The organism is Roseovarius sp., assembly GCF_030373445.1.
Lineage (GTDB): Bacteria > Pseudomonadota > Alphaproteobacteria > Rhodobacterales > Rhodobacteraceae > Roseovarius.
The window spans coordinates 1-53,637 of the sequence record NZ_JAUCYU010000012.1; the positions used below are offsets into that span (position 1 = coordinate 1).

At 65.2% G+C, this 53,637-nt stretch carries 63 protein-coding genes (1 of these 63 only partly in view); 48 read left to right on the forward strand and 15 right to left on the reverse strand.

The window, feature by feature from the left end:
* From QUV18_RS18935 to QUV18_RS19045, 23 genes are all read left to right on the forward strand, one after another.
* Window positions 1-89: hypothetical protein (locus QUV18_RS18935; RefSeq protein ID WP_215942303.1), on the forward strand; the 89-nt coding region annotated here is incomplete at its 5' end.
* Between the two features lie 83 nt (window positions 90-172).
* A complete protein-coding gene (rpsJ, locus tag QUV18_RS18940) occupies window positions 173-481 on the forward strand; it encodes a 30S ribosomal protein S10 (protein WP_007817142.1) in 309 nt (102 codons plus the stop codon).
* 14 nt (window positions 482-495) lie between these two features.
* Entirely contained in the window at window positions 496-1,359 is an 864-nt protein-coding gene (rplC, locus tag QUV18_RS18945) for a 50S ribosomal protein L3 (RefSeq protein WP_300895662.1), read from the forward strand.
* Window positions 1,356-1,973 (forward strand): 50S ribosomal protein L4, encoded by a 618-nt coding sequence (gene rplD / locus QUV18_RS18950; protein ID WP_300895663.1) that lies wholly within the window; start codon window positions 1,356-1,358, stop codon window positions 1,971-1,973. The genes rplC and rplD overlap by 4 nt, the downstream gene beginning before the upstream one ends.
* Window positions 1,970-2,266, forward strand: a complete 297-nt coding sequence (locus tag QUV18_RS18955) for a 50S ribosomal protein L23 (RefSeq protein WP_300895664.1) — start codon at window positions 1,970-1,972, stop codon at window positions 2,264-2,266. Before rplD ends, QUV18_RS18955 begins: the two co-directional genes overlap by 4 nt.
* A 645-nt stretch (window positions 2,267-2,911) precedes the next feature.
* Window positions 2,912-3,754: a 50S ribosomal protein L2 gene (gene rplB, locus QUV18_RS18960; protein ID WP_300895665.1), complete on the forward strand. Its 843-nt coding sequence runs from the start codon at window positions 2,912-2,914 to the stop codon at window positions 3,752-3,754.
* Window positions 3,755-3,757: 3 nt separating this feature from the next.
* On the forward strand, window positions 3,758-4,036 hold the full coding sequence (gene rpsS / locus QUV18_RS18965; RefSeq protein WP_057819270.1) for a 30S ribosomal protein S19: 279 nt from the start codon (window positions 3,758-3,760) through the stop codon (window positions 4,034-4,036).
* Window positions 4,037-4,039: 3 nt separating this feature from the next.
* The gene (gene rplV / locus QUV18_RS18970) at window positions 4,040-4,420 is read left to right on the forward strand and encodes a 50S ribosomal protein L22 (RefSeq protein ID WP_300895666.1); all 381 of its coding nucleotides are present in this window, start codon (window positions 4,040-4,042) and stop codon (window positions 4,418-4,420) included.
* Window positions 4,420-5,127, forward strand: coding sequence for a 30S ribosomal protein S3 (gene rpsC, locus QUV18_RS18975; RefSeq protein WP_300895667.1), 708 nt, complete (start codon window positions 4,420-4,422; stop codon window positions 5,125-5,127). The genes rplV and rpsC overlap by 1 nt, the downstream gene beginning before the upstream one ends.
* 13 nt (window positions 5,128-5,140) lie before the next feature.
* Window positions 5,141-5,554, forward strand: coding sequence for a 50S ribosomal protein L16 (gene rplP / locus QUV18_RS18980; protein WP_057819264.1), 414 nt, complete (start codon window positions 5,141-5,143; stop codon window positions 5,552-5,554).
* A 243-nt stretch (window positions 5,555-5,797) separates the two neighbouring features.
* On the forward strand, window positions 5,798-6,418 hold the full coding sequence (locus QUV18_RS18985; RefSeq protein WP_300895668.1) for a TIGR02466 family protein: 621 nt from the start codon (window positions 5,798-5,800) through the stop codon (window positions 6,416-6,418).
* A gap of 404 nt (window positions 6,419-6,822) precedes the next feature.
* Complete coding sequence (gene rpmC / locus QUV18_RS18990) at window positions 6,823-7,026, forward strand: 50S ribosomal protein L29 (protein ID WP_300895669.1); 204 nt, start codon at window positions 6,823-6,825, stop codon at window positions 7,024-7,026.
* An 11-nt stretch (window positions 7,027-7,037) separates the two neighbouring features.
* Window positions 7,038-7,268, forward strand: coding sequence for a 30S ribosomal protein S17 (rpsQ, locus tag QUV18_RS18995; RefSeq protein WP_300895670.1), 231 nt, complete (start codon window positions 7,038-7,040; stop codon window positions 7,266-7,268).
* A 66-nt stretch (window positions 7,269-7,334) separates the two neighbouring features.
* Window positions 7,335-7,703 carry a 50S ribosomal protein L14 gene (gene rplN, locus QUV18_RS19000; RefSeq protein ID WP_057819253.1) on the forward strand — a complete coding sequence of 123 codons (369 nt, stop codon included), beginning with the start codon at window positions 7,335-7,337 and terminating at the stop codon, window positions 7,701-7,703.
* Window position 7,704: 1 nt separating this feature from the next.
* Window positions 7,705-8,016 carry a 50S ribosomal protein L24 gene (rplX, locus tag QUV18_RS19005; protein ID WP_300895671.1) on the forward strand — a complete coding sequence of 104 codons (312 nt, stop codon included), beginning with the start codon at window positions 7,705-7,707 and terminating at the stop codon, window positions 8,014-8,016.
* Entirely contained in the window at window positions 8,009-8,572 is a 564-nt protein-coding gene (gene rplE, locus QUV18_RS19010) for a 50S ribosomal protein L5 (RefSeq protein ID WP_300895672.1), read from the forward strand. Before rplX ends, rplE begins: the two co-directional genes overlap by 8 nt.
* Before the next feature lie 17 nt (window positions 8,573-8,589).
* Window positions 8,590-8,895, forward strand: a complete 306-nt coding sequence (gene rpsN, locus QUV18_RS19015) for a 30S ribosomal protein S14 (RefSeq protein WP_057819247.1) — start codon at window positions 8,590-8,592, stop codon at window positions 8,893-8,895.
* Window positions 8,896-8,908: 13 nt separating this feature from the next.
* On the forward strand, window positions 8,909-9,301 hold the full coding sequence (gene rpsH / locus QUV18_RS19020; RefSeq protein WP_057819245.1) for a 30S ribosomal protein S8: 393 nt from the start codon (window positions 8,909-8,911) through the stop codon (window positions 9,299-9,301).
* Window positions 9,302-9,313: 12 nt separating this feature from the next.
* Window positions 9,314-9,847 (forward strand): 50S ribosomal protein L6, encoded by a 534-nt coding sequence (gene rplF, locus QUV18_RS19025; protein WP_300895673.1) that lies wholly within the window; start codon window positions 9,314-9,316, stop codon window positions 9,845-9,847.
* An 11-nt stretch (window positions 9,848-9,858) separates the two neighbouring features.
* On the forward strand, window positions 9,859-10,218 hold the full coding sequence (gene rplR / locus QUV18_RS19030) for a 50S ribosomal protein L18 (RefSeq protein WP_300895674.1): 360 nt from the start codon (window positions 9,859-9,861) through the stop codon (window positions 10,216-10,218).
* Window positions 10,219-10,340: 122 nt separating this feature from the next.
* Window positions 10,341-10,919, forward strand: a complete 579-nt coding sequence (rpsE, locus tag QUV18_RS19035) for a 30S ribosomal protein S5 (RefSeq protein WP_057819239.1) — start codon at window positions 10,341-10,343, stop codon at window positions 10,917-10,919.
* 12 nt (window positions 10,920-10,931) lie between these two features.
* The gene (gene rpmD / locus QUV18_RS19040) at window positions 10,932-11,120 is read left to right on the forward strand and encodes a 50S ribosomal protein L30 (RefSeq protein WP_057819237.1); all 189 of its coding nucleotides are present in this window, start codon (window positions 10,932-10,934) and stop codon (window positions 11,118-11,120) included.
* Window positions 11,121-11,524: 404 nt separating this feature from the next.
* Complete coding sequence (locus QUV18_RS19045; RefSeq protein WP_300895675.1) at window positions 11,525-12,169, forward strand: MarC family protein; 645 nt, start codon at window positions 11,525-11,527, stop codon at window positions 12,167-12,169.
* Between the two features lie 70 nt (window positions 12,170-12,239).
* On the opposite strand, the gene QUV18_RS19050 is transcribed toward QUV18_RS19045, so the two are convergent.
* Both QUV18_RS19050 and QUV18_RS19055 read right to left on the reverse strand, forming a co-directional pair.
* Entirely contained in the window at window positions 12,240-12,425 is a 186-nt protein-coding gene (locus QUV18_RS19050; protein ID WP_138179060.1) for a hypothetical protein, read from the reverse strand.
* Between the two features lie 91 nt (window positions 12,426-12,516).
* Entirely contained in the window at window positions 12,517-13,233 is a 717-nt protein-coding gene (locus QUV18_RS19055; RefSeq protein WP_300895676.1) for a VWA domain-containing protein, read from the reverse strand.
* Window positions 13,234-13,499: 266 nt separating this feature from the next.
* Here QUV18_RS19055 and rplO point away from each other — a divergent pair, with 266 nt between their 5' ends.
* The 16 genes from rplO to QUV18_RS19135 all read left to right on the forward strand — a co-directional run bounded on the left by rplO (window position 13,500) and on the right by QUV18_RS19135 (window position 31,123).
* Window positions 13,500-13,973 carry a 50S ribosomal protein L15 gene (rplO, locus tag QUV18_RS19060; protein ID WP_300895677.1) on the forward strand — a complete coding sequence of 158 codons (474 nt, stop codon included), beginning with the start codon at window positions 13,500-13,502 and terminating at the stop codon, window positions 13,971-13,973.
* A gap of 115 nt (window positions 13,974-14,088) precedes the next feature.
* On the forward strand, window positions 14,089-15,459 hold the full coding sequence (gene secY / locus QUV18_RS19065; RefSeq protein WP_300895678.1) for a preprotein translocase subunit SecY: 1,371 nt from the start codon (window positions 14,089-14,091) through the stop codon (window positions 15,457-15,459).
* Complete coding sequence (locus QUV18_RS19070; RefSeq protein WP_300895679.1) at window positions 15,456-16,031, forward strand: adenylate kinase; 576 nt, start codon at window positions 15,456-15,458, stop codon at window positions 16,029-16,031. The genes secY and QUV18_RS19070 overlap by 4 nt, the downstream gene beginning before the upstream one ends.
* 73 nt (window positions 16,032-16,104) lie before the next feature.
* Window positions 16,105-16,464: a hypothetical protein gene (locus QUV18_RS19075; RefSeq protein WP_300895680.1), complete on the forward strand. Its 360-nt coding sequence runs from the start codon at window positions 16,105-16,107 to the stop codon at window positions 16,462-16,464.
* Between the two features lie 202 nt (window positions 16,465-16,666).
* A complete protein-coding gene (rpsM, locus tag QUV18_RS19080; protein WP_300895681.1) occupies window positions 16,667-17,035 on the forward strand; it encodes a 30S ribosomal protein S13 in 369 nt (122 codons plus the stop codon).
* Window positions 17,036-17,050: 15 nt separating this feature from the next.
* Entirely contained in the window at window positions 17,051-17,452 is a 402-nt protein-coding gene (rpsK, locus tag QUV18_RS19085; protein ID WP_300895682.1) for a 30S ribosomal protein S11, read from the forward strand.
* A 115-nt stretch (window positions 17,453-17,567) separates the two neighbouring features.
* Window positions 17,568-18,584: a DNA-directed RNA polymerase subunit alpha gene (locus QUV18_RS19090; protein WP_300895683.1), complete on the forward strand. Its 1,017-nt coding sequence runs from the start codon at window positions 17,568-17,570 to the stop codon at window positions 18,582-18,584.
* A 152-nt stretch (window positions 18,585-18,736) separates the two neighbouring features.
* The gene (rplQ, locus tag QUV18_RS19095; protein WP_300895684.1) at window positions 18,737-19,156 is read left to right on the forward strand and encodes a 50S ribosomal protein L17; all 420 of its coding nucleotides are present in this window, start codon (window positions 18,737-18,739) and stop codon (window positions 19,154-19,156) included.
* A 363-nt stretch (window positions 19,157-19,519) separates the two neighbouring features.
* Window positions 19,520-20,590: a 3-deoxy-7-phosphoheptulonate synthase gene (locus QUV18_RS19100; protein ID WP_300895685.1), complete on the forward strand. Its 1,071-nt coding sequence runs from the start codon at window positions 19,520-19,522 to the stop codon at window positions 20,588-20,590.
* Between the two features lie 110 nt (window positions 20,591-20,700).
* Window positions 20,701-22,077, forward strand: coding sequence for a trypsin-like peptidase domain-containing protein (locus QUV18_RS19105; protein WP_300895686.1), 1,377 nt, complete (start codon window positions 20,701-20,703; stop codon window positions 22,075-22,077).
* Window positions 22,078-22,081: 4 nt separating this feature from the next.
* On the forward strand, window positions 22,082-23,392 hold the full coding sequence (locus QUV18_RS19110) for a replication-associated recombination protein A (protein ID WP_300895687.1): 1,311 nt from the start codon (window positions 22,082-22,084) through the stop codon (window positions 23,390-23,392).
* Window positions 23,393-23,702: 310 nt separating this feature from the next.
* Complete coding sequence (locus QUV18_RS19115) at window positions 23,703-25,313, forward strand: ABC transporter substrate-binding protein (protein ID WP_300895688.1); 1,611 nt, start codon at window positions 23,703-23,705, stop codon at window positions 25,311-25,313.
* A 246-nt stretch (window positions 25,314-25,559) separates the two neighbouring features.
* Window positions 25,560-27,170 (forward strand): ABC transporter substrate-binding protein, encoded by a 1,611-nt coding sequence (locus QUV18_RS19120; protein WP_300895689.1) that lies wholly within the window; start codon window positions 25,560-25,562, stop codon window positions 27,168-27,170.
* A gap of 198 nt (window positions 27,171-27,368) precedes the next feature.
* A complete protein-coding gene (locus QUV18_RS19125) occupies window positions 27,369-28,325 on the forward strand; it encodes an ABC transporter permease (protein ID WP_300895690.1) in 957 nt (318 codons plus the stop codon).
* 12 nt (window positions 28,326-28,337) lie between these two features.
* Window positions 28,338-29,402 (forward strand): ABC transporter permease, encoded by a 1,065-nt coding sequence (locus QUV18_RS19130; RefSeq protein ID WP_300895691.1) that lies wholly within the window; start codon window positions 28,338-28,340, stop codon window positions 29,400-29,402.
* A 2-nt stretch (window positions 29,403-29,404) separates the two neighbouring features.
* The gene (locus QUV18_RS19135) at window positions 29,405-31,123 is read left to right on the forward strand and encodes an ABC transporter ATP-binding protein (RefSeq protein ID WP_300895692.1); all 1,719 of its coding nucleotides are present in this window, start codon (window positions 29,405-29,407) and stop codon (window positions 31,121-31,123) included.
* A gap of 81 nt (window positions 31,124-31,204) precedes the next feature.
* Here the strand turns inward: QUV18_RS19135 and QUV18_RS19140 are convergent, their stop codons facing one another.
* The 3 genes from QUV18_RS19140 to carB form a co-directional block, all read right to left on the reverse strand.
* A complete protein-coding gene (locus tag QUV18_RS19140; RefSeq protein ID WP_300895693.1) occupies window positions 31,205-31,327 on the reverse strand; it encodes a hypothetical protein in 123 nt (40 codons plus the stop codon).
* A gap of 141 nt (window positions 31,328-31,468) precedes the next feature.
* Window positions 31,469-31,591: a hypothetical protein gene (locus QUV18_RS19145; RefSeq protein ID WP_300895694.1), complete on the reverse strand. Its 123-nt coding sequence runs from the start codon at window positions 31,589-31,591 to the stop codon at window positions 31,469-31,471.
* A gap of 212 nt (window positions 31,592-31,803) precedes the next feature.
* Window positions 31,804-35,112, reverse strand: a complete 3,309-nt coding sequence (carB, locus tag QUV18_RS19150) for a carbamoyl-phosphate synthase large subunit (protein WP_300895695.1) — start codon at window positions 35,110-35,112, stop codon at window positions 31,804-31,806.
* A 162-nt stretch (window positions 35,113-35,274) separates the two neighbouring features.
* On the opposite strand from carB, the gene QUV18_RS19155 reads away from it, so the two are divergent.
* Window positions 35,275-36,399, forward strand: coding sequence for an aminodeoxychorismate synthase component I (locus tag QUV18_RS19155; protein WP_300895696.1), 1,125 nt, complete (start codon window positions 35,275-35,277; stop codon window positions 36,397-36,399).
* Window positions 36,354-36,995, forward strand: a complete 642-nt coding sequence (locus tag QUV18_RS19160) for an aminotransferase class IV family protein (RefSeq protein WP_300895697.1) — start codon at window positions 36,354-36,356, stop codon at window positions 36,993-36,995. The genes QUV18_RS19155 and QUV18_RS19160 overlap by 46 nt, the downstream gene beginning before the upstream one ends.
* A 36-nt stretch (window positions 36,996-37,031) precedes the next feature.
* Here QUV18_RS19160 and QUV18_RS19165 read toward each other — a convergent pair whose 3' ends face one another.
* Window positions 37,032-38,264, reverse strand: coding sequence for a cyclopropane-fatty-acyl-phospholipid synthase family protein (locus QUV18_RS19165; RefSeq protein WP_300895698.1), 1,233 nt, complete (start codon window positions 38,262-38,264; stop codon window positions 37,032-37,034).
* 262 nt (window positions 38,265-38,526) lie between these two features.
* On the opposite strand from QUV18_RS19165, the gene aspS reads away from it, so the two are divergent.
* A complete protein-coding gene (gene aspS / locus QUV18_RS19170; protein WP_300895699.1) occupies window positions 38,527-40,308 on the forward strand; it encodes an aspartate--tRNA ligase in 1,782 nt (593 codons plus the stop codon).
* 15 nt (window positions 40,309-40,323) lie between these two features.
* Here aspS and QUV18_RS19175 read toward each other — a convergent pair whose 3' ends face one another.
* Complete coding sequence (locus QUV18_RS19175) at window positions 40,324-40,800, reverse strand: hemerythrin domain-containing protein (RefSeq protein WP_300895700.1); 477 nt, start codon at window positions 40,798-40,800, stop codon at window positions 40,324-40,326.
* Between the two features lie 162 nt (window positions 40,801-40,962).
* Between QUV18_RS19175 and QUV18_RS19180 the strand changes: the two genes are divergently transcribed.
* The 3 genes from QUV18_RS19180 (at window position 40,963) to QUV18_RS19190 (ending at window position 44,450) form a co-directional block, all read left to right on the forward strand.
* The gene (locus tag QUV18_RS19180; protein WP_300895701.1) at window positions 40,963-42,348 is read left to right on the forward strand and encodes a DUF1800 domain-containing protein; all 1,386 of its coding nucleotides are present in this window, start codon (window positions 40,963-40,965) and stop codon (window positions 42,346-42,348) included.
* Between the two features lie 14 nt (window positions 42,349-42,362).
* Window positions 42,363-43,616: a DUF1501 domain-containing protein gene (locus QUV18_RS19185; RefSeq protein ID WP_300895702.1), complete on the forward strand. Its 1,254-nt coding sequence runs from the start codon at window positions 42,363-42,365 to the stop codon at window positions 43,614-43,616.
* A 117-nt stretch (window positions 43,617-43,733) separates the two neighbouring features.
* Window positions 43,734-44,450: a GNAT family protein gene (locus tag QUV18_RS19190; protein WP_300895703.1), complete on the forward strand. Its 717-nt coding sequence runs from the start codon at window positions 43,734-43,736 to the stop codon at window positions 44,448-44,450.
* 110 nt (window positions 44,451-44,560) lie between these two features.
* Here the strand turns inward: QUV18_RS19190 and QUV18_RS19195 are convergent, their stop codons facing one another.
* Window positions 44,561-45,277 carry a response regulator gene (locus QUV18_RS19195; RefSeq protein ID WP_300895704.1) on the reverse strand — a complete coding sequence of 239 codons (717 nt, stop codon included), beginning with the start codon at window positions 45,275-45,277 and terminating at the stop codon, window positions 44,561-44,563.
* A gap of 172 nt (window positions 45,278-45,449) precedes the next feature.
* Between QUV18_RS19195 and mce the strand changes: the two genes are divergently transcribed.
* Window positions 45,450-45,854, forward strand: a complete 405-nt coding sequence (gene mce / locus QUV18_RS19200) for a methylmalonyl-CoA epimerase (protein WP_300895705.1) — start codon at window positions 45,450-45,452, stop codon at window positions 45,852-45,854.
* Complete coding sequence (locus tag QUV18_RS19205) at window positions 45,854-46,141, forward strand: DUF1467 family protein (RefSeq protein ID WP_300895706.1); 288 nt, start codon at window positions 45,854-45,856, stop codon at window positions 46,139-46,141. The genes mce and QUV18_RS19205 overlap by 1 nt, the downstream gene beginning before the upstream one ends.
* A gap of 184 nt (window positions 46,142-46,325) precedes the next feature.
* Here the strand turns inward: QUV18_RS19205 and QUV18_RS19210 are convergent, their stop codons facing one another.
* Window positions 46,326-46,784, reverse strand: coding sequence for an Lrp/AsnC family transcriptional regulator (locus QUV18_RS19210; protein ID WP_300895707.1), 459 nt, complete (start codon window positions 46,782-46,784; stop codon window positions 46,326-46,328).
* Window positions 46,785-46,907: 123 nt separating this feature from the next.
* Here QUV18_RS19210 and QUV18_RS19215 point away from each other — a divergent pair, with 123 nt between their 5' ends.
* Entirely contained in the window at window positions 46,908-47,114 is a 207-nt protein-coding gene (locus QUV18_RS19215; protein WP_300895708.1) for a DUF6356 family protein, read from the forward strand.
* Between the two features lie 6 nt (window positions 47,115-47,120).
* Here the strand turns inward: QUV18_RS19215 and QUV18_RS19220 are convergent, their stop codons facing one another.
* From QUV18_RS19220 to QUV18_RS19245, 6 genes are all read right to left on the reverse strand, one after another.
* Window positions 47,121-47,456, reverse strand: coding sequence for an SMR family transporter (locus tag QUV18_RS19220; RefSeq protein WP_300895709.1), 336 nt, complete (start codon window positions 47,454-47,456; stop codon window positions 47,121-47,123).
* Between the two features lie 132 nt (window positions 47,457-47,588).
* Window positions 47,589-48,803, reverse strand: a complete 1,215-nt coding sequence (locus tag QUV18_RS19225) for an NADP-dependent isocitrate dehydrogenase (RefSeq protein ID WP_300895710.1) — start codon at window positions 48,801-48,803, stop codon at window positions 47,589-47,591.
* 90 nt (window positions 48,804-48,893) lie between these two features.
* Complete coding sequence (locus QUV18_RS19230) at window positions 48,894-51,098, reverse strand: NADP-dependent isocitrate dehydrogenase (protein ID WP_300895711.1); 2,205 nt, start codon at window positions 51,096-51,098, stop codon at window positions 48,894-48,896.
* 143 nt (window positions 51,099-51,241) lie between these two features.
* A complete protein-coding gene (locus QUV18_RS19235; RefSeq protein WP_300895712.1) occupies window positions 51,242-52,474 on the reverse strand; it encodes a multidrug effflux MFS transporter in 1,233 nt (410 codons plus the stop codon).
* Window positions 52,475-52,648: 174 nt separating this feature from the next.
* The gene (locus QUV18_RS19240) at window positions 52,649-53,320 is read right to left on the reverse strand and encodes a metal-binding protein ZinT (protein ID WP_300895713.1); all 672 of its coding nucleotides are present in this window, start codon (window positions 53,318-53,320) and stop codon (window positions 52,649-52,651) included.
* Between the two features lie 160 nt (window positions 53,321-53,480).
* Window positions 53,481-53,637 carry the end of a potassium channel family protein gene (locus tag QUV18_RS19245; protein ID WP_300895714.1) on the reverse strand. 221 nt of this gene lie beyond the right edge of the window, so the window shows 157 of its 378 coding nt (coding positions 222-378); the start codon falls outside the window, past its right edge — the gene reads right to left on this strand; its stop codon occupies window positions 53,481-53,483.

Genomic DNA, 53,637 nt, shown 5'->3' on the forward strand with positions numbered 1-53,637 from the left:
CGATCGCCATGGAAGACGGCCTCCGCTTCGCCATCCGCGAAGGCGGCCGCACCGTCGGCTCCGGCGTCGTGTCGAAGATCATCGAGTAAGAACTACCCCAAGGGTTCGACGAGGGAGGCCGGGTGGTCCGGCCTTCCTCCTATCAACTCCAACGCCGCGAAAGGCTACCCCAATGCAAAGCCAAAACATTCGCATTCGGCTGAAGGCATTTGACTACCGCGTACTGGATGCCAGCACGCAGGAGATCGTCAACACCGCCAAACGGACCGGTGCCGAGGTACGTGGGCCGATCCCGCTGCCGAACAAGATCGAGAAGTTCACCGTTCTGCGTGGCCCGCACGTGAACAAGAAATCCCGCGACCAGTTCGAGATCCGCACCCACAAGCGGCTGCTCGACATCGTCGACCCCACCCCGCAGACCGTGGACGCGCTGATGAAGCTCGACCTCGCCGCGGGCGTGGACGTTCAGATTTCGGTTTAAGGGAGGGTAACGACATGTTGCGCTCTGGCGTAATCGCAAAGAAAGTCGGCATGACCCGGCTTTTCATGGAGGACGGGAAGCAGGTTCCCGTGACCGTCCTTCAACTGGACAAGCTTCAGGTGGTCGCTCAGCGCACCGCCGAGAGCCACGGCTATTCGGCCGTTCAGCTGGGTGCCGGCACGGCCAAGGCCAAGCGGACCTCGAAGGCCATGCGCGGCCATTTCGCCGCCGCCAAGGTCGAGCCCAAGCGCAAGATCGCGGAATTCCGCGTGGCGCCCGAGAACATGATCGACGTGGGTGAGGAAATCACCGCGAACCACTATTTCGAGGGTCAGTTCGTCGACGTGTCGGGCACCTCGATCGGTAAGGGCTTCCAGGGCGGCATGAAGCGGCACAACTTCGGCGGCCTGCGCGCCAGCCACGGTGTGTCGATCAGCCACCGCGCCCACGGGTCGACCGGCCAGTGCCAGGACCCGGGCAAGGTGTTCAAGGGCAAGAAGATGGCCGGCCACATGGGCGCCGTCCGCGTGACCACGCAGAACCTTCAGGTCATCAAGACCGACGCCGACCGTGGCCTGATCATGGTCAAGGGCGCGGTTCCTGGCTCGAAGGGTGGCTGGGTCACGATCAAGGACGCGGTCAAGAAGCCGTTCCCGGAAAGCGCGATCCTGCCCGCGGCTCTGAAATCGGAAGCCGAGGCTGCCGCCAAGGCCGCCGAGGAAGCCGCTGCCGCCGCCGCTGCCGAGGCCGAAGCCGAAGCCAAGCGCCTTGCCGAAGAGCAGGCCGCGGCCGAAGCCGAGGCGCTGAAGGAAGCCGAGGCCGACATCGAAGCCGAGAAGGGCGACGATGACGGTGAGAAGAAGGAAGGCGAGGAATGAAACTCGACGTGATCAAACTGGACGGCGGGAAAGCCGGCTCGGTCGATCTGGGCGAAGAGATCTTCGGCCTGGACCCGCGCGCCGACATTCTTCACCGCGTCGTCCGCTGGCAGCGCAACAAGGCGCAGCAGGGGACGCACAAGGCCAAGACCCGGTCCGAGACCAGCTATTCGACCAAGAAGATCTATCGCCAGAAGGGCACCGGTGGCGCCCGCCACGGCGACCGCAACGCGCCGATCTTCCGCAAGGGCGGCATCTACAAGGGCCCGGTTCCGCGCAGCCATGCGCATGAACTGCCCAAGAAGGTGCGCAAGCTGGGGCTCAAGCATGCCCTGAGCGCCAAGGCGAAAGCCGGCGAGCTGGTGGTGATCGAGTCGGCGGACGGCATTTCCAAGACCAAGGAGCTGGCCAAGCAGGTCCGCGACCTGGGCTGGAAGCGCGCGCTGATCATCGACGGTTCGGAGGTGAACGCCGAGTTCGCCCGCGCGGCCGCCAACATCGAAGGGCTGGACGTGCTGCCGAGCATGGGCGCGAATGTCTATGACATCCTCAAGCGTGACACGCTGGTGCTCACGAAGGCGGGTGTCGAAGCACTGGAGGCTCGACTGAAATGAGCGCGAAACCGGAACATTACGACGTGATCCGCAAGCCGGTGATCACCGAGAAATCCACCATGGCGTCGGAAGCCGGCGCGGTGGTCTTCGAGGTGGACATCGACAGCTCCAAGCCGCAGATCAAGGAGGCCGTCGAGGCGCTCTTCGGTGTGAAGGTGAAGGCTGTGAACACCACGATCACCAAGGGCAAGAACAAGCGCTTCCGCGGTGTCAAGGGCACCCGGAAGGACGTCAAGAAGGCGTATGTGACGCTTGAGGAAGGCAACACGATCGACGTGACGACCGGTCTTTGATCGGGTGACGTCGGTCGGGGGTTGGCCCTGGCTTTTGAGAGATAGGACCCCGGCTGCGTGGAGTGGCCGGGGTTTTTTCGTGGGGTGGTGGGTTGGCACCGCCCAACGGCTTGGCACACGCCCGGCTCCGAGGCCGTTGGCGAGGTGGGTTGCACCCACCCTACGGCTTGGTACACGCCCGGAACAGAGCCGCGCCTTGGCGCGGCGCCGGGCGAGCGCCGGCCCGTCCCGGCGGGCAGGCGCTTTTGAGGTGTGGCGCGGGGTTTCGGGGGCAGGATGTGTTTGGCACCATAAATTGCCAGTCGTGACCGTTGCAGCGCCTCCCCACGGGCCGGCGCTCGCCCGGCGGGGATGTGTTGAGAGCGGGATGGGGCAGGCCAGTGGTGAATTGGTTTGTCCTCCACCCCAAGCCACAAGCGTCCCGCAGGCGCATTTCTGCCCTTAATCGCTTGACCAACCCGGGTCTCTCGCTTAAACGGACCCATCTGCACCGCCCCGGATTCGTCTGGGGCTGTGTTTTTATTGTTCGCGAGAACATCACCGAACCGGGGACCTTCGGGGCCCTACACCAAGGTGGGTTCACACCCACCCTACACATAGCCCCGGATCCAAGCCCGGGGCGTTAGCTAACGGAAGACAGAAAGCATGGCACTCAAGTCGTATAAGCCGACGACGCCGGGCCAGCGCGGGCTGGTGCTGATCGACCGTTCGGAGCTGTACAAAGGACGCCCCGTCAAGGCCCTCACCGAGGGTCTGACCAAATCGGGCGGCCGGAACAACACCGGACGTATCACTGCACGACGCCGCGGGGGCGGGGCCAAACGGCTCTACCGGATCGTCGATTTCAAACGCAACAAATTCGATGTGACCGCCACCGTCGAACGGATCGAATACGACCCGAACCGGACGGCCTTCATCGCGCTCATCCGCTACGAGGATGGCGAACAGTCCTATATCCTGGCCCCGCAGCGGCTGGCGATAGGCGACAAGGTCGTCTCGTCGGAACGCGCGGACATCAAGCCGGGCAACGCCATGCCGTTTTCGGGCATGCCGATCGGGACGATCGTTCACAACATCGAGCTGAAGCCCGGCAAGGGCGGCCAGATCGCACGCGCCGCGGGCACCTATGCCCAGTTCGTCGGCCGTGACGGCGGCTATGCGCAGATCCGCCTGTCGTCGGGCGAGCTGCGGATGGTGCGCCAGGAGTGCAAGGCCACCGTGGGTGCCGTGTCGAACCCCGACAACTCCAACCAGGATTACGGCAAGGCCGGTCGCATGCGCCACAAGGGCATCCGCCCCTCTGTCCGCGGTGTCGTGATGAACCCGATCGACCACCCGCACGGTGGTGGTGAGGGCCGCACCTCGGGTGGCCGCCACCCGGTCACGCCCTGGGGCAAGCCCACCAAGGGCAAGCGCACCCGCAACACCAACAAGGCGTCGCAGAAACTTATCCTGCGCTCGCGTCACGCACGGAAGAAGGGCCGCTAAGACATGGCACGTTCTGTATGGAAAGGCCCCTTTGTCGATGCCTACGTCCTGAAAAAGGCCGAGGCAACGCGCGAAAGCGGGCGCAAGGAAGTCATCAAGATCTGGTCGCGCCGCTCGACGATCCTGCCCCAGTTCGTGGGCCTGACGTTTGGCGTCTATAACGGTCAGAAACACGTTCCGGTTCTGGTCAACGAAGACATGATCGGCCAGAAATTCGGGGAATACGCACCGACGCGGACCTATTACGGGCACGCGGCCGACAAGAAAGCCAAGAGGAAGTAAGCCATGGGCAAGGAGAAGAATCCCCGCCGCGTGGCGGACAACGAAGCGATGGCGAAGCTGCGCATGCTGCGCACCAGCCCGCAGAAACTCAACCTGGTTGCCGCGATGATCCGGGGCAAGAAGGTCGACAAGGCGCTGAGCGACCTGACCTTCTCGAAGAAGCGGATCGCGCAGGACGTGAAGAAATGCCTTCAGTCCGCCATCGCGAATGCCGAGAACAACCACAACCTTGACGTCGACGAGCTTGTCGTCGCCGAGGCCTACGTGGGCAAGAACCTGGTCATGAAGCGCGGTCGTCCGCGGGCACGCGGCCGGTTCGGGCGGATCATGAAGCCGTTCTCGGAGCTGACAATCAAGGTGCGTGAAGTCGAGGAGCAAGCCTAATGGGTAACAAAGTCAATCCGATTGGCATGCGCCTGCAGGTGAACCGCACCTGGGACAGCCGCTGGTATGCCGATACGAAGGATTACGGCAATCTTCTTCTGGAAGACGTCAAGATCCGTGAGTTCATCAAGGAAGAGTGCAAGCAGGCCGGCGTCAGCCGCGTGATCATCGAGCGTCCGCACAAGAAGTGCCGCGTCACGGTGCACACCGCGCGCCCCGGCGTGATCATCGGCAAGAAAGGCGCCGATATCGAGAGCCTGCGCAAGAAGCTGGCGAAGATGACCGACAGCGAACTGCACCTCAACATCGTCGAAGTGCGCAAGCCCGAGCTCGACGCCGCGCTGGTTGGCGAAAGCATCGCCCAGCAGCTCGAGCGCCGGGTCAGCTTCCGCCGTGCGATGAAACGGGCCGTGCAGAACGCGATGCGCATGGGTGCGCTGGGTATCCGGGTCAACGTGTCGGGCCGCCTCGGCGGTGCCGAGATCGCCCGGACCGAGTGGTACCGGGAAGGCCGCGTGCCGCTCCACACCCTGCGCGCCGACATCGATTATGCCCATGCGGAGGCGTCCACGCCTTACGGCATCATCGGCGTCAAGGTCTGGATCTTCAAGGGCGAGATCATGGAGCACGATCCGTCGGCCCGTGATCGCAAGGCCCAGGAACTTCAGGATGGTCCCGCGCCCCGTGGCGCCGGCGGCCGCCGCTGAGGAGGGATAAGAGATGCTGCAACCGAAGCGCACCAAATTCCGCAAGCAGTTCAAGGGCCGGATCAAGGGCGAAGCCAAAGGCGGCTCCGACCTGAACTTCGGCACCTATGGGCTCAAGGCAACCCAGCCCGAGCGCGTCACCGCGCGCCAGATCGAGGCCGCCCGCCGGGCCATGACGCGTCACATGAAGCGTCAGGGCCGGGTCTGGATCCGGATCTTCCCGGATACCCCGGTGACCTCGAAACCCACCGAAGTGCGGATGGGTAAGGGTAAGGGCTCGGTCGATTTCTGGGCCTGCAAGGTCAAGCCCGGCCGGGTGATGTTCGAGATCGACGGCGTTTCCGACGCCATCGCGAAAGAGGCCCTGCGCCTTGCCGCGATGAAGCTGCCGATCAAGACCCGCATCGTGGTCAAGGAAGACTGGTAAGGTCATTTGCTTGCGAATGACGCAGGCGGTGTAGCGGATTTCGAAGAAATCTGCGGGTCGCCTTGCCCGAGAGAATTCGGAACCCCCGTCGAGAGATCGGCGGGGGTTTTGGTTTTGTTGATAAGTGGGGGCGAGGTGGGTTTTCACCCACCCTACGGGGTATTCGCCCGGCGGGGCCGCTTCTGACAAGGGAATCGTTTCTGACCTCTCGCGCTGGAGCGAAGGGTGGGCTAGGAGTGGGCCATGCCACAGATCGACTCGCTTTTCGTCACCCGCCTTTACCGTGCTGCGCTCAGCGAGCACGGGCCCGCCATCGATGCCGATGAGCTGGAGGCGTCGTGTTATTCCATCGCGGAGGATGACGAGGCGGGGCAGGACTGGTGCGAGGAGAACGGGTATCCGGGCTATACCTCCTATGCGTCGCTGACCGACCTGCCGTGGCGGTTTCCGATCTTCGCGGATGTGGTCAAGGCGCTCGATGCGCATGTGGCGGCGTTCGCGGAGGATTTGGAGTTCGACCTCGATGGGCGTGAGCTGAAGCTGGAGGATATCTGGATCAACATCCTGCCGGAGGGGGGCAGCCATGGCAGCCATATCCACCCGCATTCGGTGATTTCCGGCACGACCTACGTGGCGATGCCGGGGGGGACCAGCGCGCTGAAGCTGGAAGACCCGCGCCATGCAAGGATGATGGCGGCGCCGGCAAGGCTGAAGGGGGCAAGGCGGGAGCTCCGGACCTTCATCTACGAGGCGCCGAAGGTGGGCGATGTGCTGCTGTGGGAAAGCTGGCTCAGGCACGAGGTGCCGGCGAACATGGCCGAGGATGACAGGATCTCGGTGAGCTTCAATTACGGGTGGGGGTAGACGAGTACACGGTTCGGTGTTTTCCCTGCGCGGAATCCAGGGCGAAGCCCGCCGCGCATCGACGGGCCGCCCCGACGGCACGGCGATTTGGTGAGGTAGGCGCGACGTCGTGAGGGTGGATGTGTTTGGCCGGGATAAAGTGGCGCCCACGGCCGTTGGTTCGCCGCACCGCGGCCCGCCGATGCGCGGCTTCTCGTCCGGCCGCAAGGTGGGTTCGCACCCACCCTACGGAAATCGGAACTTCCCCCTTGCCCTGTCGCCGCGCCTCCCTTATAGAGCCCAAATCCGCGAGCCCGGGATGCCCCCGGGATTCGCTTGTTTGCAATTCATCCACCGGGTTTGCAGGTGACCCTGAGCCAATCGTCAGGGGCCGACCGGTGTTTTGAGAGAAGGACGATGGCGACATGAACGCTGCAGAGCTGCGTGACAAAACGCCCGACCAGCTGCGTGAAGAGCTGGTGAATCTGAAGAAAGAGCAGTTCAACCTGCGCTTTCAGGCCGCGACCGGCCAGATCGAGAACCCCGCGCGGATGAAGACCGTGCGCCGCAACGTGGCGCGCGTTTTGACCGTGCTGAACGAAAAAGCCGCGTCTGCGGCAGCGGAATAAGGAGGCCACCCATGCCCAAGCGTATCCTGCAAGGCGTCGTGACCTCTGATGCCAATGCCCAGACCGTGACCGTTTCGGTCGAGCGCCGCTTCAAGCACCCGGTGCTGCAGAAAACCATTCGTAAGTCCAAGAAGTACCGGGCTCACGACGAGAAGAACACCTTCAAGGTGGGTGACCAGGTCCGCATCATCGAATGCGCGCCCAAGTCGAAAACGAAACGCTGGGAGGTGCTGGAAGCCTAAAGGCTCTCGCACACCCGGTTTGAGCGAAACCCTGGGGTCGTTACCCTAAAGGTCGGGAGAAACCAAATGATCCAGATGCAGACCAATCTGGATGTGGCTGACAATTCCGGTGCCCGGAAAGTTCAGTGCATCAAGGTCCTGGGTGGTTCCAAACGCAAGTATGCCTCCGTCGGCGACGTGATCGTCGTCTCGGTGAAGGAAGCCATCCCCCGCGGCCGTGTGAAGAAAGGCGATGTCCGCAAGGCCGTCGTCGTGCGCACCGCCAAGGAAATCCGCCGTGAAGACGGCACCGCGATCCGCTTCGACCGCAACGCCGCCGTCATCCTGAACAACGCAGGTGACCCGATCGGCACCCGTATCTTCGGGCCGGTCGTGCGCGAGCTGCGCGCGAAGAACTACATGAAAATCATCTCGCTCGCCCCGGAGGTGCTGTAAGATGGCTGCTAAACTCAAGAAGGGCGACAAGGTCGTCGTGATCTCCGGCAAGGACAAGGGCAAGGAAGGCACGATCACTTCCGTCGACCCGAAAGCCGGCAAGGCCGTCGTCGACGGCGTGAACATGGCCATCCGCCACACCCGCCAGAGCCAGCAGAGCCAGGGCGGCCGCCTTCCCAAGGCGATGCCGATCGACCTTTCGAACCTGGCGATGCTCGACAAGAACGGCAAACCCACCCGCGTCGGCTTCAAGATCGAAGGCGACAAGAAGGTGCGTTTCGCCAAGACCACGGGGGACGTGATCGATGCTTGATACCGAGAATTACACCCCGCGCCTGCGCCAGCAGTTCCGCGAGACGATCCGCCCCGCGATGAAGGAAGAGTTCGGTTACACGAACGACATGATGATCCCGCGGCTGGACAAGATCGTCCTGAACATCGGCTGCGGCGCCGAGGCGGTGAAGGATTCCAAGAAGGCCAAGTCGGCCCAGGAAGACCTGACGCTGATCGCCGGCCAGAAGGCCGTCGTCACCAAGGCGAAGAAATCCATCGCCGGCTTCCGCGTGCGTGAAGACATGCCGCTGGGCGCCAAGGTGACCCTGCGCGGCGACCGGATGTACGAATTCCTCGATCGCCTGATCACCATCGCGATGCCCCGGATCCGCGACTTCCGCGGCGTGTCGGCCAAATCCTTCGACGGCCGCGGCAATTATGCCCTGGGCCTGAAGGAACACATCGTCTTCCCCGAAATCAACTTCGACAAGGTCGACGAGGTGTGGGGCATTGACATCATTATCGGAACCACGGCGAAGACCGACGCTGAAGCCAGGGCGCTGTTGAAGCATTTCAACATGCCCTTCACCAGCTGAGCCGGGAGGAATTTGACATGGCTAAAAAAGCAATGATCGAACGCGAGAAGAAGCGTCAGCGCCTGGTGAAGCAATACGCCGCCAAGCGTGCCGCTCTGAAGGAAATCATCAGCGACGAGTCGAAGCCGATGGAAGAACGCTTCCGTGCCTCGCTCAAGCTGGCGGAACTGCCGCGCAACAGCTCGGCCACCCGCCTGCATAACCGCTGCCAGCTCACCGGCCGGCCGCACGCCTACTACCGGAAACTGAAAGTCAGCCGGATCGCCCTGCGCGACCTGGGCTCGGCCGGTCAGATGCCGGGCGTGGTCAAGTCGAGCTGGTAAGGAGGGACATGAGATGAACGATCCTATCGGCGATATGCTGACCCGCATCCGCAACGCGGGCATGCGCGGCAAGTCCACCGTCATGGTGCCGGCCTCGAAGATGCGCGTGCGCGTGCTGAACGTGCTGGCGGACGAGGGCTATATCCGTGGCTTCGAAGATGCCACCGACAGCCGCGGCCACCCCGCGATCGAGGTCAGCCTGAAGTATTTCGAAGGCGCCCCCGCCATCCGCGAGATGAAGCGGGTCTCGAAGCCCGGCCGCCGGGTGTACATGGGCGTCAAGGACATTCCGTCGGTCCGCCAGGGCCTCGGCGTGTCGATTGTCTCGACCCCGCAGGGTGTGATGTCGGATGCAAACGCACGGGCGGCCAACGTTGGCGGCGAAGTGCTTTGCACCGTATTCTAAGGAGGCCTGATTATGTCTCGTATCGGTAAACAACCCGTGGCCCTGCCCGATGGCGTCACTGCCTCGCTCAGCGGCCAGACGATCGAGGTGAAAGGTCCGAAGCAAACGAAAAGCTTCACCTTCACCGACGATGTCACCATCGCGATCGAGGACGGCCAGGTCACCGTTGCGCCGCGCGGCAAATCCAAGCGCGCGCGTCAGCAGTGGGGCATGAGCCGCACGATCATCGCCAACCTCGTTCACGGATCGAAAGAGCCCTTCAAGAAAGAGCTCGAAATCCAGGGCGTCGGTTACCGGGCACAGGTTCAGGGCAACACCCTGAAGCTGAACCTCGGCCTGTCGCACGATGTGGATTTCCCGATCCCGGAAGGTATTACTGTCACGGCGCCGAAGCCCACCGAACTGGTGGTCGAGGGCCATGACAAGCAGCTCGTCGGTGAAGTCGCGGCCAATATCCGCGACTGGCGGCGCCCGGAGCCCTACAAGGGCAAAGGCATCCGCTACAAGGGCGAGTATATCTTCCAGAAGGAAGGCAAGAAGAAGTAAGGACGCGACAGATGGCAAACAGCAAAAGACAACTGTTCCAGAAACGCCGCCTGCGCGTTCGGAGCAAACTTCGCAAGGTCAATGCCGGGCGTCCGCGCCTGAGCGTGCACCGCTCGTCGAAAAACATGAGCGTGCAGATCATCGACGATGTGAACGGCGTCACCCTGGCCTCGGCCTCGACGCTCGAGAAGGATCTCGGCTTCGTCGGCAAGAACACGATGGATGCGGCGAAGAAGATCGGCGCCACCATCGCCGAACGCGCCAAGGCGGCGGGCATCACCGAGGCCCAGTTCGACCGCGGCGGGTTCCTGTTTCACGGCCGGATCAAGGCGCTGGCGGATGCCGCCCGCGAAGCCGGCCTGAAAATCTAAGGCGCAGGCGCCGCGGGGCTGATCCCGGGGCGCCTCGATGATCCGGGTCGGGGGCACAAGGCCTTTCGACACCTGGATTGGACAAACTTGAAGCCCGCGAGGGCGCCAGGAAAGGATGCCAGATGGCAAGAGATGACAACCGCCGCGGAGGTCGCGATCGCGACGAAGCGCCGGAATTCGCCGATCGCCTTGTCGCGATCAACCGTGTTTCGAAAACCGTGAAGGGCGGCAAGCGCTTCGGGTTCGCAGCTCTCGTCGTCGTGGGCGACCAGAAGGGCCGCGTGGGCTTCGGCAAGGGCAAGGCCAAAGAGGTGCCCGAGGCGATCCGCAAGGCCACCGAGCAGGCCAAGCGCGGCATGATCCGCGTGCCGCTGCGCGAAGGCCGCACGCTGCACCATGACGGTTACGGCCGTCACGGCGCCGGCAAGGTGATCATGCGCACCGCGCCGCAAGGTACCGGTATCATCGCCGGTGGTCCGATGCGTGCCGTGTTCGAGATGCTGGGCGTTCAGGACGTGGTGGCCAAGTCGGTGGGCACGCAGAACCCCTACAACATGATCCGTGCCACGCTGGACGCGCTGCAGTTCCAGGCCAGCCCGCGCCACGTGGCGCAGCGCCGCGGCAAGAAGGTCGCCGACATCCTGAAACGGGATGAAGGTCCGAAGGGCGAACACCCGGCCGACACGGCCGCGGAAGCGTAAGGAGACAGGGACATGGCCAAAACCATCGTCGTCAAGCAGGTGGGTTCGCCCATCCGCCGCCCCAAGGAACAGCGCGCCACGCTCGTTGGCCTGGGGCTCAACAAGATGCACAAGACCCGTGAGCTGGAAGACACCCCCTCGGTGCGCGGCATGATCAACAAGATCCCGCACCTGGTGGAAATCGTCGAAGAGCGCGGTTGAGTTTGGGTGAGGTGGGTTGACACCCACCCTACGGATAGGCGCCCCGGTCAGTGATGGCCGGGGCGTTTTTCTTTGGCGGCGCGGTTTTGGGGGAGAGGAAGCCCGGAATCGAGCCGAAGGCGCCGGGCGAGCGCCGGCCCGTCCCGGCGGGCAGGCGCTTTGGCGGGTGTGGCATAACGTTCGTAGGGAAGATGTATTCGGCACCATAAAGCGTGAGCCAATTCCGTCGCTGCGCCTCCCCACGGGCCGGCGCTCGCCTATCGTGAATTGCCTTGCAATTCACTTGCGGCAGGCGATTGCAAGCAATCGCCGATAGCCCGCCGGGCGGGATGCGGCATTCCTCCCGTTGCCCCGGCGCGGGCGGTCTGCCAAAAGAGAAACAGATCCCCCGGAGACACGCCGAATTGCCCGCCATCGACCTTGAAACCCTGATCCGCGAGTTCATCACGCTTTTCGTCGTGATCGACCCGATTGGCACGCTGCCGGTCTTCTATTTCGCCGTCGCGGGCGTGCCGGAGAAGCTGCACTGGCGGCTGGCCGTGCGGGGTGTTCTCGTGGCCGCGATCGTGCTGATGGCGTTCCTGGTGCTGGGGCAGGTGGTGCTCGAGGCGATCGGCCTGCGGCTCGGGTCGTTCCAGATCGCGGGCGGGCTGATCCTGTTCGTCTTCGCCATGCAGATGATCTTTGGCGAGGCCAAGGCCGAGCGCGAGATCGAGGCGGCGGAGAAGGATCACATGAGCGGCGCGGTGTTCCCGCTGGCGATGCCCTCGATCGCCTCGCCCGGGGCGATGCTGGCGATTGTCATTCTCACCGATAACAACCGGAATTCCATTCCAGACCAGGCGGTTACGGCGGGGCTTCTGGTGGTGGTGCTGCTGATCACGCTGCTGCTACTGCTGCTGGCGAGCCGGTTGAAACGGGTGATCGGCAATACCGGGGCGAACGTGATCAGCCAGGTGATGGGGATGATCCTGGCGACCGTGGCGGTGGACGCGGTGCTGAGCGGGCTCGAGGTTGTGGGCGTGCTGAACCTGGCGGGCGCGGGATAGGGTAGGAGAGGTGGGTTTCACCCACCCTACGGGCGGCCCCTGTCGGACGCGATGTGCTAAGCGCCGTGGGTCAGTGGCAATGGTAGGGTTTCGACCCGGCGTGGCAGCATTTTCCCGGGGGCGAATTCTTGCGGCATCCGCCGCTGTGCCAGACCTCGTCTGCCAGTAAGCCCTGCGCCGCGCCCTGGCTGGCGGCGAGAACCGGGCTGGATGATACCAGGATGCTGATGATCGCCGCTGTCGTGAACCGCTTCATGTCATTCTCCCCCCACATGATGCGTTAACAGTTTACTAACTTTTTCCCTTTCGGGGTAAAGATTTTCGACCTTGGAGAGGAGCTGGTTTGTTTAGCCGGCCGAAGTCGCGGGACGGGCAGGGGCCCGCCCGATCAGCGCACAGCCCAGCGTCTCGCGCAGGGCCGCGGCCAGTTCGTCGACGGTTTCGGTGGAGACATACATGCCGCCCGTCCGGTCGGCGAGGCACTTGGCGACGGTCGTGCCGTCATAGCCCTCGGCCTCGGGGCTGTTCCAGCTGAACGGGTCGTAGACCACGCGGAAGCCGATGACGTGGACGGTGAGGTCGTACCCTTCCGCCGCCAGTGTCGCGCCGAGGGCGCAGGGGCGGCCGCCGCAGGTTTCGTTGCCGTCGGTGACCAGTACCACGATGCCGGGGGTGCCGCGGTAGTCCAGCGTTTCGGCGGCGGCGAGGACGGAGGCGGCGAGCGGCGTGAGGCCCTGCGGCGCCAGGGTGTCGATGGCGCCGGTTACGGCTTGGGACGCGTCGGGGATGGGGGCGAAGCGGAGGTCGATGCCGGTGCAGCTTCGGTCGCCGCCGGGGCCGTAAACCAGCAGGCCCACGCGGCGGAAGGGGGCGATCTGGGGCATGGCGCGGTGGAGCGCGGTGCGGGCCTCGGCGATGCGGGTGGGCGCGGTTGCGTCGGCGCCGATCTCGGCCATCGAGGCGGAGCCGTCGAAGACCAGCATGGCATCGGTGGCGCAGCCCGGGGCGGCCGGGGTGGCCGATAGGGCGAGGGCCGAGGCGAGGAGGGCGGCACGGAGGGTCATGGGAGAAGGAGATAACGCGGGAGGCGAGAAATCAATCGGGTTTGGTGGGGGGGCGTTTCTGGCTGAGGTCGCGCGGCGGGCGTCACCGGGGCCGATGCGCCGTGGGTCTGCCCCGTGACGTCAGCCCCCGCACAGGCCCCTTGATCCGCCCGCGCAACCCGTCTATACGCGCCCGGTGGCCCGGGATGGGCCCGACTCGAAAACCAAGACATGCCGAGGTTGTCCTCACCCGCTTCGGGGGGCACATCCGGCTCAGGAGAAGCGATATGAAACTGAACGAACTGCGCGACAACGCGGGCGCGACCAAACCCCGCAAACGTGTCGGCCGTGGCCCGGGCTCGGGCATGGGCAAGACCGCCGGCCGTGGTATCAAGGGCCAGAAATCCCGTTCGGGCGTGGCCATCAAGGGCTATGAAGGCGGCCAGATGCCGCTCTACCAGCGCCTGCCCAAGCGTGGCTTCAACAAGCCGAACCGCAAGAAATACGCCGTGGTCAATCTCGGCCTGATCCAGAAATTCGTCGACGCCAAGAAGATCGACGGCGGCAAGCCGATCACCGAGGACGTGCTGGTCGAAAGCGGCCTCGTGCGCCGCAAGCTCGACGGGATCCGCGTTCTGGCCAAGGGCGAGATCAGCGGCAAGCTGACGCTGGAAGTGACCGGCGCGTCGAAATCGGCCGTCGAGGCGGTCGAGAAAGCGGGTGGCTCTCTGAATGTCACAACCGCGCAGGCGGCCGAATAAGAGGTTGTGAGCGGCCCTCACGCCGCTTACATAGCCCCTAGTTTTCCTTAGGACGCCGCCTTTGCCGGAAAACGGCTTTGGCGGCGTTCGTTTATAAAGAAAAAGAGACCCGCGCATGGTATCCGCAGCAGAACAAATGGCCGCCAACACCAGTTGGTCCGCCCTTGGCAAGGCCACCGATCTTCGCAAGCGCATCCTCTTCACCATCGCCCTGCTCATCGTCTATCGCCTCGGCACCTATATCCCGGTGCCCGGCATCGACGGGGCCGAGCTTCGCCAGTTCATGGAAGATGCCAGCCAGGGCATCGGCGGGATGCTGTCGATGTTCACCGGCGGTGCGCTGGGGCGGATGGGGATCTTCGCGCTGGGGATCATGCCCTATATCTCGGCCTCGATCATCGTGCAGCTCATGACGGCCATGGTGCCGGCACTGGAGCAGCTCAAGAAAGAGGGCGAGCAGGGGCGCAAGAAGATCAACCAGTACACCCGCTACGGCACGGTGGGCCTTGCGACGCTGCAATCCTACGGGCTGGCCATGAGCCTTGTCTCGGGCGGGCTGGTGCAGGCGGATCTTCCCGTGCCGTTCTTCGTGGCGGCCTGCATGATCACGCTGGTGGGCGGCACGATGTTCCTGATGTGGCTGGGCGAGCAGATCACCGCGCGCGGCGTGGGCAACGGCATCTCGCTGATCATCTTCGTGGGCATCATCGCCGAGATCCCGGCGGCGCTGGCGCAGTTCTTCGCAAGCGGCCGCAGCGGCGCGATCAGCCCGGCGGTGATCGTGGGCGTGCTGCTGATGGTGGTGGCCGTGATCGCCTTCGTGGTGTTCATGGAGCGCTCCTTGCGCAAGATCCACATCCAGTATCCGCGCCGCCAGGTGGGGATGAAGGTCTATGACGGCGGGTCGAGCCACCTGCCGGTCAAGGTGAACCCGGCGGGCGTGATCCCGGCGATCTTCGCCTCGTCGCTGCTGCTTCTGCCGGTGACGCTGTCGACCTTCTCGGGGCAGAACAGCGGGCCGGTGATGTCGACCATCCTGGCCTATTTCGGGCCCGGTCAGCCGCTTTACCTGGTGTTCTTCGCCGGCATGATCGTGTTTTTCGCCTATTTCTATACCTACAACGTGGCCTTCAAGCCCGATGACGTGGCCGACAACCTGAAGAACCAGAACGGTTTCGTCCCCGGCATCCGGCCGGGCAAGCGGACGGCGGAGTATCTCGAATACGTGGTCTCGCGCATCCTGGTGCTGGGTTCGGCTTACCTTGCGGCAGTTTGTCTCCTTCCTGAAATCCTTCGTAGCCAGTTCGCCATTCCCTTCTATTTTGGCGGCACGTCGGTTCTCATCGTGGTGTCGGTTGTCATGGACACGATCCAGCAGGTGCAGTCGCATCTCCTGGCGCACCAGTACGAGGGCCTTATTGAAAAATCGCAATTGAGTGGCAAGGGACGCAAGCGCGCCCGTCGGAAAGGAACGGCACGCCGATGAATATCATTCTTCTTGGACCGCCCGGCGCGGGCAAAGGCACACAGGCCCAGATCCTTGTCGAGAAGCGGGGCATGATCCAGCTTTCGACCGGCGACATGCTGCGCGAGGCCAAGGACAGCGGCACCGAGATGGGCAAGGTCGTGGCCGACGTGATGGCGCGCGGCGACCTGGTGACCGACGAGATCGTGATCGGGCTGATCCGGGAAAAGATCCAGGGCGAGAATGCCGGCGGGTTCATCTTCGACGGCTTCCCGCGCACGCTGGCGCAGGCCGACGCGCTGGCCCAGCTGCTGGAGGAAACGGGCCAGACGCTCGATGCCGTGATCGAGCTTCAGGTCGATGACGAGATCCTGGTGAGCCGCATCGTGGGGCGCGCCGAAGAGGCCGCCGCCGCCGGTCAGCCGGTGCGGGCCGACGACAACGAGGAAAGCCTCAAGCAGCGGCTGATGGAATATTACAAGAAGACCTCGCCGCTCATCGGTTATTACTATGCCAAGGGCCAGCTCACCGCGGTCGACGGGCTGGGCACGATCGACGAGGTGTCGGCAGCCATCGACGGCAAGCTCGGCTGAGCGCCGTCGCCTGACGCTTGGCGCTTTCACGGAAAGCGGCTAACCTCCGGTCCCACGGGTCGGAGGTTTTTTCATGAAGGGTGTTTGGATCGCGGCGCTGGTTTTCCTGGCCACGCCGCTTCGGGCGGAGATGGATTTCGTCACCGACCGGGCGCTCTGCGGGCTCGAGATGGTCGAGCGGCACGAACGCGGCATGAGCTTCGACGGCACGTGGTTTTCCGAGATCGAGTATCACTGCGAACTGTCCGAGCCCATCCCGCGCCCCGACTGGACCGGTGACCAGACCCATATCCGCCCCGGTTACTGCGAGGAGCCCGGCGCGCTTTACCCGAAGGTTTTCGTGCTGCGGACCTTCCAATCGGAGCCGGGCCTGCTATATGTCTACGAGGACGAAACGGGCAGTGCGCAGGCTTATTTCCTGTGCAGTGACTGACAGGCCCCGCGGGGGGCTTGACGCTCTTGGCATTTGCTCCTAAGCACCACCATCTCATGAGAGAAAATGATTCTTTTCCGGGTCGCACCCGGGGCCGAATCGACCACCTGTATCAGCTGCGGCCCGGACGGAACCGTCTCGGGCCTACGTTGTGAAAAAAGGTTCTGGCACTACGGAACCGCAACACAAGAGGACACGACACTTGGCACGTATCGCCGGCGTTAACATCCCGACCCACAAACGGGTCCCGATCGCCCTGACTTACATCACTGGTATCGGCCATTCCTCGGCCAAGGCCATCTGCGAAGCCGTCAACATCGACGTCACCCGCCGGGTGAACGAGTTGAGCGACTCCGAAGTGCTTGCCGTGCGCGAGCATATCGACGCCAACTACACCGTCGAGGGCGACCTGCGCCGCGATGTTCAGATGAACATCAAGCGGCTCATGGATCTCGGCTGCTACCGTGGTCTGCGCCACCGCCGGAACCTGCCGGTTCGCGGCCAGCGGACCCACACCAACGCCCGCACCCGCAAGGGCCCGGCAAAAGCCATTGCCGGCAAGAAGAAGTAAGGGAGGGCAGCAGATATGGCACGTGATACCCGCCGCGGCGCACAGCGCGGCAAGAAAAAGGTCTCGAAGAACATCGCCACCGGCGTGGCGCATGTGAACAGTTCCTTCAACAACACCAAGATCCTGATCTCGGACGTGCAAGGCAACGCGATTGCCTGGTCGTCGGCCGGCACGATGGGCTTCAAGGGGTCGCGCAAGTCGACCCCCTACGCCGCCCAGATGGCCGCAGAGGATGCAGGCCGCAAGGCGCAGGAACACGGCATGAAGACCCTCGAGGTCGAAGTGCAGGGCCCCGGTTCGGGCCGCGAAAGTGCCCTGCGCGCGCTGGCCGCTGTCGGCTTCAACATCACCTCGATCCGTGATGTGACCCCGATCGCGCATAACGGCTGCCGCCCGCCGAAGCGCCGCCGGGTCTGATCTTACCGATTATCGGTGGGGCCGCGTGTTCGTTCACGGCCCCATTCCGTCATTTTAAACCTCGGGCGTTCTTGGCCTTCGGACATGGGGCCGAGAACAGGAATGGAGGGACCGCATGATCCACAAGAACTGGGCAGAACTGATCAAGCCGACGCAGCTGGACGTGAAGCCGGGCAATGACCCGCTGCGCCAGGCCACCGTCGTGGCCGAACCGCTGGAGCGCGGCTTCGGTCTGACCCTTGGCAACGCGCTGCGCCGCGTGCTGCTGTCGTCGCTTCAGGGCGCCGCGATCACCTCGGTGCAGATCGACAACGTGCTGCACGAATTCTCGTCGGTGGCCGGTGTGCGCGAAGACGTGACAGATATCGTCCTGAACCTCAAGGGCGTGGCCCTGCGCATGGAAGTGGAAGGGCCCAAGCGCCTGTCGATCTCGGCCAAGGGGCCGGGCGTCGTCACCGCCGGCGACATTTCCGACAGCGCGGGCATCGAGATCCTGAACAAGGATCACGTGATCTGCCACCTCGACGAGGGTGCCGACCTGTTCATGGAACTGACCGTGAACCAGGGCAAGGGCTATGTCGCCGCCGACAAGAACAAGCCGGAAGACGCGCCGATCGGCCTGATCCCGGTCGACGCGATCTATTCGCCGGTCGTCAAGGTCAGCTACGACGTGCAGCCCACCCGCGAGGGCCAGGTGCTGGACTATGACAAGCTGACCATGAAGGTCGATACCGACGGGTCGGTCACGCCGGACGACGCGGTGGCCTATGCCGCCCGCATCCTGCAGGACCAGCTTTCGATCTTCGTCAACTTCGAAGAACCCGAATCCGCCGGCCGCCAGGACGAGGACGACGGGCTGGAGTTCAACCCGCTGCTTCTCAAGAAGGTCGACGAGCTGGAGCTTTCGGTGCGCTCGGCCAACTGCCTGAAGAACGACAACATCGTCTATATCGGCGACCTGATCCAGAAGACCGAAGCCGAGATGCTGCGCACCCCGAACTTCGGCCGCAAGTCGCTGAACGAGATCAAGGAAGTGCTCTCGGGCATGGGCTTGCATCTCGGCATGGATGTCGAGGACTGGCCGCCGGACAACATCGAGGATCTTGCGAAGAAATTCGAGGATCAATTCTAAGCATTGGTGGGTTTCACCCACCCTACGGGAGATCGTAGGGTGGGGGCCAACCCGCCGCACAATGGGCGTCGAGCCCCAAGGAGAGCCGGTGACACGCATCGCCGGCCGGACAAAGCAAAACCGCCCGTAGAGGGCACATAGGAGTAAGAAACATGCGTCACGCACGAGGCTATCGCCGCCTGAACCGCACCCACGAGCACCGCAAGGCGCTGTGGGCGAACATGGCCGGCTCGCTCATCGAACACGAACAGATCAAGACCACCCTGCCCAAGGCGAAAGAGCTCAAGCGGGTGATCGACAAGCTCATCACGCTGGGCAAGCGCGGCGACGTGCATGCGCGCCGCCAGGCCGCCGCCCAGCTCAAGCAGGACATCCACGTCGCCAAGCTGTTCGACGTGCTGGGCCCGCGCTACAAGGAACGCTCGGGCGGCTATGCCCGCGTCCTGAAAGCCGGCTTCCGCTATGGTGACATGGCGCCGATGGCGATCATCGAACTGGTCGACCGCGACCTCGACGCCAAGGGCAAATCCGACAAGGAGCGCGTCGCGCTCGAGGATGCCGACGAAGAATAAGAGACCGCCCCTTCCGGGCCGTTTCCACCCCCGCCGGTTCCGCTGGCGGGGGTTTTCTTTTTCCCCCATGCTTCTTCTGGCTATAAATATCCCAGGGGGTCCGGGGGGCTGGCCCCCCGGGTGACAACCACGGGCGCCCACGCCTGCGCATTTTTCGCGTGACATGGCCACCCGAGCCCGCTAGCGTGCCCGCCATGACACGCACCTTTGCCGCATTCTGGTATTTTTATGCTCCGAGCCATATGGCGGCGGGAAGGGTCTGCGCGTTCTGACACAACGTTGACAGTGACACACCAAACCGAACCGCCCTCACCGGCGGTTTTTTCATGTCTCCGCCGGGGGCCAGCCCGAAGGACAGATCCCATGGCGACGACGACACAGAACCTCCGCATCACGAAGATGCACGAACTTCTCTCCCCCGCGACGGTGCGCGCGCGGCATCCCGTGAGTGGCCCGGCCGCGAAGACGGTGCAGGAGGGCCGCGCCGCGATCCGCGCGATTCTCGACGGGCGCGATGACCGGATCGTCGCGGTGGTCGGGCCCTGCTCGATCCACGATCCGGTGGCGGCGGTCGAGTATGCCGGCCGCCTGCGTACCCTGCGGGACGAGCTGTCGGACGCGGTGGAGGTGGTCATGCGGGCCTATTTCGAGAAGCCCCGCACCATCGGCGGCTGGAAGGGGCTGATCAACGATCCGGGCATCGACGGCTCCTTCCGCATCAACGAAGGGATCGAGACGGCGCGCACGCTTCTGCTGCAACTGGCCGAGATGGGGCTGCCGGTGGGGACCGAGTTCCTCGATACCACGGTGCCGCAATACATCGCCGATCTCGTGGCGTGGGGCGCCATCGGGGCGCGGACGACGGAAAGCCAGATCCACCGCGAGATGGCGTCGGGCCTGTCCTGCCCGGTGGGGTTCAAGAACGGCACGCGCGGCAACGTGCAGATCGCCATCGACGCGGTGCGCTCGGCCGCGCAGCCGCATCATTTCATGGGGCTGACGGAGGAGGGGCAGGCGGCCATCGTCGGCACCGGGGGCAACGAGGATTGCCATGTCATCCTGCGCGGCGGGGGCGGCACGAATTACGACGCGGGGTCTGTCGACGCGGCCTGCGCGAAGATGGCGAGCGATGGCCTGCGGCCACAGGTGATGATCGACGCAAGCCACGCCAACAGCGGCAAGGACCCCGAGAAACAGCCGGAGGTGCTGGAAGAGATCGGCGCGCAGGTGGCGGCGGGCGATACCCGTATCACCGGCGTGATGGTGGAGAGCCACCTTGTCGGCGGGGCGCAGAAGGTGGGGCAGCGGCCGCTGGTCTACGGCCAGTCGATCACCGATGGCTGCCTTGGCTGGGAGAAGACGGAAACCGCGCTGCACGGCCTGGCCGACGCCGTGCGCGCGCGGCGGGGCCGGCTGGCCCGCAAGGCGGGCTGAGCCGCGTCCAAGCCGGGCCCTGCAACGGGGCCCGGCCACCGCGTGACAGCTTGCAATCCGCCCGCCGGCCCAGCATATCAGGAAGGCAGCCGAGAAAACGGAGGGCGGACATGCGTTGGATCCTGGTAATCTGTCTCCTCCTCCCCGGCCTGCCCGCCCGGGCCGAGATGCAGGTGCCGACCAGCCAGATCGAGATCCAGACCGGTTTCGTTCCGGTGGTGAAGAAGGTTTCTCCGGCGGTGGTGAACATCTATGCCCGCCGGGTGGTCAGCGTGCAGAGCCCGTTTTCCAGCGACCCCTTCTTCCAGGACCTGTTCCGCGATTTCGGCACGCCGCGGCAGCGGGTGCAGAACAGCCTTGGTTCGGGCGTGATCCTCGGGAAAGACGGGATCGTGGTGTCGAATTACCACGTGGTGGGGGAGGCCACGGATATCCGCGTCGTGCTCAACGACCGGCGGGAGTTTTCGGCGAAGGTGCTTCTGGCCGACGAGGAAAGCGACCTTGCGATCCTGCAGATGGAGAACGCCCACGACATGCCGGCGCTGACCCTGCGGGACAGCGATACCGTGCAGGTGGGCGAGCTGGTGCTGGCGCTGGGCAACCCGTTCGGAGTGGGGCAGACGGTCAGCAGCGGGATCGTCTCGGGGCTCGCGCGGTCGGGCACCGCGACCGGCAACGCGCGGGGCTATTTCATCCAGACCGATGCGCCAATCAACCCCGGCAACTCGGGCGGCGCGCTGGTCGACGTGAATGGCAGCCTGATCGGCATCAACACCTCGATCCTCAGCCGCTCGGGCGGGTCGAACGGGATCGGCTTCGCCATCCCCTCGCGGCTGGTGTCGCAGTTCGTGGCACAGGCGCGCGACGGCAAGAGCGTGTTCGAGCGGCCGTGGGCGGGGATGGATGGCCAGCCGGTGACGGCGGACATGGCCGAGGGGCTGGGGCTTTCCGCGCCGGGTGGCGTGGTGATCTCGCAGTTGCACCCGGCCAGCAGCTTCCTCGAGGCGGGTTATCAGCCGGGCGACGTGATCACCGCGGTCGAGGGGCACCCCGTGAATACCCCGGCCGAGATGATCTTTCGCATGTCGGTGACCGGCATCGGGGCGGAGGCGCGGATCGCCCATGTGCGCAACGGCGAGGCGGGTGAGGCAACGGTGCGCCTGATCGCGGCGCCGGACGTGCCGCCGCGCGGGCAGCTGACGACGGGGCGGAACGCCGCCATTCCCGGCATGATGCTGTCGACGGTGAACCCGGCGGTGATCGGGGAATATGCCCTGCCGCTGTCGGCCCAGGGCGTGGTGGTCGACGACCCCGGCCAGATCGGGCTGCGCGCCGGGCTTCGGGCGGGGGATATCCTGCGCGGGATCAATGACGTGACGGTCGAGAGTGCGACCGAGGCCGAGGCGGCGCTGGAGGAGGCGCGGCGGCACCTCTTCCTCGACGTGCAGCGCGGCACCCAGCGCATGACCATGCGGTTCCGGTTGTAAGCCGATGAGCGACCTGTTCGACACCCAGCCCGAGGCCCTGCCCGACACCGCGCCGCGCCCGCTGGCCGACCGGCTGCGGCCGCGCAAGCTGTCGGACGTGATCGGCCAGCAGCAGGTGCTGGGGCCGGAGGGGCCACTGGGGGTGATGCTGGCCTCGAACAGCCTTGGCTCGCTGGTGTTCTGGGGCCCGCCCGGCGTGGGCAAGACCACCATCGCAAGGCTGCTGGCGGATGAGACCGACCTGCATTTCGTGCAGATCAGCGCGATCTTCACCGGCGTGCCGGACCTGCGGCGGGTGTTCGACGAGGCCAAGCACCGCCGCGCGAACGGGCAGGGGACGCTGCTCTTCGTCGACGAGATCCACCGGTTCAACAAGGCCCAGCAGGACAGTTTCCTGCCGCATATGGAGGATGGCACCATCCTTCTCGTGGGGGCCACGACCGAGAACCCCAGCTTCGAGCTGAACGCCGCTTTGCTGAGCCGGGCGCAGGTCTTCGTGCTGGAGCGGCTGTCGCTGGCCGACCTTGAGCTGCTGACCCAGCGGGCCGAGGCGGAGATCGGCAAGCCGCTGCCGCTGGATGGCCCGGCGCGCGAGGCGCTGCTGGAGATGGCCGATGGCGACGGGCGGGCGCTTCTGAACCTGATCGAGCAGGTGGCGGCGTGGAAGACCGACAGCAAGCTCGACGTGAAGGGCCTGACCTCGCGGCTGATGCGGCGGGCGGCGAAGTATGACAAGAGCGGGGACGAGCATTACAACCTGATCTCGGCGCTGCACAAATCGGTGCGCGGGTCCGACCCGGATGCCGCGCTTTACTGGTTCGCGCGGATGCTGGAAGGGGGCGAGGACCCCCGTTACCTGGCCCGGCGGATCACCCGCATGGCGGTGGAGGATATCGGGCTGGCCGACCCGCAGGCGCAGACCCATTGCCTGCACGCGTGGGAGGTGTACGAGCGGCTGGGCAGCCCCGAGGGGGAGCTGGCCATCGCGCAGGCGCTGACCTACCTGGCGCTGGCGCCCAAGTCGAACGCCGCCTACAATGCCTACAAGGAGGCGCGGAGACAGGCCCAGAAGACCGGCAGCCTGTCACCGCCCAAGCATATCCTGAACGCGCCCACCAAGCTTATGAAGGAGCAGGGCTACGGCAAGGGCTATGCCTATGACCACGACGCAGAAGACGGGTTTTCGGGGCAGGATTACTTCCCCGAGGACATGAAGCGCCCGGTGCTGTACCAGCCGGTCGAGCGCGGCTTCGAGCGGGAGCTGAAGAAACGCGTGGACTATTTCGCCAAGCTCAGGACCAAGCGCAACGAGTGAGGCGCGGCCGGCCGCGGAAGATCGCGCGGCGGCAGGAAATGTCGTTTTTTGACCACCCGGTCAGGACAGGGCCGGGGCGGGGCGAAGCCGCCGCGACGTAAGCCGCTTTCAAAGCGGGCCCTATCCATGCGGAGTTCTTCAAAAAACCGTGGAAAGGCAAACTCCACACTGGAAGACTCGCCGATTTCGTGTTTTGCTATCAATATGTCGCATTCAAGCCGCCCGAAACTTCACAAGGGAGAGAAGCTTTGACGGTGATGCCGCAATCCCGCGGACCGTCCGACATTATGAAGAATTCCTGGGAGAAAATATGACCAAGAGAACAGATCAATTGTTGATTGATCGGCTCGCCGAAGCCGCCCGCGAAGGCAAGATATCGCGCCGGTCCTTCATGAATTACTCACTGGCCGCCGGCATGTCCGCCTCGGCCGCCACCGGTCTCTGGACCACCAAGGCCAACGCCCAGCCCAAGCAGGGCGGCACTTTCCGGGTCGGTATGCATGACGGCAACTCGTCCGACACGCACGACCCCGGCCAGTATGTTTCACGCCAGCAGATCTACCTCGCGCACCAGTACCGCAGCTACCTGACCCTGATCGAGCCCGATGGCTCTCTCGGTCCGGACCTTGCCAGCGACTGGTCGGCGAACGAGGACGCGTCGGTCTGGACGTTCGAGATCAACCCGGATGCCTCGTTCCACAGCGGCAAGCCGGTGATGGCCTCCGACGTGGTCGCCTCGCTCAATCACCACCGCGGCGAGGAAAGCACCTCGGCGGCGAAATCGCTGCTGTCGTCGGTAACCGACGTGACCGCGGATGGCGACCACACCGTCGTCGTCTCGCTGGAAAGCGGCATTGCCGACCTGCCGTGGCTGATGACCGACTATCACCTCGCCGTCTGCCCCGGCAACGAGGATGGCAGCATCGACTGGCAGTCGGGCGACGGTTCGGGCCCCTACAAGATCGACCAGGGCGAATGGGGCGTCAGCTGGAAGCTCAGCCGCCATGACGGCTGGCACCTAGAAGGCGCCTATTTCGACAACCTCGAAATGCTGGTTCTGAACGACCCGAACGCCCGCCAGACCGCGCTTGTGACCGGCGATGTCGACGCGGTCACGCTGATCGACATCAAGACCTCGTCGCTGCTGGAACGCGATCCGAACATCGTGGTCGAGAACGTGCCGTCGGCCGCCGCGATCACCATGCCGATGTTCTGCGACACGGCGCCGTTCGACGACGTCAACGTGCGCAACGCGCTGAAGCTGTCGATCGACCGCAACGAGATCATCGAGAAGATCGCCTTCGGCGCGGCCACGATCGGCAACGACTTCCACCATTCCCCGGCCCAGCCCTACTGGCCCGAGGATATCGAACAGCGCGAGTACGATCCGGACCAGGCCAAGTCGCTGCTCAAGAAGGCCGGCGCCGAGGACCTGACGGTCAGCATCTCGACCGCCGACAGCCTGTTCTCGGGCGCGGTCGACATGTGCGTGCTCTATGCCGAGCAGGCCAAGCAGGCGGGCATCACTGTCAAGGTCGTGCGCGAGCCGAACGACGGCTACTATTCCGACGTCTGGCTGAAGAAGCCGTTCTGCGCGGTGTCCTGGGGCGCGCGCCCCACGCCCGACGTGATGTACACGCTGGCCTACAAGGCGGATGCCGACTGGAACGAGAGCCACTGGCAGAACGAGGAGTTCAACGACCTCCTGCTGAAGGCCAAGTCCGAGCTCGACGACAGCCTGCGCGCCGAGATGTACCACGACATGGCGATCCTCGCGAAGGACGACGGCGGGACGATCATCCCGATGTTCAACAACTTCGTCTACGCGCGCCGCGCCAACGTGAAGCATGGCGAGAACCTTGCCGCGAGCTGGGAGCTTGACGGCGCCCGCGGCCCAAGCCGCTGGTGGTTCGAAGACTGATCTTGCAAAGGGCCCGGCGCCGCGTGCGCCGGGCCCGCTCATTCGGCCGCCCCGGCGGCCCAATAGGAAAGAAGAAAAGAAGAAAGGGGACCCAGACCAGACGATAGACGAAGAACAAGGTCTTCGTACCACCCCTGAACGACATGCCCCCTGCGGGTTTCGGGGAAGGAACCGGACCAGAATACCAAGAAAAACCCGGAACCGACCGGGACATTGTCCAACAAGACGACATACCAGGGAGAAGATATGACAAAGAAACACGATCAGATGATGATCGACCGGCTGGCGGATGCTGCCCGCGAAGGCAAGATCTCGCGCCGCTCGTTCATGCATTACTCGATGGCCGCGGGCATGACCGCCTCGGCCGCCACTGGCCTTTGGACCACTTCGGCGAAGGCCGAGCCGCAGAGCGGCGGCCATTTCCGCCTCGGCGCGCATGACGGCAACACGTCCGACACCCATGACCCGGGCACCTACCTGTCCTTCTCGATGATCCAGGTCGCGCATACCTTCCGCAGCTACCTGACCCTGATCGAACCCGATGGCTCGCTCGGGCCGGACGTGGCGACGGAATGGTCGGCCTCCGAGGACGCGAAGGAGTGGACCTTCAAGCTGAACGAGAACGCCACCTTCCACAGCGGCGGCAAGGTCACGGCCAACGACGTGATCGCCTCGATGAACCACCACCGCGGCGAGGACAGCACCTCTGCGGCGACCGCGCTGCTGACGGATGTCGAGGACATCACCGACAACGGCGACGGCTCGATCACCTTCAAGCTGGCCTCGGGCAACGCCGACCTGCCGTGGCTGATGACCGACTATCACCTGGCCATCTGCCCGGCGAACGAGGACGGCTCGATCGACTGGAAATCGGGCGACGGCTGCGGGCCGTACAAGCTGACCAATGCCGAGTTCGGCGTCAGCTACGCGTTCGAGCGCCATGACGACTGGCACCTCGACGGGGCCTATTTCGACAGTGTCACGATCACCGTGCTGAACGACCCCAACGCGCGCCAGACCGCGCTGGTCACCGGCGATGTCGATGCCGTCACGCAGATCGAACTGAAGACGCTCGCCCTGCTGCAGCGCGACCCGAACATCGAGATCGACCAGGTCGCCTCGGCCGCGGCGATCACCATGCCGATGTTCTGCGACGTGGCGCCGTTCGACAATGTCGACGTGCGCAACGCGCTGAAACTGTCGATCGACCGGCAGGACATCATCGACAAGATCGTCTTCGGCACGGCGACCATGGGCAACGATTTCCACCATTCGCCGGCCATGCCCTACTGGCCCGAGGATATCGAACAGCGCCCGTATGACCCCGACCAGGCCAAGTCGCTGCTGAAGAAGGCGGGGATGGAAGACCTCACCGTCGAGATCAGCGTCGCCGACTCGGTCTTCTCGGGCTCGGTCGACATGTGCGTGCTCTATGCCGAACACGCCAAGGCCGCCGGCATCAACATCAAGGTCAAGCGCGAGCCGAACGACGGGTACTATTCCGACGTCTGGCTCAAGAAGCCGTGGTGCTGCGTGCAGTGGGGCGCGCGTCCGACTCCGGACGTGATGTACTCGCTGGCCTACAAGGACGACGCGGCGTGGAACGAAAGCCACTGGCAGAACGAGCGGTTCAACGAGCTGCTGCGGATGGCCAAGTCGGAGATCGACGACGCCAAGCGCGCCGAGATGTACCGCGAGATGGCGGTTCTGGCAAAGGACGATGGCGGCACCGTCATCCCGTTCTTCCCGGACTTCGTCTATGCCCGCCGCAAGAACGTCAAGCATGGCGAGGATCTTGCCCCGAGCTGGCAGATGGACGGCGCCCGCGCCTGCAGCCGCTGGTGGTTCGAAGGCTAGGACGACACACCCGGCCCCGGCGCAGAAGCGCCGGGGCTTCACCGTCCGGACCCCGGCACGACGCCCGGGCCCGGACCCATCGCCGAAGCGGGTCATCCAGACAGTCTTACCCAGCCCGCCAAGGCCAAAAATATCTGTATACCCGGCCACCCGGACAGCCATGAGCGCGGGACCACGGGGCAACAGCAGGAGGGACAGATGGGAGACATACTTGGGCTCGTTGGAAGACGGCTCGGGCTAGGGCTGATCATTCTACTGGTCATCTCGGTCATCATTTTCTTCATGGTCGAATTGCTGCCGGGCGACATCGCCCAGGCCGTGCTCGGCCAGGGGGCCACGGAAGAGAACCTGCGCGCGCTGCGCCGGGAAATGGGGCTCGACCAGCCGGCGATCGTGCGATACCTCGACTGGCTGAGCGGCGCCGTCATGTTCGACTTCGGCAACTCGATCGTCACCGGCGAATCCGTCGCCCGCACGATCAGCGACCGGTTCATGAACACGCTTTTCCTTGCGGCCTATGCCGCGGTCATCGCGGTGCCGGTCTCGATTATCCTCGGCGTGATCGTGGCGCTGCTGCGCAACTCGATCTTCGACCGCGTGGCCAACGTGGTCTCGCTGTCGTTCATCTCGTCGCCGGAATTCTTCCTCGGCTACATCCTGATCCTCTACTTCGCGGTCAATTGGGGCATGTTCCCGGCGATCTCGAGCTTGAGCGAGGGGATGTCCTTCCTCCAGCTTCTCGAGCGCACGTTCCTGCCGGCGCTGACGCTGGTGCTGGTGGTGATGGCGCACATGATGCGGATGACGCGGGCGGCGATCATCAACCTGCTGGCCTCGCCCTATATCGAGATGGCCCGCCTGAAAGGTGCGCCGCCGTGGCGGGTGATCGTCAAGCACGCCCTGCCGAACGCCTGGGCCCCGATCATCAACGTGGTCGCGCTGAACCTCGCCTACCTGATCACCGGCGTGGTGCTGGTCGAGGTGGTCTTTGTCTATCCCGGCATCGGGCAGGCGCTTGTCGACGCGGTGTCGAAGCGTGACTTCCCGGTCGTCCAGGCCTGCTGCCTGATCTTCGCGGCGACCTTCATCCTGCTCAATCTCGCAGCCGATGTGGGCGCCATTCTCACCAACCCGCGTCTGCGGCATCCGAAGTAAGGAGGCAGTCACATGAGCTGGTTTGTAATCGGATATTACACGCTGCTTCTGGGCGGTTCCTGCCTTGCAGCTTACTTCAACAAGAGATCGGCCTTCCTGCTGCTGTTCTCGCTGACGCTGGTGTCCTTCGTTCTGGGCATCATCGGCGGCACGGGCGCGCTTCGGGCGATTGCCATCTGCGCGGGCGTGCTGGCGCTGGCGGCGATGGTCTCCTACGCCTTCCGCGAGTTCCTGATCGCGCTGGTCTCGGACGAGATGGCCAAGGAGCTGCGCACCGCGCCGCTGACGGCCGCCTTCGGGATGTTCGTCATCTTCACCTACGCGATCATGGGCGTCTTCGCCCCGTTGATCGCGCCCTATGGTGAGGCACAGGTGATCGCCTCGGCCTTTGCGCCGGCGGATTCGAACATGCTGCTCGGTGCCGACCAGCTGGGCCGCGACATGTTCAGCCGGATCGTCTATGGCACGCGCAACTCGGTGGGGCTGGCCCTGTCGGCGACGCTGGCGGCGTTCTTCTTCGGGGCGCTGGCCGGGCTTCTGGCGGCCACCAAGGGCGGCTGGTTCGACCAGTTCATGGGCCGGCTGGCCGACGTGATCATGTCGATCCCGTCGCTGATCTTCGCGCTGCTGATGCTGTCGATCTTCGGGCCGCAGATCATCGTGATCATCATCGCCGTGGCCATCATCTACGCGCCGCGCGTCTTCCGCCTGACACGGGCGGTGGCGGGCAACGTCGTGGTGATGGACTATATCGAGGCTGCGCAGTTGCGCGGTGAGGGCATGTGGTACCTCATCCGGCGGGAAATCCTGCCCAACTCGACCGCCCCCCTGGTGGCCGAGTTCGGTCTGGAATTCTGCTTCGTGTTCCTGCTGGTGGCGGGGCTGTCGTTCCTCGGGCTCGGCATCCAGCCGCCCACGGCGGACTGGGGCTCGATGGTGCGTGAGAACGCCACCCTGATCTCGTTCGGAGACATTACCCCGCTCATACCGGCGGCCGCCATCGCGCTGCTGACGGTCGGGGTGAACTTCGTGGTCGACTGGATGCTGTTCCGGTCCTCTGGCCTGAAGGAGAAATAAAAATGGCGACCAAGTTCAAGGACAGCGATGTCCTGCTCAAGGTGAGGAACCTGAAGATTCAGGGCTACAGCGACGAGCAGTGGATCGACATCATCAAGGGGGTCGACCTGACCCTCCACCGTGGCGAGGTGATGGGCCTGATCGGGGAATCCGGTGCCGGCAAATCCACCATCGGCGCCGCCGCCATGGGCTATGCCCGTGACGGCACGCGCATCTCGGACGGCTCGATCGAGTTCGACGGGATGGAGCTGACGACTGCCAGCGAAAGCGAGAGGCGCGCCCTTCGGGGCTCGCGGATCGCCTACGTGGCACAATCGGCGGCGGCCTCGTTCAACCCGGCGCACAAGCTGATCGACCAGCACACCGAGGCGCCGGTGCAGTACCGCATCAAGAAACGGATGGAGGCGCAGGAGGACGCGGTGGAATTGTACCGCCGCCTGCGCCTTCCCAACCCCGAGGAGATCGGCTTCCGCTACCCGCACCAGGTGTCGGGCGGGCAGCTTCAGCGGGCGATGACGGCGATGGCCATGTCCTGCCGGCCCGACCTGATCATCTTCGACGAGCCGACCACCGCGCTTGACGTGACCACCCAGATCGAGGTGCTCGCGGCCATCCGCGACATCGTCGACCAGTTCAACACCGCCGCGATCTACATCACCCACGACCTGGCGGTCGTGGCGCAGATGGCCGACACGATCAAGGTGCTGCTGAAGGGCGAGGAGGTCGAGGAAGCCCCGACGAAGGAGATGCTGGAAAGCCCGAAGGAGGACTATACCAAGTCGCTCTGGGCGGTCCGCAGCTTCCAGCGGGATCAGAAGCATCGGCCCAAGGACGCCACGCCGCTCATCTCCGTGCAGAACGTCGACGCCTCCTATACCGGCGGGGCGAAGGTGCTGGATGACGTGTCCTTCGACATCTACGAGGGCATGACCGTGGCGGTCGTGGGCGAATCCGGTTCGGGCAAGTCGACCACGGCGCGGGTGATCACCGGCCTGCTGCCCCCGTCCAAGGGGCAGGTGATGTTCAAGGGAGAGCCTTTCCCACCCTCCTACAAGGACCGCAGCCGCGACCAGTTGCGCCAGTGCCAGATGATCTACCAGATGGCCGACACGGCGCTGAACCCCAAGGTGCGGATCTCCGAGATCATCGGCCGGCCGGCGCAGTTCTATTCGGGGCTGTCGGGGGCCGCGCTCAAGAACCGGGTGGACGAACTGCTCGACCTGATCGAGCTGGAGCCGTCGAAGTTCTACAATCGCTTCCCGCCAGAGCTGTCGGGCGGACAGAAACAGCGGATCGGCATCGCCCGGGCGCTGGCGGCCGAGCCCACCTTCATCATCTGCGACGAGGTGACATCGGCGCTCGACCAGCTTGTGGCGGAGGGCATCCTGAAGCTGCTCGACCGGTTGCAGAACGAGCTGAACCTGGCCTACATGTTCATCACCCACGACCTTGCCACCGTGCGGTCGATCGCCGACGAGGTGGTGGTGATGCAGCACGGCAAGGTGGTGGAACAGGGGCCCAAGGACGAGATGTTCACGCCCCCGCACCACCCCTATACCGACCTGCTGCTCAGTTCGGTTCCCGAGATGGACCCCGACTGGCTGACCACGTTGCTGGAAGAGCGCGGCGTCGACAACGTGGGCGACGCGGCCTCGGCCAAGATCGACCCGGGCGACGAGAAGGTCGAGGGCACCGAGGTCGGCACCGAGAAAAGCAGCTGAGGCTGTCGGCCTGACACAAGCAGAAACGGCGGAGGGTCAGCCCTCCGCCGTTTCGCGTAGAATTCCAGATTTTCCTGATCGTCAGCCGATGATCCACATGGCAGAGCCCACCATCGACGCGACGATGAGGCCATAGACGATCGCCACCGATTGCCAGGTTGCGCTGTGCATGCGCAGTTCGCGGTTCAGTTCGTCACGTGTCATTCTCAGCTTCCTTCCCGGAACGGGGGACAGCACGATGCCGTCCGGGGTGTCAAACTACAAAAGCCGCGCGGTAGATACCGCCCGGCGCCTTTTCGGTTGTGAAGAGCGTGGTACCGGGCGCAGGAGGCGCCCGCCCTGCCTTTATGCGGTGATGGCCATTGCCGAGAGCACCAGCGTACCGACGAGCAGACCGTATACCAGCACAACCGACTGCCAGGTGGCACTATGCATACGAAGTTCGCGGTTCAGTTCATCGCGGGTCATGTCCAGCCTCCTGGGTCTAGAGTGGGTCAGGTCCGAGTCGCGTTACGCTGCGGCTCATGGCCCGCATATATGGCGCAAGTGGAGTCGCGCAACAGAAATGAAGATTAAAATCTATGCAATTCGTGCATACCCGGACAGACCGGCGGTCATGGCTGTGGATAACGCCAAAAAATGCCGTGTTCGCAAAGGCTTGCGATTCTTGCGCCGCCGGTCTACGCGGCCGTCTTCCCGGGCCCCTGTAGCGCCATTACCACAAGGTCGCCCTCGTCGCGGGCCTTCATGGCCAGGGCGGCGGCGTGGGCGGCGGCGGCGGTCGTGTAGTAGGGGATCTTGTCGTAGAGCGCAACCGAGCGAATCTCGCGGCTGTCCTCGACCGCCTGCGCGCCCTCGGTGGTGTTCATCACCAGCGCGATCTGCCCGTCCTTGAGCATGTCGACCACGTCGGGCCGCCCCTCGTAGACCTTGTTGACCACCTCGCAGGCGATCTCGTGCCCTTCGAGGAAGGCCGCGGTGCCACGGGTCGCGACGATCTCGAAACCCATGTCCACGAGCGTCTGCGCGGTTTCCACGAGCTGCGGCGTCTTGTCGGCATCCTTGATCGAGAAGAACACCTTGCCGCTTTCGGGCAGCACCGCGCCCGCGCCCATCTGGGCCTTGAGGAAGGCGCGGGGGAAGGACACGTCCCAGCCCATCACCTCGCCGGTCGAGCGCATTTCCGGGCCGAGGATGGTATCGACGCCGGGGAAGCGGGCAAACGGCATCACCGCCTCCTTGACCGAGAACCACGGCATCGCCGGGTCGGCCAGCGTCATCTGGTCGGCCATCGGCAGGCTGCCGGGCCGCGCGTCGGCGGGGTAGGGGCCGCGGTTGGGGAAGGCATCCAGCGTTTCGCCCGCCATCAGCCGCGCGGCGATGGAGGCGATGGCGCTGTCGGTCGCCTTGGCGACGAAGGGCACGGTGCGGCTGGCGCGGGGGTTCACCTCGATCAGGAAGATCTCGCCTTCCTTGACCGCGAACTGCACGTTCATCAGCCCGCGCACGCCCAGCTCGAGCGCCAGCGCCTCGGTCTGGCGCTTGATCTCGTCGATCGTGTCCTGCGCGAGCGAGTAGGGCGGCAGGGAGCAGGCGGAATCGCCCGAGTGCACGCCGGCCTCCTCGATATGCTGCATGATGCCGGCCACGTGGACCCGCGTGCCGTCGCAGAGCGCGTCGACATCGCATTCGATGGCGCCCGAGAGGTAGCCATCGAGCAGCACCGGGCTCTTGCCCGACACCACGACCGCTTCCTTGATGTAGCGTTCGAGATGGGCCATGTCGCGGACGATCTCCATCGCCCGGCCGCCCAGCACGTAAGACGGGCGGATCACCAGCGGGAAGCCGATGCTCTCGGCTATCGCCAGCGCCTGTTTGTCGCTCGAGGCAATCCCGTTCTTCGGCTGCCGCAGGCCCAGCTTGTTGACCAGCGCCTGGAACCGCTCGCGGTCTTCGGCAAGGTCGATGGCGTCGGGCGAGGTGCCCAGGATCGGGATGCCCTCGGCCTCGAGGTCATTGGCCAGCTTCAGCGGCGTCTGCCCGCCGAACTGAACGATCACCCCGTGCAGCGTGCCGTTCTCCTGCTCGACGCGCAGGATCTCCATCACGTGCTCGAAGGTCAGCGGCTCGAAATAGAGCCGGTCCGAGGTGTCGTAGTCGGTCGACACGGTCTCGGGGTTGCAGTTGATCATGATCGTCTCGTAACCCGCATCGGTCAGCGCGAAACAGGCGTGACAGCAGCAGTAGTCGAACTCGATGCCTTGCCCGATCCGGTTCGGGCCGCCGCCGAGGATGACCACCTTCTTGCGGTCGCTGGGCCGCGCCTCGCATTCCACCTCGCCCATCATCGGGGCCTCGTAGGTGGAATACATGTAGGGCGTCTGCGCCTCGAACTCGGCCGCGCAGGTGTCGATCCGCTTGAAGACGGCGGTGACGTTGAGCGCATGGCGCGCCCGGCGCACCTGCCCCTCGGTCCGGCCCGTGAGGGCGGCCAGCCGCGCATCGGTAAAGCCCAGCATCTTGAGCGCGCGCAGCCCGTCCTCGTCGACCGGCAGACCGTCCTTGCGCACCCGCTCCTCTGCCTCGACGATCTCGCGGATGCGGGCCAGGAACCAGGGGTCGTACTTGGTGGCGTTGAAAATGGCGTCATCCGACAGCCCGTGGCGCATCGCCTGGGCGATGGTGCGCATCCGGTCCGGGGTCTGCAGGCTGAGCGCCTTGATCACGGCGGCCTCTTCCGGGGCGCCCTCGATCTCGACCTCGTCGAAGCCGGTCAGGCCCGATTCCATCGAGGCCAGCGCCTTTTGCAGCGATTCGTGGATGGTGCGGCCGATGGCCATCGCCTCGCCCACGGATTTCATCGCGGTGGTCAGGTAAGGCTGCGAGCCGGGGAACTTCTCGAAGGCGAATTTCGGGATCTTGGTGACGACATAGTCGATGGTGGGCTCGAAGCTCGCCGGCGTCACCTTGGTGATGTCGTTGTCGAGCTCGTCGAGCGTGTAGCCCACGGCCAGCTTGGCGGCGATCTTGGCGATGGGGAAACCGGTGGCCTTGGACGCCAGCGCCGAGGAGCGCGACACCCGCGGGTTCATCTCGATCACGACCATCCGGCCGTCATCGGGGTTGATCGCCCATTGCACGTTCGACCCGCCGGTCTCGACCCCGATCTCGCGCAGAACGGCAATCGAGCCGTTGCGCATGATCTGGTATTCCTTGTCGGTCAGCGTCAGCGCCGGGGCCACGGTGATCGAATCGCCGGTATGCACGCCCATCGGGTCGACGTTCTCGATGGAACAGACGATGATCGCGTTGTCCGCCTTGTCGCGGACGACCTCCATCTCGTACTCCTTCCAGCCCAGAAGCGATTCGTCGATCAGGATCTGGCTGACGGGCGAGGCATCGAGCCCCGACTTGCAGTAATATTCGTAATCGTCGCGGTTATAGGCCACGCCCCCGCCGGTGCCGCCCAGCGTGTAGGCGGGGCGGATGATCGCGGGAAGGCCCACCGTATCGAGGGCCGCCATCGCCTCGTCGAAACTGTTGGCAATGGTGGCGGCGGGGTTCTCGATTCCCAGCCGGTCCATCGCCTCGCGGAAGAGTTTCCGGTCCTCGGCCATCTCGATGGCCTCGCGGTTGGCGCCGATCAGCTCGACCCCGAACTTGTCCAGAACACCCATATCGGCAACGGCCAGGGCCGTGTTCAGCCCGGTCTGCCCGCCCATCGTGGGCAGCAGGGCGTCGGGGCGTTCCTTCTCGATGATGCGGGCCACGACCTCGGGCGTGATCGGCTCGATATAGGTGGCGTCGGCCAGGCCCGGGTCGGTCATGATCGTGGCCGGGTTCGAGTTCACCAGGATCACCCGGTAGCCTTCCTCGCGCAGGGCCTTGCAGGCCTGTGCCCCGGAATAGTCGAACTCGCAGGCCTGCCCGATGATGATGGGACCGGCGCCGATGATCATGATGGACGAGATATCGGTTCTCTTCGGCATGGACGTTTCCCCGGGGCAGCGCAAATTGTTGGCGGTTATATCCATCACGCGCCTCTGTGCAAGGGGGATCGCAAAGCCGTGTGGACCTGCCGTTTTTGGGGGTGAAGGCCGCGGCCGGACGGCGTAGGCAGGCGGGGGGAGGCGAAAGAAGGATGCGGTGTGATGCAGATTCGCTTCGATCATGGCCCGGATGGCGGGCCGGCCCTCTTCGGGGCGCCCCTCCGGCTCATCACGGCCGATACGCTGTCGGAGGTGTCATCGGCGCTTGCTGCACTGGACGAAGCCCGCGCCTCGGGCGCGTGGCTTGCCGGGTTCGCGAGCTACGAGCTGGGCTATGCGCTCGAGCCGCGGCTGGCGCCCCTGATGCCCGCGACCCGCCGCCTCCCGCTCCTGTCCTTCGGTGTCTACGAGGCGCCGCAGGCTGCAGCCGCCCTGCACCCGGGCCCGGCCACGCTTGACCGGTTCCGCCCGGCATGGTCCGAGGCCGACTACACCGCCGCCTTCGAGCGCGTGCACGCCCTCATCGGCGCGGGCGACATCTACCAGGCCAACCTGACCTTCCCCGCCACGATGGAGGCCACCGGCACGCCAGAGGCGCTCACCACCGCTCTCACGGCCATCCAGCCGGTGCGCCACGGCGCGCTTGTCACCGGCCATGACGGCCCCGACATCCTGTCACGCTCGCCCGAGCTGTTCTTCCGCACCGATGCGGCGGGCCGGATCGAAACCCGCCCGATGAAAGGCACCCAGCCCCGCAGCGATGACCCGGCCGAGGACGCCCGCCGCCGCGCCTTCCTCTCGACCGACGAAAAGAACCGGGCCGAGAACCTGATGATCGTCGACCTGCTGCGCAACGACATCAGCCGCGTCTGCACCCCCGGAAGCGTCCGCGTGCCCGAACTCTTCGCCGTCGAGAGCTACGAGACGGTGCACCAGATGACATCGCTCGTCACCGGCCGGATGCGCGGCGGGACGGGCCTGTCGGACATCTTGCGCGCGCTCTTCCCCTGCGGCTCGATCACCGGGGCGCCGAAACTGCGGGCGATGGAAATTCTTGCCGAGCTGGAGCCCACCCCGCGCGAGATCTATTGCGGCTCGATCGGCTGGGCCGCGCCCGACGGGCGGGCCGAGTTCAACGTGGCCATCCGCACGCTGATGCTGGAAGGGACGAAGGCCGTGCTCAACGTGGGCGGCGGCGTCGTATATGACAGCACCGCCCCATCCGAATACGAGGAGGCGCTATGGAAAGCCCGCTTCGCCCGCCGGCTGACCCCGGCTTTCGCCTGATCGAAACCTGCCTCTGGACGCCGGAGGGTGGCATCCACCGGCGCGCCCGGCACCTCGCGCGGCTGAACGCCACGGCGGATCGGCTCGGCATCGTGCCCGTGGGCGTCGCGGCCGCGCTCGACGCGGTGAACGGGCAGGGGGCGCTGCGGGTGCGGCTGACGGTCGATGCCGAGGGACAGGCAGAGGTGACGTCACAGCCCTTCGCGCCACTGACCGGGGGGACGGTCTGGCGCGTGGGGTTTGCCGGGGAACGTGTGACGGCGCGTGATCCTTGGCGGCAGGTCAAGACCACCGAGCGCGGCATCTATGACCGCGCCCGGGCCACGATGCCGGAGGGGGTGGAGGAACTGCTTTTCCTCAACGAATGTGGCGAGATCTGCGAAGGCACGATCACCAGTATCTTCGTGGAAACCGAAAAGGGCCTGCTGACCCCGCCGCTTTCCTCCGGCGCGCTGCCCGGTATCCTGCGCGCCGAATTGCTGGAAACCGGACAGGCGCGCGAGGCCGTGCTTACGCCCCCCGATCTGCAGTCCGCGAAACGCCTCCATGTCGGCAACGCCCTGCGCGGCCTGATACCGGTCACGCTCGCCACATGATGGCGGGGCGCGCCTGCAAGGGCGCGCCGGGCGGAGCTACTCCGCCGCGTGCCGCAGGTCGTCCTTGTCATCCGGGCAATACAGGTAATCCCGCGTCAGCGGCACCGCGTCCTGCTGCTTGGTGATCTGGAACTGGAACACCACCTGCCGGTTATGGCGGAACGTCATCTCGCAGGCGAGCAGGTAATAGCGCCACATCCGGCAGAATCGCTCGTCATAGAGCTCCCGCGCGCGGTCGATATTGGCCATGAACCGGTCGTGCCAGTGGCGCAGCGTCTCGGCGTAATGCAGGCGCCAGACCTCGACATCGGTCGCGAACAGGTCCTGGTTCTCGATCGGCCGCATCGCTTCCGACAGGGCCGGGCAATAGCCGCCGGGGAAGATGTATTTCAGGATCCACGGGCTCGTGGTGCCCGGCGGGTCGGACCGGCCGATCGTGTGGATGAGCGCGATGCCGTCATCGGTCAGCAGGCGCTTCACCGTGCGGAAATACTCCTCGTAATGCGGGATGCCCACGTGCTCGAACATGCCGACCGAGACGATCCGGTCGAACTGCCCCTGCACGTCGCGGTAATCCATCAGCTCGAACTTGCAGCGGTCTGCCAGCCCGGCCTCCTCGGCGCGCTTGTTGGCCATGTTGTACTGCTCGGTCGAGAGCGTCACGCCGGTCACCTCGGCGCCGTAATCGCGCGCCAGCGTCAGGCCCATGCCACCCCAGCCACAGCCGATATCCAGCACCTTCATGCCCGGCTCGATCAGCAGCTTGCCGGCGATATGGTGCTTCTTGGCCGCCTGCGCCTCCTCCAGGGTCATGTCGGGGCGGCGGAAATAGGCACAGGAATATTGCCGGTCGGTATCGAGGAACAGGTCGTACAGCTCGCCCGACAGGTCATAGTGATGCGCGACATTCGCCCGCGACCGGCCAACGGGGTTGAATTGCTGCAGGTAGCGCATCATATGCCGTCCAACCGCAAGCGGCTTGCGGAACCACGGGTCGCCCTGCATCCCGACGTTGCGGATGGCCAGTTCGAGGAAGCCGGACAGGTCGTCGTCGCCGATGGTCAGGCGCTCGTCCATATAGGCCTCGCCGACCGCCATGTCGGGAGACATGATGATCTTGCGGGGCAGGGCCGGGTCGTGCAGCGTCACCGCGATCGGCTTGCCGGATCCGTCGCCATACTGCCGCGTCGTGCCGTCAGGAAAGGTAAGCCGGAAATCGCCGACATGCATGAGATGGGTGAGAAACCCATCGAAAATCTTGTCCCACATGTTTCACCCCATCTTGGTCTTGCGGATCTGCGCCCACCCACGGCGCCCTGTCGCGATGTAGTAAAACCTACCCAAAAACATCCGGTTCCCCCGGCTTTCTGCTCGCTAGCCGGTATTTTTGCCGAAAATCATGCACCTGTAAACGATTTTGCAACCTTTCCGTGGCGGCTGGCAAGGCGCCGCCCCTTGACTTTGCCCTCCCGGCCATGTGTATCGGCGCGGACCGAGAGCAAGGGCCGCCCGGGCCTGGTGAGAGGGTATCATGCACGCATTCCGCAGCCACACCTGCGCTGAACTGACCAAGTCGAACGTGGGCGAGACCGTCCGCCTGTCGGGCTGGGTGAACCGCATCCGCGACCATGGCGGCGTTCTGTTCATCGACCTGCGCGACCATTACGGCATGACCCAGGTGCTCTGCGACCCCGACAGCCCGGTGTTTTCGCAGGTCGAGAAGGTCCGCTCGGAATGGTGCATCCGCATCGACGGCACCGTGAAGGCGCGCGACGAGAGCCTCATCAACCCGCGCATTACCACCGGCGAGATCGAGGTCTATATCCGCGACATCGAGGTGCTGGGCGCCGCGGCCGAGCTGCCGCTCATCGTCTTCGGCGACCAGGAATACCCCGAGGAAACCCGCCTGCGCTACCGCTACCTCGACCTGCGCCGCGAGGCGATGCAGCGCAACATGACGCTCCGTTCCGACGTGGTCGCCTCCTTCCGCCGCCGCATGTGGGAGAAGGATTTCCGCGAGTTCCAGACGCCGATCATCACCGCGTCCTCGCCCGAGGGCGCGCGCGACTTCCTCGTGCCCTCGCGCCTGCACCCGGGGAAATTCTACGCCCTGCCGCAGGCCCCGCAGCAGTTCAAGCAGCTGATCATGATGTCGGGCTTCGACAAGTATTTCCAGATCGCCCCTTGCTTCCGCGACGAGGATCCGCGCGCCGACCGCTCGCCCACCGATTTCTACCAGCTCGACATGGAAATGTCCTTCGTCACCCAGCAGGACATCTTCGACACCATCGCGCCCGTCATCGCGGGCGTGTTCGAGGAGCATGGGCAGGGCGCCAAGGTCGACGACCCGGCCAGCTGGCCGCAGATCCCCTACAAGGAAGCGGCGCTCAAATACGGCACCGACAAGCCCGACCTGCGCAACCCGATCGAGATGCAGGACGTCTCGGACCATTTCCGCGGCTCGGGCTTCGCGATCTTCGCCAAGCTCTTGGAACAGGACGGCACCGAGATCCGCGCCATCCCGGCGCCCACGGGCGGCAGCCGCAAGTTCTGCGACCGGATGAACAGCTTTGCCCAGAAAGAGGGGCTGCCGGGGATGGGCTACATCTTCTGGCGCGACCAGGGCGAGGGGATGGAGGCGGCCGGCCCGCTGGCCAAGAACATCGGGCCCGAGCGCACCGAGGCGATCCGCGAGCAGCTGGGTCTCGGCGTGGGTGATGCCGCCTTCTTCCTCGGCGGCAAAGCGCAGGCCTTCGAGCGCGTCGCCGGCAAGGCCCGCGACGTGATCGGCGAGGAGCTGAACCTCACCGAACAGAACCGCTTCGCCTTCGCCTGGATCGTCGACTTCCCGATCTACGAGAAGGACGAGGAGACCGGCGCCATCGACTTCGAGCACAACCCCTTCTCGATGCCGCAGGGCGGGATGGAGGCGCTCGAGGGCGACCCGCTCGCCGTCAAGGGCTACCAGTACGACCTCGCCTGCAACGGCTACGAGATCGTCTCGGGCGCCATCCGGAACCACAAGCCGGAAATCATGTTCAAGGCCTTCGAACTGGCCGGCTACGACGAGGCCGAGGTGCGCAAACGCTTCGGCGCCCTCGTCAACGCCTTCCAGTACGGCGCACCCCCGCACGGCGGCTGCGCGGCGGGCATCGACCGGATCGTAATGCTGCTGGCCGGCACCTCGAACATCCGCGAGGTCATCATGTTCCCGATGAACCAGCGTGCCGAGGACCTGATGATGAACGCACCGTCAGAGCCGACCAGCGATCAGCTTATGGAGCTGGGCCTGCGGGTGATCCCGCAGGAATAGATCGCGACCGCGGGGTCAGTCTTCCAGGCTGTCCTCGCGCTTCTCCTCGATCAGCCCGCGCTCCTCTTTCTTGCGCTTGAGGAAACGGTCGCCGAAGGCCTCGTCCTCGCCCGCGTCGAACACCTCCTTGGCGCGGGAGAAGACGTCTTCCTCCTCCTCGTCCATGTGGTGCTCGTAATCGTGCTTCAGCGTCTCGAACCGCTGCAGCCACCCGGGCGAGGACATGTCCTTCTCGTTCAGCTCTTCCATGATATCGTCGAGCTGCTGGTGCTCGTGCACCGAATGCCGGGCGGCATCCTGGCCCCAGGTCTTGTTCATCAGCTTGGAATAGAACGTCTCCTCCTCGGCGGCGGCGTGCGATTTCACGTCCTCGTAGAAGGTTTTCCACGCCTTGCGGCGCTCCTCGCTGTCGCCGGACGTGTCGGCGATCTGGTCCAACAGCTTGCGATGGGTGTCGTGGTCATCCTGGATAGCATCGTAGATCGACGGCATGTCTCGGTTCCTTGGGTTACGTCAAAAACGTACCAACGCAGAGCCTTCGGCGGAGTTCCGCACGCCGCCGCGTCAGGCCTCACAAAGCTGCGACGGAAGGTGAAACGCCGCCCGTTCCATGCTATGTACCACGTGACGTTCCGCATTTTCCGAGACTGACCGATGAGCTTTGACCCCGAACGCGCGGCGATCCGCTTTGGATGCGGACTTTCGCCGCGCATCGCCCCCCCGGACTCAGCCGAGGCGATGCTGTCGCAACTGACCGGCCGCGACCGCGCGGCCGAGGCCTTCCCCGTGCCCGGTTTCCAGGCGGCGGTGGCGCATTACGTGGCAGTCCGCGCCGCGCGCAAGGCCCTGAGGGCCACGAAGACCGAGGCAGACCGGGAGGCAAAGCTGAAAGCCCGGAAAAAGGTCGAACGCGCCATGTCAGACGACGGAAGCCGCTGGTTCGCCAGCACAATGCTGCGCCGTGCCCTGACCGAGGACGGGTTCCGCGAACGGCTGGTGGCCTTCTGGTCGGACCATTTCACCGCCTTCGAACAGGGCGGCCCCCTCCGGTTCAGCCATGTCACCTATACCGAAGAGGCGATCCGCCCCCACGTGGCCGGCCGCTTTGCCGATCTGCTGCGCGCCTCGGCCACCCACCCGGTGATGCTGCGCTATCTCGACCAGTCGCGCTCGGCCGGGCCGAACAGCCAGGCGGCGGAGCGGCGGGAGAAGATCGGCGGGCTGAACGAGAACCTCGCCCGCGAGATGCTGGAACTGCACACGCTCGGGGTCGAAGGCCCCTACACGCAAACGGATGTGCGGCAACTGGCCGAGCTTCTGACCGGGCTCAGCTACAGCATGAAGGCCGGGTTCAAGTTCCGGCCCGGCCTGGCCGAGCCCGGCGCCGAAACCGTGTTGTCGGTGGAATACGGCGGCAACAAAGCCCGGCTCGAGGACATATACGCCGCCTTCGAGGACCTGGCGCGCCACCCGGCCACGGCCCGGCACATCGCCCGCAAGCTGGCGGTGCATTTCGTCTCTGACCGGCCCGACGAGGCGCTCGTCGATGCCATGGCTGCGCGCTATGCCGAAACCGACGGCAACCTGCCCGAGGTCTATGCCGCGATGCTCGAACATCCCGCCGCATGGGCGGACCAGCCCGGCAACATCAAGCAGCCGGTGGATTTCATAGGCTCCAGCCTGCGCGCGCTCGACATCGTGCCCCGCGCCCTTCCGTCGGGCAAGTACGGGCGGATGCGGAGGATGTTCTTCACGCCCCTGCAACTGATGGGGCAGGACTGGGGCCGCCCCGCCGGGCCCGACGGCTGGACCGAAAGCGACGCCGAATGGATCACGCCGCAGCGCCTGTCGGCCCGGCTGATCTGGGGGATGACCATGCCCTACGAGCTGCGCCGCGCGCTGCCCGACCCGCGCGACTTCGTCGAGACCGCCCTTGGCCGCCGCGTTCCGGAAGAGGTGCGTTTCGCCGCCCGCGCCGCCGAAACCCGGGCCGAGGGGATCGGCATCGTGTTGTCCTCCCCCGCCTTCCAGCGCATGTAGCAAGGACCATTGCCATGACCCGCCAGACCCTGTCCCGCCGCCTGTTCCTGACCCGGTCCGCGGCGCTTGGCTGTTCGCTCGCCGCGAGCCCGCTGATGACGCCGGTGACCATGGCCAGCGCGCCGGGCGAGAACCGCCTCGTGGTGCTGATCCTGCGCGGCGGGCTCGACGGGCTCGATGCCGTGCGCCCCTATGGTGCGCCCGAGTTCGACAGCTACCGCGGCCGCCTGCTCGACACTGCGGTGCCGGGCGAGCTCGATCTCGACGGGTTCTACGCCCTGCACCCGGCGCTTGCGCCGCTCATGCCGCTCTGGCAGGCGGGCGAGTTGGGCTTCGCCCATGCCGTCTCGACCCCCTACCGCGACAAGCGTAGCCATTTCGACGGGCAGGATATCCTCGAGGCCGGCACCGCCTCGCTCGACCGCGCGCCGGATCGCGATGGCTGGCTCAACCGCCTGCTGCAGGGGCTTCCGGACGCCGAGGCCGAGACCGCCTATGCCATCGGCCGCTCCGACATGCTGCTGACCCGCGGCAAGGCGGACGTGTCGAACTGGTCGCCCGACGCCGCCCTGCCGCTCAGCCCGCAGGCGGAGAAGCTGCTCGACATGGTCATGCATGACGACCCGCTCTTCCGCGACGCCACGGCCGAGGCGATCGCCCTTTCGCAGATCAGCCTGGGCCTGTCCGCCGATGCGGTCGAGGGGGAGGACGCGCTCGACAGTTCCGGCATGATGGGCGCCATGCAGGACAGCATGGCCGGCGCCGGCAAGAAGGGCGGGCTTGACGAGATCGCCCGCTTCGCCGCCGGCCGCCTGCGCGAGGAGACCCGCATCGCCGCGTGGTCGGTCAACGGGTTCGACACCCATGCCGCCCAGTCGAAGCGCCTGCCGCGGGCCTTGACGGACCTCTCCGACACCCTCCTCGCCCTGCGCGAGGCGCTGGGCCCGGTCTGGGAAAAGACCGCCGTCGTCGCCATGACGGAGTTCGGCCGCACCGCGCGCGCGAACGGCACCGGCGGCACCGATCACGGCACCGGGGGCGCGATGCTCTTTGCCGGCGGCGCGCTGCGCGGCGGCCGGGTGGTGGGCGACTGGCCGGGGCTGGCCGAGGCCGACCTCTACGACCGGCGCGACCTGATGCCCACACGCGACGTGCGCGCCCATGCCGGCTGGATGATGCGGCAGCTCTTCGGGCTCGATACCGGGCTGATCGAGCGCAGCGTCTTTCCGGGCGTCGAGCTCGGGGCCGACCCGAAGCTGATCCTCTGACCCGGTCGGCGGGGCGCCCCCGCGCCGCCCGCCAGGCAACCGGTCGCGTTTTCCTTTCCAATTTCCGCGCGGCGGGCCTATCCTGCCCCCAAAATGCAGGCAGAAGAGGGCAATCCGATGCAAGATGCGCGGCCACTGGGGCCGGCCGTTCCCGACTGGACACCGCCGCCCCTGCCCGGGGGCGAGGCGATGGCGGGGCGCTACGCCGAGCTCGAGGCGCTTGACGCCGACCGCCACGCCGCGCTGCTCTACAAGGCGTTCGACGGGCATGACACCGTCTGGGACTACATGCCCGACGGTCCCTTCGCCTCGGCCGCGCAGTTCCATCGCTGGATGCGCGGCGCCACCCAGCGCGACGACATCCTGTTCCACGCCATCCGCGACAAGGTCAGCGGCACCTATGGCGGCTTCGCCTCCTACCTGCGGATGCAGCCGGCGGCGGGCTCGATCGAGGTGGGCTTCATCGCCATGTCGCCCCAGCTTCAGCGCACGCGGGCCGCGACCGACGCGATGTACCTGATGATGAAATGGGCCTTCGAGGCGGGCTATCGCCGCTACGAATGGAAATGCGACGCCCTGAACCGCCCCTCGCGCCGGGCCGCGCAGCGGCTGGGCTTCACCTACGAGGGCGTCTTCCGGCAGGCCACCGTGGTCAAGGGGCGCAACCGCGACACGGCGTGGTTCGCCGTGATCGACAAGGAGTGGCCCGCGCTGGAGGAGGCCTTCCGTGCCTGGCTTTCGCCGTCGAATTTCGACGACGAGGGGCACCAGAAGGAACGGCTGAGCGATCTCACCCGCCTGGTGCGCGCCGGGTCGGACCCCACGCTGAAATAGCCACGCCCGCGAGGGGCGCCTCGGGCACCCGGGCCCTCTCGACAGCGCATCCGGGAGCGGACGGGGTCGAACCCGAGCATTCCGGTCCATCGCACCCGCCCCAACGCCCGTCAGATCGCCGCCCGGCTTTCGATCCGGGCATGCACCATCTGCATCAGCCGCGCCACCTTCTCGCGCTGCGGATCGCCCTGGCACCGGCTGCGGGCCAGGTCGCTCGCCGCGCGTTCCAGCGTGTAATCCCGTGCCGAGCGGGCCACGCCGCCCAGGAACTGCACCACGTAATCGATCGTCGGCCCGTCCTGCCGCTGTTCCAGCAGGGTGGCCACGTGGGACATGTCATCGCAGAACGCCACCCGGTCGGGGCTGACCGCCTCCTGCGCCACGGGGCGCGGGCCGCTGGGCACCGCGTCGGGCGGCAGGGCCGACAGGATCGCCTCCTGGAACGTGGCCAGGCTGTCGAGCGGCTTGGCCAGGAACCCGTCCGCCCCGGCCGCCAGTGCCTCTGTCTCGGCCCTGTCGTCGCCGCTCAGCCCGAGCAGCACACCCACCCGCGGTACCGCGCGGGCCAGCTCGTCAATCAGGTCGAGCCCCGAGCCATCGGGCAGCCCCATGTCGATGATCGCCGCCGAGGGCCGGTACACCTTCAGGTGCCGGCGTGCCGAGGCGAGGCAATCCGCCCGCCTGATCCGCGCGCCGCTGCGCAGGCACATCAGGCGCAGGGTCTCACAGGTATAGCGGCTGTCCTCGACCACGAGGATGGTCATGCCCAGAAGCGGGCGGCTAGCCGTCGGCCGGGTCTGGCTGCGGAAACTGTCGGGCGTTGTCATCGGCTGCTCCCTTGCTGCGATGCGACTCACGCTAGGTCATCACGCCTAACGAACGGTTAAGCGCCGCCGGGCGGGCCGGGCGGGTCGGGGGGGGGTGCGCTGTCCTGCCGCTTGCACGCGCCCCGCCGCCCCGGCATAACGGCCCCAGCCAACCAGCCCGAAGGATGCCCCCATGATCGGACGCCTGAACCATGTCGCCATCGCCGTGCCCGACCTCGAGGCCGCGGCCGACCAGTACCGCACCGCGCTCGGCGCAAACGTGGGCGCACCGCAGGACGAGCCCGATCACGGCGTCACCGTCATCTTCATCGAGCTGCCCAACACCAAGATCGAACTGCTCTACCCCCTGGGCGATGACAGCCCGATCAAGGGCTTTCTCGAAAAGAACCCCTCGGGCGGCATCCACCATGTCTGCTACGAGGTCGACGACATCCTCGCCGCGCGCGATCACCTGAAGGAAAGCGGCGCCCGCGTGCTGGGCTCGGGAGAGCCCAAGATCGGCGCCCATGGCAAGCCGGTGCTGTTCCTGCACCCGAAGGATTTCAACGGCTGCCTCGTGGAACTGGAGCAGGTCTGATGGGCATCGCCTCCGGCATCGTCCTGTTCATGGTGGTCTGGTTCATGACCTTCCTCGTCGTGTTGCCCCTGCGCATCCAGACGCAGGGGGAGGCGGGCGACGTGGTGCCGGGCACCCATTCCGGTTCGCCGGAAAAGCATCACCTGAAGAAGAAGGCGCTGATCGTGACGGGGATCTCGGCGGTGATCTGGTCGATCCTTGCCTATATCATCCTCTCGGGCATGATCACCGTGCGCGACATCGACATGTTCGACCGGATGGGCCCCGCGACGGAAGAAGCTTCCTGAGGCCGCTCCCCGTCCCGGACCCCGATCCGGGGCCTCTCGGTGTCGAAACGCAACGTCCGCTCCGTTAATCCGGCGGGTGTCGGTCAAGAACACCGACAAAATACCGACGTTATACCGACGCGATACCGATACCCGGTTCTCCCGCCATATCAACGCGTTAACCCCGATTCGCGGGCAACTCCCGTCACAGCGGCAATTCCGTCGTCTCCTTGATCTCCTCCATCACGAACGATGCCGAGACATCCCCCATCGGCACCTTCGCCACCAGCCTCTGGTACAGCCGGTCATAGCCCTTCATATCCGCCACCCGGGCCCGGATCAGGTAGTCGAGCTCCCCCGTCATCCGGTAGACCGCCTGCACCTCCGGCATGGCCCGTGTGGCCCGCGCGAACCGCTCCAGCCAGTCGGCATCATGGGCGGCGGCCTTGATCTGCATGAACACCGTAAGCCCGAAGCCCAGCGTCTCCGCATCCAGCAGGGCCACGCGTTTCCGGATGATCCCCGCCGCCTCCATCGCCTTGACCCGCCGCCAGCAGGCGTTGCGCGACAGGCCCACCCGCTCGCCCAGCTGGTCGAGTGGCAGGTCGGCATTGCGCTGAAGTTCGGTCAGGATTCGCCGGTCGATATCGTCAATTTCGCTCATGAAAGGCAGGTTACTTGGGATATCCTCCCAATATCAACCCGCATCACCGCGAGAATGGGAAAACTGCCACGGCGCGCCGCGTTAAACATATGGCAAGGATATTGGCGCAGACAGGAGCACACGATGATCACGAAAACCTTCCTCGACCACCCCCGCAGCGTGGATGAAACCTATCTCGAACACGCGGCCTTTGCCGGCAAGTTCAGTGTCAGGCTCTTCGCCGCAGGGTTCTGCGCGCTGGTCCACGCCGTCATCCCCTGCCTGTTCGAGAAGACGGCCAGCCGGATGATTGCCGAGATGTACGCCAAAACCCACAATCGCGGGTCCTGAGCGGGGTCAGTGGGTGGCAGTTTTCGAATACAGGTTGATCACCACGATGCCCGCGACGATCAGCGCCATGCCCAGGAGCGCCGCAAGATCGACCCCCTGCTTGAAGAACAGCCATCCGAGGAACGCCGTCAAACAGATGCCCAGCCCCGACCAGATCGCGTAGGTGATGCCCAGCGGCATGAATTTCAGCACGATCATCATCAGGTAGAAGGCCGAGCCGAACCCGGCCACCACGCCCACCGAGGGCCAGAAACGGGTGAATTGTTGCGATGCCTGAAGACAGGTTGACCCAACCCCTTCGCAGAGAACGGCCAGCAGCAGGATGAGGTAGATCTTCAGCATGACACATGCACCTTGTGACGAAATGGGCGGGAGTCGCGCCCATATCGCAGGGGTTTCACGGCAGGGTCAAGCGACGCCGCACGCGGTTGTGGGCCGCCTGCTGCCTTCCTGCCACCGGGTGTGCCGGGGTGCCTAGCCGGCGAGCGCCTTGTCGAGGTTTTCATCGATCTTCTCGAGGAATCCCATCGTGGTAAGCCAGCCCTGATCGGGCCCCACCAGCAGGGCGAGGTCCTTGGTCATCGACCCTGATTCCACCGTCTCGACGATGACCCGCTCCAGCGTGGTGGCAAACGTCATCAGGGCCTCGTTGCCGTCCAGCTTGGCCCGGTGCTTCAGCCCGCCCGTCCAGGCATAGATCGACGCGATCGAGTTGGTCGAGGTCGCCTCGCCCTTCTGGTGCTGGCGGTAATGGCGGGTGACGGTGCCATGCGCGGCCTCGGCCTCGACGATCTTGCCGTCGGGCGTCATCAGCTGCGAGGTCATCAGGCCCAGCGAGCCGAAGCCCTGCGCCACGGTGTCCGACTGCACGTCGCCATCGTAGTTCTTGCAGGCCCAGACGAAGCCGCCGCTCCACTTCATGGCACAGGCGACCATGTCGTCGATCAGCCGGTGCTCATAGGTGATCCCGGCCTCCTCGAACTTGTCCTTGAACTCCGTGTCGAACACCTCCTGGAACAACAGCAGGAACTGGCCATCATATTGTTTCAAAATGGTATTCTTGGTCGACAGGTAGAGCGGCCAGCCCATCGAAAGAGCATAGTTCATCGACGCCCGCGCGAAATCGCGGATCGAGTCGTCGAGGTTGTACATGCCCATGTAGACGCCGGAGGAGGGGGCGTCGAACACCTCCTTCTCGATCACTTCGCCGTCTTCTCCGACGAACTTGAGGCTCAGCTTGCCGGGCCCCGGAAACTTGATATCCGTCGCGCGGTACTGGTCCCCGTAGGCGTGCCGCCCGATGACGATGGGCTTGGTCCAGCCCGGCACGAGGCGCGGCACGTTGCGGCAGATGATCGGCGCCCGGAACACCACGCCGCCCAGGATGTTGCGGATCGTGCCGTTCGGGCTGCGCCACATCTCCTTGAGGCCGAACTCCTCGACCCGTGCCTCGTCCGGCGTGATGGTGGCGCATTTGACGGCGACGCCCACTTCCTTGGTCTTCTCGGCGGCGTCGATGGTGACCTGGTCGCTCGTCGCATCGCGATTCTCGATCCCGAGATCGTAGTAGAGCAGGTCGATATCGAGATAGGGCAGGATCAGCTTCTGCTTGATGAAATCCCACATGATGCGGGTCATCTCGTCGCCGTCCATCTCGACGATGGGGTTGTCTACCTTGATCTTCGACATGTCATGCTCCTCGGCAAGGGGGCCTGCAAAAGAAAACGGGCCGCCTTGGGGATGACCCAGGACGGCCCGTCTTGCAAGGGGAAGGGACGGTTAGCCCATGATCGCGTTCAGCGTTGCACTGGGGCGCATGACCGAGGCGAGCTTCTTGTCATCGGGGTGGTAATAGCCGCCCGTGTCGGCCGGCTTGCCCTGGACGGCGGCCAGTTCGCCGGTGATCTTTTCCTCGTTTTCCGCCAAGGCCTTGGCGATGGGTCCGAACTCCTCGGCCAGGGCGGCATCGTCGGATTGCGCGGCAAGTGCCTCGGCCCAGTAGCGGGCGAACCAGTAGTGGCTGTCGCGGTTGTCGGGCTCGCCCACCTTGCGGCTGGGCGACCGGCCGTGATCGAGGATGCCCTGCGTGGCGGTCTCGACCGTTTCGCCCAGCACCCGGGCGCGGGCGTTGTCCTTGGAATCGCCCAGGAACTTGAAGCTTTCCCCAAGCGCGCAGAACTCGCCCAGGCTGTCCCAGCGGAGGTGGTTCTCCGACTGCAACTGTTGGACGTGTTTCGGGGCCGAGCCGCCGGCGCCCGTCTCGAAGAGGCCACCGCCGTTCATCAGCTTGACGATCGACAGCATCTTGGCCGAAGTCGCCAGCTCGAGGATCGGGAACAGGTCGGTCAGGTAGTCGCGCAGCACGTTGCCGGTGATGGCGATGGTGTTCTCGCCCTTGGTGATGGTCTCGAGGCTGGCGCGGGTCGCCTCGCGGGGGGCCATGATCTCGAACTTGTCGGCCACGCCTTTCGCCTCGAGAATCGGCTTCACGAAGCTGATCAGCTCGGCATCATGTGCGCGGTTTTCGTCGAGCCAGAAGATGGCGCGGTAGCCGGTGGCCTTCTGCCGCTCGATGGCGAGGTTCACCCAGTCCTCGATCGGCGCCTTACGGGCCGAGGCGGAGCGCCAGATGTCGCCTTTTTCGACCTTGTGCTCGTGCAGCACGGTGCCATCTTCCAGCACCATCTTGACGGTGCCGTCTTCCGGGATCTCGAAGGTGGTCGGGTGGGAGCCGTATTCCTCGGCCTTCTGTGCCATCAGGCCGAGGTTCTGCACTGTGCCGGCGGTGGCCGGGTCGAGTTTTCCGTTGGCTTTGAAGAACTTGATCGTCTCGTCATAGACCGGCGCGTAGGAGCTGTCGGGGATCACGCAGACCGCGTCGTGCTCCTTGTTGTCCGGGCCCCAGCCCTTGCCGCCCGAGCGGATCAGGGCGGGCATCGAGGCGTCGATGATCACGTCGGAGGGCACGTGCAGGTTGGTGATGCCGCGATCGCTGTCGACCATGTACATGGGCGGGCGGGTGCCGCGGGTTTTCTCAATGGCTTCAAGGATTTCGGGCTTGTCCTTGACTCGTTCCAGCAGGTCGCCGAGCCCGGAGTTCGGGTTGACGCCGGCGGCCTTCATCTCGTCGCCGTATTTCTCGAAGACGGGTTTCAGCCATTCCTTGACCGCGTGGCCGAAGATGATCGGGTCGGAGACCTTCATCATCGTGGCCTTCATGTGCAGCGAGAAGAGCACGCCTTCGGCCTTGGTCTTCTCGATCTCGTCGGCGAGGAAGGCGTCGAGGGCCTTGGCACTCATGTAGGTGGCGTCGACAACGGTGCCTTCGGGGTAGCTGACGCCGTCTTTCAGGACGGTCTCGCCACCCGAGGTTTCGAGGACAATCTTTGCCGTTGCCGCCTTGTCGAGGGTTGCGGATTTCTCGTTGGAAAAGAAGTCGTTATCCGACATGGAGGCAACGCGGGTCTTGCTGTCGGAGGTCCATTCACCCATGCGGTGCGGGTTGTTCTGGGCGAATTTCTTGACCGGGGCCGCGGCGCGGCGGTCGGAGTTGCCTTCGCGCAGGACGGGGTTCACCGCCGAGCCCTTGATGGCGTCGTAGCGGGCGCGAACCTCCTTTTCCTCGTCGGTCTTGGGGTCGTCGGGGTAGTCGGGGATGTCGAAGCCCTGGCCCTGGAGCTCGCGCACGGCGGCGACGAGCTGGGGCACGGAGGCCGAGATGTTGGGCAGCTTGATGACATTGGCCTCGGGCTGTTTCACCAGCTTGCCCAGCTCGGCAAGGTCGTCGGTGACGCGCTGGTCGTCCTTCAGCCTGTCGGGGAAGGTGGCGAGGATACGGCCCGCCAGCGAGATGTCCTTGGTGCCGATCGACACGCCGGCGGCGGCCGCGAAGCGCTGGATGATCGGCAGAAGCGAGGCGCTGGCAAGCTCGGGTGCCTCGTCGACCTTGGTGTAGACAATATCGGGATTGGAGTTGTCGGCCATCGGTGATCCCTCTTGATCCGGGTAAGACGCGTTTGGGCGCGTCATAGCCTATCACGGCGCCTCTGGAAAGACGGTATGCGACTGTATACTAAAAAAGTGACGACACGCAGGCGGGAGGCCGCGCAGGGGCGCGCACGGCGGGGTCAGCCTTCGTAATGCTCGATCTTTTCCAGCTTCCGCATCAGCAGGGTGCCGCCAAGCACGCAGGCGAGCACACCGGTGAGAAGCGGCAGGGGCGTGCCGTTGAACGACAAGCCCACGGGCACGGTCAGGATCACCGAGCCGACCGTGCCGATGCTGGCGATGACGCTGGCGGCCATGCCGGCGATGTGGCCCAGGGGCTCCATCGCGAGGGCGTTGAGATTGCCGAGCGTCAGCGCCGCCTGGAAGAAGACGGTGGTCTGCCACGCGACGTAGACCGCGAAGTCGATTCCCGGCGGCAGGCCGATCAGGAAGAGGGTCAAGGTGATCGCGGTCAGGCAGACCTGGGCCATGAGCGCGAAGCTGACCAGCCGCCGCATGCCGAGCCGCATGACCAGCGCCGCGTTGACGAAGCTGCCGGTGCCGGCGAGCAGGGCGATGACGAAAAACCAGTAGGGGAAATCGTCGGTGCGGCCGAAGGTGGCGCTGAAGATCTGCTGGATCGAGCTGATCGAGGAGAAGAGCGTGGTGAAGCAGAGAATCTGCACGGCGATCGACAGGCGGACTGTGCGGTAGGACAGCACCTCCTTCACCGCGCTCCAGAGGGCGCGGGGGCGGAAGGGGCGGCGGCGTTCGGCGGGCAGGGGTTCGGCGAGGCGGAGCAGCATCCACAGGGTCGTGCAGATGGTGAAGAGGATGAAGATGGCGAAGATGCCGCGCCAGCCGGTGAGCGCGATGACGCCGCTGCCGGCGAGGGGGGCTATGGCGGGGACGAGGGTGAAGACCATCATCACGAAGGAGATCAGCCGCGCCATCTCGCGCCCGGCATAGAGGTCGCGGATGATGGCGAGCGCGACGATGCGGGCCGCGGCGGCGCCGAGCCCCTGAAGGATGCGCGCCGCGACGATCAGTTCGAGCGAGGGCGCGATCATCGCCATCAGCGCGCCGGTTATGTAGACCGCCGCGCCCATCAGGATGACCGGCTTGCGCCCGAAACTGTCGGAGAGCGGGCCGGTGAAGAAGGTGCCGCAGCCGAGCCCCAGAAGGAAGGAGGCCACGACGAGCTGGGCCCGGTTGACCGCGTCGGGGGTAAGTTCCGCGCCGATCCGTGGCAGGGCGGGCAACATCGCGTCGATGGAGAACGCGACGGTGGCCACGAGCATCGCCATGAGGGCGACGAATTCGATGCGCCCGATGGGCGCGCGGCCGGGCTGGGGAGTTTCGGAAACGCTCATCCTTGGGCGCTAACACGCTGTGCAGACATGCGCCATAGGCGGGTTGCGCACATAGCGAGGGCCGTTCATGCACATATGCGGGCGGGAACCTTTCCGGCCGGTTAACATGCCGAACCGGAGGTGGCGCGCGCCCCGCAACAGGGATGAGCGGGGACGCGCGCCGGGTGACGGGCCCTAGTGGGCCGTCATCTCTTCGACGATCTGGTCAACGGTCAGGTCGGCCGGGTAGTAGGTGGGCCAGTTGGTGACCTCTTCGAGCAGGGCGGCGCGGTCGTCGCCCCAGTAGAGGTGGTAATGGTCGGCCTTGGCGGGGGCGATGCGGTGGTCGCTGAACTGGATGTAACCTGGGGCCGCGTCGTCGCCTCCGGTCTTTTCGAAGATGAAGCGGACGCCGCGGTTGCCCTTCTTGTAGGTCAGGATCTCGTAGCCGTCATCGGCATAGGTGCCCGAGACGGCGCTGTCGCCCTCGTGGAAGGTGACCTGATCGCCGGCGATCTCGATGCGGTCGACATCGGTGGCGTAGCCGATCTCGTAATAGGCGCGGTATTCCTCGGCGGTCTTGTCGCCGTGCTCGGCCTTGTGCTCCATCACCGGGGCGAGGCTGCCATCCACCAGGTAGGGGTAGACCGATTGCCAGTCGCCTTCCCAGTCCGACAGGGGGCGGGACGCGATCTGGCTGTCCTCGAAGTAACCCTTGTAGATATCGGATTGCTGATTGGACTCGGCGTGGGAATGGTCGTGATCGTGTGATTTCCCTGTTGAGTCCGAGGCCAGCGCGGGGGCGGAGAGGGCGAGCAGGGCGCCGGTGGCCAGGGCAGCGGTGCGTCTGAGGAAGAGCGTTTGCATGTGGTCTTTCCCTTTCGGGTTGGTGTTGGAAGGGCCGGGCGGGCGAGCCGTCCGGCTGATTCGGTACGTTATATCGTAACATAAAAAGCCTTAGAACACCTGCGCCGGGGTGGCAACGGGGCGCGGGGCGGGTTTGGCGGGGAAAGGTGTTGACGGAGGATTACCGCCGGGGGGGATCCGGCCGGGTGTCGGTATTGGCGGCGTGGTCCTGCGCGTCGTCATGGACGTGCGGCGCGTGGCGGACCTTGCCGATCAGCCACTCGGTATGCTCCTTGCGTTGACGCATCGCGAAGGCACCGAACTGCTGGATGGCAACG

Excerpts from the sequence above, each read along its gene's own strand:
- rpsJ (WP_007817142.1), top strand. The coding sequence starts at position 173 with ATGCAAAGCCAAAACATTCGCATTCGGCTGAAGGCATTTGACTACCGC.
- rplC (WP_300895662.1), top strand. The coding sequence starts at position 496 with ATGTTGCGCTCTGGCGTAATCGCAAAGAAAGTCGGCATGACCCGGCTT.
- rplD (WP_300895663.1), top strand. The coding sequence starts at position 1,356 with ATGAAACTCGACGTGATCAAACTGGACGGCGGGAAAGCCGGCTCGGTC.
- QUV18_RS18955 (WP_300895664.1), top strand. The coding sequence starts at position 1,970 with ATGAGCGCGAAACCGGAACATTACGACGTGATCCGCAAGCCGGTGATC.
- rplB (WP_300895665.1), top strand. The coding sequence starts at position 2,912 with ATGGCACTCAAGTCGTATAAGCCGACGACGCCGGGCCAGCGCGGGCTG.
- rpsS (WP_057819270.1), top strand. The coding sequence starts at position 3,758 with ATGGCACGTTCTGTATGGAAAGGCCCCTTTGTCGATGCCTACGTCCTG.
- rplV (WP_300895666.1), top strand. The coding sequence starts at position 4,040 with ATGGGCAAGGAGAAGAATCCCCGCCGCGTGGCGGACAACGAAGCGATG.
- rpsC (WP_300895667.1), top strand. The coding sequence starts at position 4,420 with ATGGGTAACAAAGTCAATCCGATTGGCATGCGCCTGCAGGTGAACCGC.
- rplP (WP_057819264.1), top strand. The coding sequence starts at position 5,141 with ATGCTGCAACCGAAGCGCACCAAATTCCGCAAGCAGTTCAAGGGCCGG.
- QUV18_RS18985 (WP_300895668.1), top strand. The coding sequence starts at position 5,798 with ATGCCACAGATCGACTCGCTTTTCGTCACCCGCCTTTACCGTGCTGCG.
- rpmC (WP_300895669.1), top strand. The coding sequence starts at position 6,823 with ATGAACGCTGCAGAGCTGCGTGACAAAACGCCCGACCAGCTGCGTGAA.
- rpsQ (WP_300895670.1), top strand. The coding sequence starts at position 7,038 with ATGCCCAAGCGTATCCTGCAAGGCGTCGTGACCTCTGATGCCAATGCC.
- rplN (WP_057819253.1), top strand. The coding sequence starts at position 7,335 with ATGATCCAGATGCAGACCAATCTGGATGTGGCTGACAATTCCGGTGCC.
- rplX (WP_300895671.1), top strand. The coding sequence starts at position 7,705 with ATGGCTGCTAAACTCAAGAAGGGCGACAAGGTCGTCGTGATCTCCGGC.
- rplE (WP_300895672.1), top strand. The coding sequence starts at position 8,009 with ATGCTTGATACCGAGAATTACACCCCGCGCCTGCGCCAGCAGTTCCGC.
- rpsN (WP_057819247.1), top strand. The coding sequence starts at position 8,590 with ATGGCTAAAAAAGCAATGATCGAACGCGAGAAGAAGCGTCAGCGCCTG.
- rpsH (WP_057819245.1), top strand. The coding sequence starts at position 8,909 with ATGAACGATCCTATCGGCGATATGCTGACCCGCATCCGCAACGCGGGC.
- rplF (WP_300895673.1), top strand. The coding sequence starts at position 9,314 with ATGTCTCGTATCGGTAAACAACCCGTGGCCCTGCCCGATGGCGTCACT.
- rplR (WP_300895674.1), top strand. The coding sequence starts at position 9,859 with ATGGCAAACAGCAAAAGACAACTGTTCCAGAAACGCCGCCTGCGCGTT.
- rpsE (WP_057819239.1), top strand. The coding sequence starts at position 10,341 with ATGGCAAGAGATGACAACCGCCGCGGAGGTCGCGATCGCGACGAAGCG.
- rpmD (WP_057819237.1), top strand. The coding sequence starts at position 10,932 with ATGGCCAAAACCATCGTCGTCAAGCAGGTGGGTTCGCCCATCCGCCGC.
- QUV18_RS19050 (WP_138179060.1), bottom strand. The coding sequence starts at position 12,425 with ATGAAGCGGTTCACGACAGCGGCGATCATCAGCATCCTGGTATCATCC.
- QUV18_RS19055 (WP_300895676.1), bottom strand. The coding sequence starts at position 13,233 with ATGACCCTCCGTGCCGCCCTCCTCGCCTCGGCCCTCGCCCTATCGGCC.
- rplO (WP_300895677.1), top strand. The coding sequence starts at position 13,500 with ATGAAACTGAACGAACTGCGCGACAACGCGGGCGCGACCAAACCCCGC.
- secY (WP_300895678.1), top strand. The coding sequence starts at position 14,089 with ATGGTATCCGCAGCAGAACAAATGGCCGCCAACACCAGTTGGTCCGCC.
- QUV18_RS19070 (WP_300895679.1), top strand. The coding sequence starts at position 15,456 with ATGAATATCATTCTTCTTGGACCGCCCGGCGCGGGCAAAGGCACACAG.
- QUV18_RS19075 (WP_300895680.1), top strand. The coding sequence starts at position 16,105 with ATGAAGGGTGTTTGGATCGCGGCGCTGGTTTTCCTGGCCACGCCGCTT.
- rpsK (WP_300895682.1), top strand. The coding sequence starts at position 17,051 with ATGGCACGTGATACCCGCCGCGGCGCACAGCGCGGCAAGAAAAAGGTC.
- QUV18_RS19090 (WP_300895683.1), top strand. The coding sequence starts at position 17,568 with ATGATCCACAAGAACTGGGCAGAACTGATCAAGCCGACGCAGCTGGAC.
- rplQ (WP_300895684.1), top strand. The coding sequence starts at position 18,737 with ATGCGTCACGCACGAGGCTATCGCCGCCTGAACCGCACCCACGAGCAC.
- QUV18_RS19100 (WP_300895685.1), top strand. The coding sequence starts at position 19,520 with ATGGCGACGACGACACAGAACCTCCGCATCACGAAGATGCACGAACTT.
- QUV18_RS19105 (WP_300895686.1), top strand. The coding sequence starts at position 20,701 with ATGCGTTGGATCCTGGTAATCTGTCTCCTCCTCCCCGGCCTGCCCGCC.
- QUV18_RS19110 (WP_300895687.1), top strand. The coding sequence starts at position 22,082 with ATGAGCGACCTGTTCGACACCCAGCCCGAGGCCCTGCCCGACACCGCG.
- QUV18_RS19115 (WP_300895688.1), top strand. The coding sequence starts at position 23,703 with ATGACCAAGAGAACAGATCAATTGTTGATTGATCGGCTCGCCGAAGCC.
- QUV18_RS19120 (WP_300895689.1), top strand. The coding sequence starts at position 25,560 with ATGACAAAGAAACACGATCAGATGATGATCGACCGGCTGGCGGATGCT.
- QUV18_RS19125 (WP_300895690.1), top strand. The coding sequence starts at position 27,369 with ATGGGAGACATACTTGGGCTCGTTGGAAGACGGCTCGGGCTAGGGCTG.
- QUV18_RS19130 (WP_300895691.1), top strand. The coding sequence starts at position 28,338 with ATGAGCTGGTTTGTAATCGGATATTACACGCTGCTTCTGGGCGGTTCC.
- QUV18_RS19135 (WP_300895692.1), top strand. The coding sequence starts at position 29,405 with ATGGCGACCAAGTTCAAGGACAGCGATGTCCTGCTCAAGGTGAGGAAC.
- QUV18_RS19140 (WP_300895693.1), bottom strand. The coding sequence starts at position 31,327 with ATGACACGTGACGAACTGAACCGCGAACTGCGCATGCACAGCGCAACC.
- QUV18_RS19145 (WP_300895694.1), bottom strand. The coding sequence starts at position 31,591 with ATGACCCGCGATGAACTGAACCGCGAACTTCGTATGCATAGTGCCACC.
- carB (WP_300895695.1), bottom strand. The coding sequence starts at position 35,112 with ATGCCGAAGAGAACCGATATCTCGTCCATCATGATCATCGGCGCCGGT.
- QUV18_RS19155 (WP_300895696.1), top strand. The coding sequence starts at position 35,275 with ATGCAGATTCGCTTCGATCATGGCCCGGATGGCGGGCCGGCCCTCTTC.
- QUV18_RS19160 (WP_300895697.1), top strand. The coding sequence starts at position 36,354 with ATGGAAAGCCCGCTTCGCCCGCCGGCTGACCCCGGCTTTCGCCTGATC.
- QUV18_RS19165 (WP_300895698.1), bottom strand. The coding sequence starts at position 38,264 with ATGTGGGACAAGATTTTCGATGGGTTTCTCACCCATCTCATGCATGTC.
- aspS (WP_300895699.1), top strand. The coding sequence starts at position 38,527 with ATGCACGCATTCCGCAGCCACACCTGCGCTGAACTGACCAAGTCGAAC.
- QUV18_RS19175 (WP_300895700.1), bottom strand. The coding sequence starts at position 40,800 with ATGCCGTCGATCTACGATGCTATCCAGGATGACCACGACACCCATCGC.
- QUV18_RS19180 (WP_300895701.1), top strand. The coding sequence starts at position 40,963 with ATGAGCTTTGACCCCGAACGCGCGGCGATCCGCTTTGGATGCGGACTT.
- QUV18_RS19185 (WP_300895702.1), top strand. The coding sequence starts at position 42,363 with ATGACCCGCCAGACCCTGTCCCGCCGCCTGTTCCTGACCCGGTCCGCG.
- QUV18_RS19190 (WP_300895703.1), top strand. The coding sequence starts at position 43,734 with ATGCAAGATGCGCGGCCACTGGGGCCGGCCGTTCCCGACTGGACACCG.
- QUV18_RS19195 (WP_300895704.1), bottom strand. The coding sequence starts at position 45,277 with ATGACAACGCCCGACAGTTTCCGCAGCCAGACCCGGCCGACGGCTAGC.
- mce (WP_300895705.1), top strand. The coding sequence starts at position 45,450 with ATGATCGGACGCCTGAACCATGTCGCCATCGCCGTGCCCGACCTCGAG.
- QUV18_RS19205 (WP_300895706.1), top strand. The coding sequence starts at position 45,854 with ATGGGCATCGCCTCCGGCATCGTCCTGTTCATGGTGGTCTGGTTCATG.
- QUV18_RS19210 (WP_300895707.1), bottom strand. The coding sequence starts at position 46,784 with ATGAGCGAAATTGACGATATCGACCGGCGAATCCTGACCGAACTTCAG.
- QUV18_RS19215 (WP_300895708.1), top strand. The coding sequence starts at position 46,908 with ATGATCACGAAAACCTTCCTCGACCACCCCCGCAGCGTGGATGAAACC.
- QUV18_RS19220 (WP_300895709.1), bottom strand. The coding sequence starts at position 47,456 with ATGCTGAAGATCTACCTCATCCTGCTGCTGGCCGTTCTCTGCGAAGGG.
- QUV18_RS19225 (WP_300895710.1), bottom strand. The coding sequence starts at position 48,803 with ATGTCGAAGATCAAGGTAGACAACCCCATCGTCGAGATGGACGGCGAC.
- QUV18_RS19230 (WP_300895711.1), bottom strand. The coding sequence starts at position 51,098 with ATGGCCGACAACTCCAATCCCGATATTGTCTACACCAAGGTCGACGAG.
- QUV18_RS19235 (WP_300895712.1), bottom strand. The coding sequence starts at position 52,474 with ATGAGCGTTTCCGAAACTCCCCAGCCCGGCCGCGCGCCCATCGGGCGC.
- QUV18_RS19240 (WP_300895713.1), bottom strand. The coding sequence starts at position 53,320 with ATGCAAACGCTCTTCCTCAGACGCACCGCTGCCCTGGCCACCGGCGCC.